Source organism: Streptococcus sp. FDAARGOS_192 (assembly GCF_002073815.2).
Lineage (GTDB): Bacteria > Bacillota > Bacilli > Lactobacillales > Streptococcaceae > Streptococcus > Streptococcus salivarius_H.
Map to the genome: position 1 here is coordinate 920,575 of NZ_CP020431.2, position 57,671 is coordinate 978,245.

Annotated in this window: 53 protein-coding genes, 1 pseudogene and 1 riboswitch (1 of these 55 running past the window's edge); of the genes and pseudogenes, 12 read left to right on the forward strand and 42 right to left on the reverse strand. The window is 39.4% G+C overall.

The features are described from left to right. From A6J31_RS05415 to A6J31_RS05455, 9 genes are all read right to left on the reverse strand, one after another. A protein-coding gene (locus A6J31_RS05415) for an ABC transporter permease (RefSeq protein ID WP_080610623.1) crosses the window boundary here: on the reverse strand, window positions 1-111 show its start. Its footprint begins 627 nt before the window's first position; the window shows 111 of its 738 coding nt (coding positions 1-111); it begins with the start codon at window positions 109-111; its stop codon lies beyond the left edge, outside the window. Beyond that, window positions 108-989: an ABC transporter ATP-binding protein gene (locus A6J31_RS05420; protein WP_080610624.1), complete on the reverse strand. Its 882-nt coding sequence runs from the start codon at window positions 987-989 to the stop codon at window positions 108-110. Before A6J31_RS05420 ends, A6J31_RS05415 begins: the two co-directional genes overlap by 4 nt. Next, window positions 982-1,161, reverse strand: coding sequence for a hypothetical protein (locus A6J31_RS05425; protein ID WP_004182318.1), 180 nt, complete (start codon window positions 1,159-1,161; stop codon window positions 982-984). The genes A6J31_RS05420 and A6J31_RS05425 overlap by 8 nt, the downstream gene beginning before the upstream one ends. A gap of 10 nt (window positions 1,162-1,171) precedes the next feature. Next, entirely contained in the window at window positions 1,172-1,381 is a 210-nt protein-coding gene (locus tag A6J31_RS05430; protein ID WP_061652336.1) for a hypothetical protein, read from the reverse strand. A 220-nt stretch (window positions 1,382-1,601) separates the two neighbouring features. After that, complete coding sequence (locus tag A6J31_RS05435; RefSeq protein ID WP_008534924.1) at window positions 1,602-2,546, reverse strand: 3-oxoacyl-[acyl-carrier-protein] synthase III C-terminal domain-containing protein; 945 nt, start codon at window positions 2,544-2,546, stop codon at window positions 1,602-1,604. Window positions 2,547-2,560: 14 nt separating this feature from the next. Further along, complete coding sequence (locus tag A6J31_RS05440) at window positions 2,561-3,823, reverse strand: F390 synthetase-related protein (protein ID WP_080610625.1); 1,263 nt, start codon at window positions 3,821-3,823, stop codon at window positions 2,561-2,563. Further along, on the reverse strand, window positions 3,801-4,616 hold the full coding sequence (locus A6J31_RS05445; protein ID WP_080610626.1) for an MBL fold metallo-hydrolase: 816 nt from the start codon (window positions 4,614-4,616) through the stop codon (window positions 3,801-3,803). The genes A6J31_RS05440 and A6J31_RS05445 overlap by 23 nt, the downstream gene beginning before the upstream one ends. Next, on the reverse strand, window positions 4,591-5,571 hold the full coding sequence (locus tag A6J31_RS05450) for an NAD-dependent epimerase/dehydratase family protein (protein ID WP_070575201.1): 981 nt from the start codon (window positions 5,569-5,571) through the stop codon (window positions 4,591-4,593). The genes A6J31_RS05445 and A6J31_RS05450 overlap by 26 nt, the downstream gene beginning before the upstream one ends. Further along, window positions 5,568-6,842 carry a glycosyltransferase gene (locus tag A6J31_RS05455; protein ID WP_080610627.1) on the reverse strand — a complete coding sequence of 425 codons (1,275 nt, stop codon included), beginning with the start codon at window positions 6,840-6,842 and terminating at the stop codon, window positions 5,568-5,570. The genes A6J31_RS05450 and A6J31_RS05455 overlap by 4 nt, the downstream gene beginning before the upstream one ends. A gap of 259 nt (window positions 6,843-7,101) precedes the next feature. Here A6J31_RS05455 and A6J31_RS05460 point away from each other — a divergent pair, with 259 nt between their 5' ends. From A6J31_RS05460 to A6J31_RS05475, 4 genes are read left to right on the forward strand one after another with little or no spacing between them, the layout of a single operon-like run. Beyond that, window positions 7,102-7,878 (forward strand): SDR family NAD(P)-dependent oxidoreductase, encoded by a 777-nt coding sequence (locus A6J31_RS05460; protein WP_080610628.1) that lies wholly within the window; start codon window positions 7,102-7,104, stop codon window positions 7,876-7,878. Beyond that, complete coding sequence (locus tag A6J31_RS05465) at window positions 7,875-9,017, forward strand: glycosyltransferase (RefSeq protein ID WP_080610629.1); 1,143 nt, start codon at window positions 7,875-7,877, stop codon at window positions 9,015-9,017. The genes A6J31_RS05460 and A6J31_RS05465 overlap by 4 nt, the downstream gene beginning before the upstream one ends. Beyond that, window positions 9,010-9,678: a hypothetical protein gene (locus A6J31_RS05470; RefSeq protein WP_080610630.1), complete on the forward strand. Its 669-nt coding sequence runs from the start codon at window positions 9,010-9,012 to the stop codon at window positions 9,676-9,678. Before A6J31_RS05465 ends, A6J31_RS05470 begins: the two co-directional genes overlap by 8 nt. After that, window positions 9,626-10,909 (forward strand): glycosyltransferase, encoded by a 1,284-nt coding sequence (locus tag A6J31_RS05475; RefSeq protein ID WP_080610631.1) that lies wholly within the window; start codon window positions 9,626-9,628, stop codon window positions 10,907-10,909. The genes A6J31_RS05470 and A6J31_RS05475 overlap by 53 nt, the downstream gene beginning before the upstream one ends. An 89-nt stretch (window positions 10,910-10,998) precedes the next feature. On the opposite strand, the gene A6J31_RS05480 is transcribed toward A6J31_RS05475, so the two are convergent. The 14 genes from A6J31_RS05480 to A6J31_RS05545 all read right to left on the reverse strand — a co-directional run bounded on the left by A6J31_RS05480 (window position 10,999) and on the right by A6J31_RS05545 (window position 24,537). Further along, window positions 10,999-11,484, reverse strand: coding sequence for a hypothetical protein (locus A6J31_RS05480; RefSeq protein WP_080610632.1), 486 nt, complete (start codon window positions 11,482-11,484; stop codon window positions 10,999-11,001). Window positions 11,485-11,488: 4 nt separating this feature from the next. Further along, on the reverse strand, window positions 11,489-12,844 hold the full coding sequence (locus tag A6J31_RS05485; RefSeq protein WP_080610633.1) for a J domain-containing protein: 1,356 nt from the start codon (window positions 12,842-12,844) through the stop codon (window positions 11,489-11,491). 10 nt (window positions 12,845-12,854) lie between these two features. Beyond that, window positions 12,855-14,624: an Hsp70 family protein gene (locus A6J31_RS05490; protein ID WP_080610634.1), complete on the reverse strand. Its 1,770-nt coding sequence runs from the start codon at window positions 14,622-14,624 to the stop codon at window positions 12,855-12,857. Between the two features lie 350 nt (window positions 14,625-14,974). Further along, window positions 14,975-15,877, reverse strand: a complete 903-nt coding sequence (locus A6J31_RS05495) for a bile acid:sodium symporter family protein (RefSeq protein WP_413081391.1) — start codon at window positions 15,875-15,877, stop codon at window positions 14,975-14,977. Continuing rightward, the gene (locus A6J31_RS05500) at window positions 15,834-16,220 is read right to left on the reverse strand and encodes a cytidine deaminase family protein (protein WP_080610636.1); all 387 of its coding nucleotides are present in this window, start codon (window positions 16,218-16,220) and stop codon (window positions 15,834-15,836) included. The genes A6J31_RS05495 and A6J31_RS05500 overlap by 44 nt, the downstream gene beginning before the upstream one ends. 10 nt (window positions 16,221-16,230) lie before the next feature. Continuing rightward, window positions 16,231-16,968, reverse strand: coding sequence for an ABC transporter permease (locus A6J31_RS05505; protein WP_014634684.1), 738 nt, complete (start codon window positions 16,966-16,968; stop codon window positions 16,231-16,233). Next, window positions 16,965-17,846 carry an ABC transporter ATP-binding protein gene (locus A6J31_RS05510; protein WP_080610637.1) on the reverse strand — a complete coding sequence of 294 codons (882 nt, stop codon included), beginning with the start codon at window positions 17,844-17,846 and terminating at the stop codon, window positions 16,965-16,967. Before A6J31_RS05510 ends, A6J31_RS05505 begins: the two co-directional genes overlap by 4 nt. Before the next feature lie 70 nt (window positions 17,847-17,916). Beyond that, the gene (locus A6J31_RS05515) at window positions 17,917-18,594 is read right to left on the reverse strand and encodes a hypothetical protein (RefSeq protein WP_080610638.1); all 678 of its coding nucleotides are present in this window, start codon (window positions 18,592-18,594) and stop codon (window positions 17,917-17,919) included. Between the two features lie 136 nt (window positions 18,595-18,730). Continuing rightward, window positions 18,731-19,396 carry a hypothetical protein gene (locus A6J31_RS05520; RefSeq protein ID WP_080610639.1) on the reverse strand — a complete coding sequence of 222 codons (666 nt, stop codon included), beginning with the start codon at window positions 19,394-19,396 and terminating at the stop codon, window positions 18,731-18,733. Window positions 19,397-19,408: 12 nt separating this feature from the next. Then, entirely contained in the window at window positions 19,409-19,903 is a 495-nt protein-coding gene (locus A6J31_RS05525; RefSeq protein WP_004182309.1) for a YkgJ family cysteine cluster protein, read from the reverse strand. 84 nt (window positions 19,904-19,987) lie between these two features. After that, window positions 19,988-21,988, reverse strand: coding sequence for an ABC transporter permease (locus A6J31_RS05530; RefSeq protein ID WP_080610640.1), 2,001 nt, complete (start codon window positions 21,986-21,988; stop codon window positions 19,988-19,990). Between the two features lies 1 nt (window position 21,989). Then, window positions 21,990-22,748, reverse strand: coding sequence for an ABC transporter ATP-binding protein (locus A6J31_RS05535; RefSeq protein WP_080610641.1), 759 nt, complete (start codon window positions 22,746-22,748; stop codon window positions 21,990-21,992). Window positions 22,749-22,892: 144 nt separating this feature from the next. Beyond that, entirely contained in the window at window positions 22,893-23,867 is a 975-nt protein-coding gene (locus tag A6J31_RS05540) for a sensor histidine kinase (protein WP_080610642.1), read from the reverse strand. Continuing rightward, window positions 23,857-24,537, reverse strand: a complete 681-nt coding sequence (locus A6J31_RS05545) for a response regulator transcription factor (RefSeq protein ID WP_060934029.1) — start codon at window positions 24,535-24,537, stop codon at window positions 23,857-23,859. The genes A6J31_RS05540 and A6J31_RS05545 overlap by 11 nt, the downstream gene beginning before the upstream one ends. 205 nt (window positions 24,538-24,742) lie before the next feature. Continuing rightward, a riboswitch (purine riboswitch) is annotated at window positions 24,743-24,838 on the forward strand. Window positions 24,839-24,985: 147 nt separating this feature from the next. On the opposite strand from A6J31_RS05545, the gene A6J31_RS05550 reads away from it, so the two are divergent. The 3 genes from A6J31_RS05550 to A6J31_RS05560 all read left to right on the forward strand — a co-directional run bounded on the left by A6J31_RS05550 (window position 24,986) and on the right by A6J31_RS05560 (window position 28,312). Next, window positions 24,986-25,567 carry a xanthine phosphoribosyltransferase gene (locus A6J31_RS05550; protein WP_004182304.1) on the forward strand — a complete coding sequence of 194 codons (582 nt, stop codon included), beginning with the start codon at window positions 24,986-24,988 and terminating at the stop codon, window positions 25,565-25,567. Next, the gene (locus tag A6J31_RS05555) at window positions 25,567-26,835 is read left to right on the forward strand and encodes a nucleobase:cation symporter-2 family protein (protein ID WP_014632968.1); all 1,269 of its coding nucleotides are present in this window, start codon (window positions 25,567-25,569) and stop codon (window positions 26,833-26,835) included. The genes A6J31_RS05550 and A6J31_RS05555 overlap by 1 nt, the downstream gene beginning before the upstream one ends. A 127-nt stretch (window positions 26,836-26,962) precedes the next feature. Next, a complete protein-coding gene (locus tag A6J31_RS05560; RefSeq protein ID WP_080610643.1) occupies window positions 26,963-28,312 on the forward strand; it encodes an MATE family efflux transporter in 1,350 nt (449 codons plus the stop codon). Between the two features lie 881 nt (window positions 28,313-29,193). Here the strand turns inward: A6J31_RS05560 and msrB are convergent. The 7 genes from msrB to manA all read right to left on the reverse strand — a co-directional run bounded on the left by msrB (window position 29,194) and on the right by manA (window position 39,828). Beyond that, on the reverse strand, window positions 29,194-30,144 hold the full coding sequence (gene msrB / locus A6J31_RS05570) for a peptide-methionine (R)-S-oxide reductase MsrB (protein WP_037610472.1): 951 nt from the start codon (window positions 30,142-30,144) through the stop codon (window positions 29,194-29,196). A gap of 161 nt (window positions 30,145-30,305) precedes the next feature. After that, on the reverse strand, window positions 30,306-30,683 hold the full coding sequence (locus tag A6J31_RS05575) for a hypothetical protein (protein ID WP_049528082.1): 378 nt from the start codon (window positions 30,681-30,683) through the stop codon (window positions 30,306-30,308). Then, window positions 30,680-31,273 carry an HNH endonuclease gene (locus tag A6J31_RS05580; protein ID WP_080610645.1) on the reverse strand — a complete coding sequence of 198 codons (594 nt, stop codon included), beginning with the start codon at window positions 31,271-31,273 and terminating at the stop codon, window positions 30,680-30,682. The genes A6J31_RS05575 and A6J31_RS05580 overlap by 4 nt, the downstream gene beginning before the upstream one ends. Beyond that, window positions 31,273-34,692, reverse strand: a complete 3,420-nt coding sequence (locus A6J31_RS05585) for an ATP-binding protein (protein WP_080610646.1) — start codon at window positions 34,690-34,692, stop codon at window positions 31,273-31,275. The genes A6J31_RS05580 and A6J31_RS05585 overlap by 1 nt, the downstream gene beginning before the upstream one ends. A gap of 19 nt (window positions 34,693-34,711) precedes the next feature. Continuing rightward, window positions 34,712-37,186, reverse strand: coding sequence for a dynamin family protein (locus A6J31_RS05590; protein ID WP_070849449.1), 2,475 nt, complete (start codon window positions 37,184-37,186; stop codon window positions 34,712-34,714). A gap of 159 nt (window positions 37,187-37,345) precedes the next feature. Continuing rightward, complete coding sequence (brnQ, locus tag A6J31_RS05595; protein ID WP_080610647.1) at window positions 37,346-38,674, reverse strand: branched-chain amino acid transport system II carrier protein; 1,329 nt, start codon at window positions 38,672-38,674, stop codon at window positions 37,346-37,348. A 212-nt stretch (window positions 38,675-38,886) separates the two neighbouring features. Continuing rightward, the gene (gene manA / locus A6J31_RS05600; RefSeq protein WP_002891250.1) at window positions 38,887-39,828 is read right to left on the reverse strand and encodes a mannose-6-phosphate isomerase, class I; all 942 of its coding nucleotides are present in this window, start codon (window positions 39,826-39,828) and stop codon (window positions 38,887-38,889) included. A 371-nt stretch (window positions 39,829-40,199) separates the two neighbouring features. Between manA and A6J31_RS05605 the strand changes: the two genes are divergently transcribed. The 3 genes from A6J31_RS05605 to A6J31_RS05615 all read left to right on the forward strand — a co-directional run bounded on the left by A6J31_RS05605 (window position 40,200) and on the right by A6J31_RS05615 (window position 41,542). Further along, complete coding sequence (locus A6J31_RS05605; RefSeq protein WP_002885310.1) at window positions 40,200-40,652, forward strand: DUF3290 family protein; 453 nt, start codon at window positions 40,200-40,202, stop codon at window positions 40,650-40,652. Then, window positions 40,649-41,281 (forward strand): DUF421 domain-containing protein, encoded by a 633-nt coding sequence (locus tag A6J31_RS05610; protein WP_021143946.1) that lies wholly within the window; start codon window positions 40,649-40,651, stop codon window positions 41,279-41,281. Before A6J31_RS05605 ends, A6J31_RS05610 begins: the two co-directional genes overlap by 4 nt. Before the next feature lie 66 nt (window positions 41,282-41,347). Next, window positions 41,348-41,542: a CsbD family protein gene (locus A6J31_RS05615; RefSeq protein WP_002891254.1), complete on the forward strand. Its 195-nt coding sequence runs from the start codon at window positions 41,348-41,350 to the stop codon at window positions 41,540-41,542. A gap of 71 nt (window positions 41,543-41,613) precedes the next feature. On the opposite strand, the gene A6J31_RS05620 is transcribed toward A6J31_RS05615, so the two are convergent. The 3 genes and pseudogenes from A6J31_RS05620 to A6J31_RS05630 form a co-directional block, all read right to left on the reverse strand. Beyond that, window positions 41,614-44,205 (reverse strand): carbohydrate-binding domain-containing protein, encoded by a 2,592-nt coding sequence (locus A6J31_RS05620; RefSeq protein WP_080610648.1) that lies wholly within the window; start codon window positions 44,203-44,205, stop codon window positions 41,614-41,616. 119 nt (window positions 44,206-44,324) lie between these two features. Continuing rightward, window positions 44,325-44,417, reverse strand: a pseudogene (locus tag A6J31_RS11850) (RNA-binding protein); the annotation flags it as partial. A gap of 97 nt (window positions 44,418-44,514) precedes the next feature. Further along, window positions 44,515-45,900: an amino acid permease gene (locus A6J31_RS05630; protein WP_080610649.1), complete on the reverse strand. Its 1,386-nt coding sequence runs from the start codon at window positions 45,898-45,900 to the stop codon at window positions 44,515-44,517. A gap of 326 nt (window positions 45,901-46,226) precedes the next feature. On the opposite strand from A6J31_RS05630, the gene A6J31_RS05635 reads away from it, so the two are divergent. Continuing rightward, entirely contained in the window at window positions 46,227-49,376 is a 3,150-nt protein-coding gene (locus A6J31_RS05635) for a KxYKxGKxW signal peptide domain-containing protein (protein WP_080610650.1), read from the forward strand. A gap of 163 nt (window positions 49,377-49,539) precedes the next feature. On the opposite strand, the gene A6J31_RS05640 is transcribed toward A6J31_RS05635, so the two are convergent. The 5 genes from A6J31_RS05640 to A6J31_RS05660 form a co-directional block, all read right to left on the reverse strand. Beyond that, window positions 49,540-50,304: an amino acid ABC transporter ATP-binding protein gene (locus A6J31_RS05640; protein ID WP_021143941.1), complete on the reverse strand. Its 765-nt coding sequence runs from the start codon at window positions 50,302-50,304 to the stop codon at window positions 49,540-49,542. Between the two features lie 11 nt (window positions 50,305-50,315). Beyond that, complete coding sequence (locus tag A6J31_RS05645; protein ID WP_004182287.1) at window positions 50,316-51,002, reverse strand: amino acid ABC transporter permease; 687 nt, start codon at window positions 51,000-51,002, stop codon at window positions 50,316-50,318. Between the two features lie 3 nt (window positions 51,003-51,005). Next, complete coding sequence (locus tag A6J31_RS05650) at window positions 51,006-51,698, reverse strand: amino acid ABC transporter permease (protein ID WP_080610651.1); 693 nt, start codon at window positions 51,696-51,698, stop codon at window positions 51,006-51,008. Between the two features lie 67 nt (window positions 51,699-51,765). Next, complete coding sequence (locus tag A6J31_RS05655; RefSeq protein WP_073688569.1) at window positions 51,766-52,632, reverse strand: transporter substrate-binding domain-containing protein; 867 nt, start codon at window positions 52,630-52,632, stop codon at window positions 51,766-51,768. 18 nt (window positions 52,633-52,650) lie between these two features. Then, entirely contained in the window at window positions 52,651-53,649 is a 999-nt protein-coding gene (locus A6J31_RS05660; RefSeq protein ID WP_021143939.1) for a uroporphyrinogen decarboxylase family protein, read from the reverse strand. A gap of 381 nt (window positions 53,650-54,030) precedes the next feature. Here A6J31_RS05660 and A6J31_RS05665 point away from each other — a divergent pair, with 381 nt between their 5' ends. Beyond that, entirely contained in the window at window positions 54,031-54,513 is a 483-nt protein-coding gene (locus A6J31_RS05665; RefSeq protein ID WP_021143938.1) for a glutathione peroxidase, read from the forward strand. Window positions 54,514-54,620: 107 nt separating this feature from the next. Here A6J31_RS05665 and A6J31_RS05670 read toward each other — a convergent pair whose 3' ends face one another. From A6J31_RS05670 to A6J31_RS05685, 4 genes are all read right to left on the reverse strand, one after another. Beyond that, window positions 54,621-54,881 (reverse strand): SemiSWEET family transporter, encoded by a 261-nt coding sequence (locus A6J31_RS05670; RefSeq protein WP_002885327.1) that lies wholly within the window; start codon window positions 54,879-54,881, stop codon window positions 54,621-54,623. Window positions 54,882-55,176: 295 nt separating this feature from the next. Next, window positions 55,177-56,322: an FtsX-like permease family protein gene (locus tag A6J31_RS05675; protein WP_080610652.1), complete on the reverse strand. Its 1,146-nt coding sequence runs from the start codon at window positions 56,320-56,322 to the stop codon at window positions 55,177-55,179. A 3-nt stretch (window positions 56,323-56,325) separates the two neighbouring features. Next, entirely contained in the window at window positions 56,326-57,006 is a 681-nt protein-coding gene (locus A6J31_RS05680) for an ABC transporter ATP-binding protein (RefSeq protein WP_080610653.1), read from the reverse strand. After that, window positions 57,003-57,578, reverse strand: coding sequence for a TetR/AcrR family transcriptional regulator (locus A6J31_RS05685; RefSeq protein ID WP_070578783.1), 576 nt, complete (start codon window positions 57,576-57,578; stop codon window positions 57,003-57,005). Before A6J31_RS05685 ends, A6J31_RS05680 begins: the two co-directional genes overlap by 4 nt. Window positions 57,579-57,671: the final 93 nt, after the last annotated feature.

The following is a 57,671-nucleotide window of genomic DNA, read 5'->3' on the forward strand; positions in this document are numbered from 1 at the left end:
TTCCATACCTGAATACAAGAGGAAGAATCCGACGGGCATTCCGATGGACATGATGAAGACTGGCCAACTGCGCCATGTTTTTATCCATTCGATTTTAAGTAGTGCTTTCATGCCTTGTCCTCCCTTGTGCTATCAAATAGGCTATCTAAAAGTGTCTTGTTTTGAATTTCAATGTCAGAAATGCGACAGCCTTGAGCTTGTAAACTACTCCAAATACTTTCAATATCTTTAGTCATAAAGGTGACAACATCACGTTTTTCAGTCACATCATAAATGGCTGCCAGTTTGTCAAGACTTGGTGCAAAGCGACTCGGTAAGGTGACTTGTTTTTCCTTTTCCTCGCTACGCATAGCATGTGGCGTAGTATCCCTGATGAGTTTTCCCTGATGAAGAACCAAAATGCGGTCAGCTGTGTGTTCCACTTCTTCGATATAGTGGGACGAATAAAGAATAGTCACACCTGACTTTTTCAGATCATTGATGATTTCCCAAAAGCGTTGGCGTGTCGTAGTGTCCATCCCTGCTGTCGGTTCATCTAAAAAGAGAATGTCAGGCTTGCCAATAAGACAGAGGACAAAGGCAAGAAGACGTTTTTGTCCCCCTGAGAGTTTGTCTGCGAACTGCTGATACTGGTCGTCTTTGAATTGTAAGAGTGCTTGAATTTCTTCTTTAGATAAGCCATTTTCAGAAATATCTTGGAAAAATGTAATCAATTCCATGACTTTTAATTGAGAGGGAATGGTATTTTCTTGGAGAAGGACCGCAATCTGATCTTGTGCTTTCCCCTTTTTACCCTTGATAAGGACTTGACCGCTACTGGCTTTCTTGTCACCAAGAATACAGGACATTAAGGTCGTTTTACCAGCACCATTGGGCCCGATTAAGGCAAGACAGTCGCCTTGTCCCACCTCAAAGCTAATATTGTCTAAAATTGTTTTTCCTTTGATTTTTTTGACAAGATTTGTGACTTGAAGGATTGCTTCACTCATGTGTGTGATTTCCTTTCTTTTGATAGAAGGCTAAAAAAACATAACAAGCTGCAACAGACACACCCATGACACTGTAGAGAATATCACTACTGCCATGAAGTAGGACATAGGCAAAGAGGATGGTCCAAATTACCGCTAGGAGCATGATGCTTAGTATTTTCAATAATTTCATACTGGGCCTCCTAGTTTTTCAATTCATTAATGACAAGATTGATAAAACTTTTAGCCATAGTGATGAGAATGTAGGCTGAGATAGACAAGCCAATAATCATGCCCAAATTTGAGAAGATAGCTTCAAAGTTTCCTTTTTCAAAGATGTCAGTAAACATGCTAAGTCCAGCAAAGACAGTTCCGATAACAGCGTAGATAAGGTAAGATGTTTTGATTTTCATGAGATGACCTCTTTCGTTTTTTATTATTTCTAAGTTATGACTAAAGTATATCTTTTTGGTCATTCTCTTTTTAGCACCAGATGTCATGACATGACATGACATTTGTCATGTGACGTAAAGGCAAGAAAAAAGAGCTGACCTTTCAGTCAACTCTAACTTAAGTTATAAGCAAAAGGAGGTTCTTCCGTCATTTTGACACTATCCGTTTCTAGCCTTGAAATTATAATTTCAAGGCCAGCATGTTAACTGTCATACCTGCTGCTGTTCCCAAAAGGTAGACGACATCTCCTTCTTTAACTAATCCATGATCTAATGAATAAGCCAAACCGAATGGAACAGATACAGAAACCATATTTCCGTAGTCAGTAACTATATTAAGGTATTGGTCTTCGGCAATACCCAATTTATCCATAACCAAAGATAAGGCACGGCTAGCTTGATGGGGAATGATGTAGTCCACATCGGCGAGAGCTAAGTGAGTTTTCTCTTGGAATTCTTGGAACATATCAGGAAGCTTATGTGCTGATAAGAGGAGAATCTTCTTGCCCTTCATATCAAACATAAAGTCCGTTTTTGTCTTTTCTGAATATTTTTTAGGATGGTAAGAAGTCAAACCTCCACGGATTTCAGTATCATGGGCACCTTCTGACCAGGTATGTTGAAGACTTGCAATAACCCCTTTGTCTTGAGAACTTGCTTGGAAGATAAAGGCTGCTGCTCCGTCACTAAAGAGTTCAAAACTTTCTTTTTGTTTCGGATTAAGCCCCAAACTTCCAACTTCACTGGATACAATCAAGACACGATGGTATTCACCAGCTTCAATCAAGTAGGACATTGTTGATAAAGCTGAGATAAAACTTGTACAAGTCGTATTGATATCCATGGCTGGGATGGCAAGTCCTTTTGCCACGCGCTCATGAATCAAGGCTGCTGTACAAGGAATAGGCTGCACACCAACTGCACTGGCTGAGACAAGACAATCTATGTCTTCAATTTTCAAATTGGCATTTTCAAGAGCTCGTTGGATAGCCACTTCAGCCAAATCTAACTGTGTTTCTTCATCTTCTACAACACGATAACGTGTTTGGTTTTTGAATTGTACGGTTTGTTTTGGAAGACAAACGCCATAACCTGCGATTTCAACATGTCTTTTTACTTCTGTCATTGTCATTCATCCTTTCATAAACGCTGAATACGTTTGAGTTTTCGACTGGTATCCCAATGATAATCGGAAAAATGGATTTCCGGAACCTTAAACTGTTTTTGCTGCGCCAAGAGTTGAAACTGAGCTGTGATTGCTGCTTCTACTTGCTCGTCTCGTTGGCTGAGACAGACTTCAACAATCTTCTCTGAATGTTGCTTGACTTGATAGTCTCCAACATTTTCCACAAAGAGAATACAACGCCTGATAAAATCAGGATAGATTGTCACCTGTCCTCCATCCTGACCTTCAAAGTAGAAGATGTCATCAGAGCGACCTTCGACCTTGTCAATCCTTGTATAATGAGAACCACATGAACAAGGTTCAGGATTCTCAACCAAGATATCATTAAGTTTGTAGCGGTAAACAGGTTGACTGCTTCGCTTGAAATCCGTTATTACTGGATAAAATCGACGCTCATCCAGATACTCTTTCTCTACAAAAATGATATCCTCATTGAGGTGAAGATGTCCTGCAGAACAAGTGCAGGCTAGAAAACCTTCCGTCGCTTGATAAACCTGGTCAATAATGGGGAGCTTAAAAGCGCTCGAAATGCGAATTCTATCACTATCCTCTAAAATTTCTGCTACAGAGACAATTTTTTGCGGTGAGATAGACAAGTCTCCTGCCTTAAGACGCTTGCTCAACTCTATTAACATGGAAGCTGGTGCCACAACAATCGTCGGTTGATAATGATTAAGACGTTCAATATGTTCATCTGTATTTTTGAAAATATCGAAGTATTCTAATCGTATCAATGCTGTATTGATAGTCTGGTAGAGTTCATTATCTGCTCTCAGGAAAAAGGCAATTCGGTGGCCAAAAAGATGACCCTTGGGCAACATCTTAGCTAAAATAGCTGCCGCCCACATGCTTCGCTCTTTCTCAGTCGTGATGAAGAGGCCACGATGTCCCGATGTTCCTGAAGATAAACCAACAGCTACTTCACCTTTAAGTTCGGTGAAGTCACGAGTCTTTTCACTCTCAATAGCTAAGACTAAAGCCTCATCACGATCGATGCCTTGAGTGTTTAACTCATTAAAATGCGCCATCATAAAGGTCTTATCCATATGGTCAAAGTCAGTAGGGACACCATTTTTGAAATAAGGAGACTCTCGCTTTAGAAAATCCATATAGTTAGATAATTGCTTTTTCTGATAAGCTTCTAGGTCTGCTCTCGTTTTGAAGTTGTGAAGCCATCTGGTTTGGATAAAGGTTTTAAGAAAGGTTATTTTTTTCATACAAGATACGCTCTATCCTTTCTACAGGGTCATGGCTAACTAGTACTTCCGTCCCATCTTTTAGGATGTCCTCTAGTAACTCAGTTCCCTTAATATAATCCGACATATTATCCTGAACCAAGGACGGAATGAGGTGCATTTGTTTCGTATAAGGTAGCAAATCGACACCCCAGCACAAGTCCGCTGCGATAAAAAGATTATAATCTGGAATATAGAGACAAGCCTGACCCTTGGCATGGCCATCAACAGAGGCTACCAAGATACTTCCATCTCCAAATAAATCATAGGTCGGACGATAGGGAAAAGTTGAGTTTTGTTGATTAGCCTTGATTACTGTTACCTGTTTCTCAAAAGAGGCTGGTAAAAATTCCTTAAAAATCAAATCCTTCAACTTAGGCTTCTGATAAACCTCATAAACCTCCTGAGTCAGAAGGAAGCTCGCATTAGGAAAGAAGCCAGCTCCTCCCAAATGATCAGGATGCAGATGGGAAAGCATAACATAGGTAATGTCCTCAGGTCTAATCCCCCTCGCCTTCAACAAGCTTGAAATCTGATCCTTTTCTGTCATCTGCACCGGCGTTCCCAAACGATACAAGCCATAGCGAAGCTTGGTCTTAATATCGTAGTGATAACCTGTATCATAAAGCAGATAGCCTTTATCTCTGTGTTTGATTAGAAAGACACCGGCTGGAAAGGTCATTTTTTTATTCTTAACTTTCTTGAACAAAAGACCAGTATAGCTTGTACAATATCCCGCAGGAAAATAATCAATGCTTTCGATAATCTTGGACATATTGTTCAATCCCTTCTGAAATCGTTATTTTAGGCCGATAGCCCAAGTCACGCTCCGCCTTGCTAATATCCAAAGTCTGACTATAGCGTAGCAAATAATAGGTATAGCGTGTTAGGGCTGGCTCTCCTTTGAGCTTTAGATTCTTATAAATAAACTCCAAACTACTTGAAATAGCAGACACAAGTGGAGCTGGGATTTTGCGATAACGGATGGGATAGCCCAAACCTCTCAAGGTTTCCTCAATCAAGTCTCTAAATACTCTGGGTTCTCCATTGGTAATATTATAAACTTCTCCAGCTGCTTGAGGAGTTTCCAAAGCCAGACGAATAGCCAAAGCAACATTTTCCACACAGGTCATATCCATCAGTTGACGACCATCACCAATCAAAGGAATACCGATCTTCTGGCTAAGATTAAGAACACGTGGCAAAATGCTGGTGTCTCCAATCCCAAAAAGTCCACGAGGTCGCAATATAACACTAGACACATCAGGATAATCTTTAAATAGTTTTTCTGATGCCAATTTACTTCGAATGTAATTGTTAAGCCTATTTTCCTGAGGGGCATCGCTTTCTTTGATACCAAGCTGGTCTCTAGGCGCTGCATAAATACTTGGAGACGACACATATACTAAGCGCTTGATATTAGCCTCACGACAAGCCTCAAGGACATATTTAGTTCCTAAGACATTCGTTTGGTAAAAATCTTCCCAAGGACCCCAGACAGTTGACAAAGCACCGGCATGAATGACCATATCCATTTCCTGACAAGCTTTGGTCAAATCCTCTTGGTTTGTCAAATTTCCTTGAACAAAGGTCACAGAGGCATTTACCAGAGATTGGCCAATTGTATGATTACGACCGAAAGCTCGGACTTGATAACCGTGATCAACCAATTCTTCCACGACATATTTGCCTAAGAAACCTGTAGCCCCCGTTACTAAAACTTTCTTCATCGTTTTTTCTCCTTGTCTGCCAGTAGGCGAGCAATTTCACCCTCCACTACTTCTGTAGGATGATATGACTTGGCAGCATGACTTAAAGCCTTTAGCTCTGACCAATCTTTCTTAGCCAACAACGCCTCAAAAGCTTTCCCAATTGCCTTATCATCCTCTCTTTTAACAGTCAAAGCTACACCTGCCTCAAGTCCACGAATAGCATAGTCATACTGGTCATAATCGTGTGGCAGTATTAGGGCTGGCTTGTTATTTATAATACATTGGAAAAAAATACCTGAACCACCATGGTGAATAACATAATCCATCTGGGGAATGTATTCATTGTAGGGAAGATAAGAAACCACTGAAACATTATCCATTAATTTTTGGCATTGGAATTCTTGTCCACCAAGACCTAAAGTTACAAAAAACTGACACTCAGGATGAGACTTAGCTAACAGCTTCGTTTGGTATATCAAATTATTCTTTGCCCAGTCCAATTGGGTACCACAAGTCACAAAGACAATTTTACGATTTGCAAAAGGCGACAAATCAAGAGGATAATCCTCACATCGCTCAACTGAACCTCCAGTTGGACCCACCCAGAGATAATGTTCTGGGAATCCTTTTTTGATTTCCAATTCTTTCATACCTATTCCTAAAATAGAATACGGTGAATAGATGCTCTCTTGTCCATTTTGGTCGTACATCTTAAAACCATAGCGTTTTAATCGATTTCGTAATAAAAAAGCGGCGGAGTACTTCAAAAAACGTGTCATTTTTCTGCCTAGCCATTGTTGAATCAATTGATTGCGATTCTTCGGACTTCCCATTCCTCCGAAGAAACAAGGAGGACCATCCGTCGTTTCAATAGCAAATTGTGTAGCCATTGTCGTTATCCACGGAATCCCCATTTGCTCTGCAACAAGTCCACCCGACAAGCTGACATAATCGGCAATAACTAAATCAGGTCGGTTTACTTCCCATTCCGCTAGTAATTGATCGGAAACAAGATTAATAATATCAAGACCAGCTGATAGCTGACGATAAGCAGAAAAAAGGCCCAATTGCTCCTTATTATTAGCCACCCTTTCAAAGTCCATTTCATGACCTTCAAGAATAGTAACAACCTTAAAGCCTGCTGCCTCAGCTACTGCACGTTTCTGTTGTCCTGTGAATAAACGAATATCATAGCGAGGATTTTTTAATAAAGGCATTAGCAGATTCATGGTTGGATAAAGGTGCCCACTTAATGGGACGATAACCACATCAATTTTTAGTTTTCCCATAACACTAGCATAGCAAATTTTTTTTGAAAGAACTACTCAAAATCAAATACTACCTAAAATCATTTTCTCTGAATAGATACACTTTTTAAGTAAGATTTTTTATCCATTAATCAATCAAAGCTTGCCACAAATACTTTATCACAAAACTTTTCAATATTCTTTTTAGAATCTCCTAACTCACTTCCATCATAACAAATGTTCTTTACATAGGAATTGAGAAGTAGTTTTCTGTCTCAGTAAAATCTGATAAACTAGAGTTATGCAAACAACAGACTCATATAGCAAGGCAATTATTTTAGGAGCTACAGGAGGAATTGGACGTCACCTAGCGACTGAACTGGCAAAACATCTTGATTTTCTGGTTCTAGTTGGCCAAAATCCAGACAAATTATCCCAACTGCAAAAAGAATTAGCTGGAAGCAAGGCTCAACTTTCAATCAAGGTTTTAAATCTGTGTGATAAGGAAGCACTGGAGAATTTTGGAAAGGTATTAGATGCAGACCTTCTGGTCAATTGTGCAGGACTAGCTACTTTCTCCATAGGGAGTGATTTAGCCACAGAAAAGGAACAAGAGCTCTGGCAGGTGAACTACCATGCTCCAGTCCAGCTAATGAAATTGCTAGTGCAGAAAAATCGGAAAATCCGGCTAGTCCAACTTTCTTCACTGGCAGCTCTTTTTCCCCATCCCTATTTAGCGGCATATAGTGCCAGTAAGGCTGCTCTGCAAACTTACGTTCTAGCCCTCCATGAGGAGCTAATAAATGCAGATTCTCAGGTCCGAATTTCGCTTTACCTTCTTGGACCAGTCCAAACCCCCATTTTCTCTCAAAAACTCGTTGATGCTCTAGGAGGTAGTCGTTTTCAGATGAAGCCTGATAGAGTAGCACGTCAGTTGTATCGATTATTTGAACAGGGGACTCCCTATGCTGTTGTTGGTCTTCGCTATCGATTGTTGATTTATCTAGGAAAGCTACTCCCTCAAAAATGGATTATACATTTCATTTCTAGATATTTACGAAAGGGACTTAACATATGAAACTAATTTTTATAATTATAGCAGTCGCCTATCTCCTTCTCTTCCTCGTTCGATGGCTACTGTCACTAATCTATTACAAAAAAGGCAAATCTGATGTTACTGACTTCCCAGAAAATCTATTTACAGTGGTCCAACCAATTCTCTCCGGTGACCCTCGCTTGGAGAGTGATTTACGAGCCAATCTGCAGCAAACAAAAACAGTAGAATTTTACTGGTTAATTGACCAGTCTGACACAGAAGCTCAGCGTGTAGCAAACAAAATTTGCCAAGATGAGTTATTTTCTCAGCGTATACGAATCTTTCTTATTGAAGATGTCCCTCAGGGGATTAATCCAAAGAGTTATAAGATTGAGCAAGTTGTAGAGGATCTGACCCGACCTTACCTCATTGTTTTGGACGATGATAGTGTAATTGATTTTTCTAAAATGGGGGAACTGACTGCCTATCTGGGTCAAGAAGTCATTTTGACTGGGATACCCTATAACCAAGAGAGAAGCAATTTCTGGTCCAAGCTGGTAGCAGCATTCGTCAATGGCAATTCCTTAATCACCTATTTCACAATGGCACAAGTTGAAGCCAATCACTCTATCAATGGAATGTTTTATATCCTACCAGTAAATCTTGTAAAAGACCAAGATCTCTTTACAGCTATCAAAGATTATCTTTGTGATGATTTGGCAGTGGCTGATTTTCTAAGTAGTAAAGGGGTATCCATTGTTCAAACGCGAGTTACCTGTAATGTCCGTACGACCATCAAGAGTGCCACGCAGTATTTGCTCCAGATGAAGCGTTGGCTTCTCTTTAGTTCCATCTATTTAAAAAAACACCTGGACTTCAAGGTCTTTACCCTCATTGGCTTAACAAGTTTTCTGCCTCTTCCAATCATACTTTTGACTCTTTTTTTAGGTTGGCCTTATCTACTTGTAGCTCTGGTTCTACTACTGATTAAGGCAATCTGGATGCTCCTTTATAGACAAAGCATACTAATGAATCAACTACACTTGGACGAAGTCCTATACGAAGTACTTAATGATTTCTTGCTTCCATGGTTATTTCTTTATGTCCTATTGACTCCTCCTGTGATAAACTGGCGGGGTCGAAAGATACGTGTGACGGATGGGAAGATTCGTTATGAGTAAGATAAAGTCGTATCTAGATCGTTTGTCTGATTTATCTCTTGATCAGACATTGTTGACATCTGATTGCTTAGTCCTCTTTCTTAGTGGGAGCAGTGATTACACTTGTGCTGGACTGACAGCTGTGCAACTTGACCTCCTCCATGCTATTTGTCCATCTGATTATTCAGTAGTAGCCAGTAATTTTCCTTTCAATCAAAGATTTGATCATATGAAGTCTCCTCAAGTATCACTTTTATCGGCTTCTTTATCAAACATTGTCTACTACTGGCATACAGTTTTGAACCCTTGTTTTCAAAAACTTTTACAACTACACATGTCTCCCTTGTTAGAAACTAAGGAAGTGATTGTTGTCTGTAAGAGTTCAGGGGTCAATATGCTTACCCAATGGTTGAATCATTTGGATAACGAGATATCCCTTCCAAGATTTCGCATAATTGCACTTGGACCTGTCTCCCAAAAACTCTTAGACAACAAAAAGCTAGAGGTATTGGTGATTAAAGGAAAAAAAGATCCATATTCTCAATTCTTGGATTCCCACCAAGCGGATATCCTAGTGGATACGGATCATTATAGCTATGAATATAAAGAAGATGTGAAAGGAATCATCTATGACTGGATTAGACAAAGTGATAAAAATCGATGTGATAAGCGTTCCATTTAGTGGTCATTTATTTCCGACCTTGACACTGGTGAAACCCTTGTTAGAAGACCCTCGTTTTCAAATTCGTGTCATTACAGGTTATCAAAAGAAGAAATTAGTTGAAAAAATTGGCTTTGACTGTGTTGCCTTATTTCCAGATCGTCCGACAGTGATGGAAGATATCGCCAATACCTCAAAGCAAGCAAAACCACATATTATGTACCAACAATTAATCGCAAATAGCAAACTAATTCCAGAAGTTATAGACGAAATCAAGCGAATTTGGGAGTCCGATGGAAAACCAGATTTGATTATTGCAGATTTCATTGCAGCTCCTGCTGGTATTTTAGCAGACCGTTTGGGAATTCCCTGGATTACGACCCTCCCAAGTCCAGTAGCTATTGAGAGTCGCACAACTACTCCTGCTTATTTAGGAGGTTGGAAACCCCATCAGGGAATCCTCTACAAATGTAGAGATGCACTGGGTAGACAGATTATTCGCATGGCAAAAAGAATTGGCTTTGCACTTGTTAAAAGAAATCTTAAAAATTTACAAGATTTCAAACTTTATAGAGAGGATGGTACAGAAACCATCTATTCTCCTTATTCAATTCTGGCTCTGGGAATAAAAGAGTTGGAGTTTAGAGATGATTTTCCATCCCATCTTAAGTGGATTGGTTATCGCTGCCTTTCTTTTGACAAACTACCCAAGGAACAAGAACAGTATTTCACGACCTCTCAAAAACGTGTGTTAGTGACTTGTGGTACCCATTTAAAATGGGAAAAAGAAAGAATGGTGAAATTGGCCAAAATACTAAGTCAAGAATATCCTGACTATCATTTTTATGTCACACTAGGTAACCCAAGTGGTTTGCAAAATCCGCCACATCATCTAAATAACAATCTTTTACTTTTTGATTATCTGCCCTACACAGACATTCTAGATAAAATGGACTTTGCGATACATCACGCTGGTTCAGGTATTCTAATGGGATGTATCGAACAAGGTATTCCTAGCCTTATTCTTCCTCAAGATTTTGATCAGTTTGATAACGCCTTACGAGCTGAGTTAGCCCAGGTAGGACTTGTCTCTCGAAAAAAAACAGAGTCTGAAGTCTTAGATTTATTCCAAGCATTAATTTCTCAAAAAGATTGGTCTAAATTACATTCTCTAACTCAGATAAGCAAAGCCTATCAACCTACAGAAATACTTTATCAAGAGATTGAAAGACTCTTAAACATAGATAAATAATCTTATTAACAAAACTTAGGTCCTCTCCTAAGTTTTTTTGTAACTTTTAGTCATTATAAAAAGCCGACCAAAGGTCAGCTTTCTATAGTCTAATATCTCTCAGCAAGTTCGTAATAAGTGCGAACGACACGTCCTTTATAATGCACTCTGACTTTCCGTAGCCAAAGGCTATCACCTTTTTCAAGGGTATAGAAGTCATCTCGACTAACGAAGAAGTTACGTTTTGCCTCACCAACTTTAACGACTAGGAAATGATTGGTACTCGTTCTTAGTGCCTTAGCAATTCTCTTTCCAATGATGACACCTACAACCTTAGACCAGTCTTCGCTATAATAGCCCATCTTGGTTAAAATAAAGAGAAGAAATTTATCCGTTAGTATCCAAACACCAGCAGAAAGAGCAAGTACGAAAAAGATAAATACTCCTGTCACCAAGCCCAGATTACCACTCTCACGGCCACTGTCAAACCAGAGATGCAAACCTTTCTCATTTCCAAAATACAGCAGGGCTAGAAAAATACCTGTAAGGAGGAGAGAGAAGACTCTTTCAATATTTCTCAAAATAAAATCTTTCATGTCTCTACTCCTTTTCTACCGTAGTGTAGCTACCATTTTCACTTTTGATAGCAATATCTGATGACATGGCAACTGATAAAGTAATTGGACCACGAACTTGGCCATCAGTATCTCTGAGTTCCCAATTGCTACCGTCGTTACTTGTGGCTAACCCCTTGTCTACTTGACCATTTTCATAAACTGGCAGGACATAGACCTCTGTCACCCCCGGTAGTTCTTGATGCTGTCCTGTCGAGCTGTCCTCAATCACAAAGGTTGAACTAGCTTGGTCATAGACCACTTTCTTTGTATCAGAAATAGGCTTATCTGATTTTTTAGCCAAATCAGATATGGCTGAAGCTGCCTTATCTACCGTTCCCTGTGAGACCAGTTCATTTCCTGTAAGGCCCGAAATAACTTGAATCTTCTTAGGCTGTGACTGGACCATTGCTCGTGTGAAAAATCCATTGGCGAGGAATAAAATACCACATACCATTACTAGAAAGGATAAGACAATCACCCCTCCACCTGTCCGTGTGGGCTCTGTCACTTCTGTCATTGGACGAAGAGGAGGTCCTTGCCAAGCGGTCTTTTTGTGTCTCATATCCAAGAGGTCACAAAGGTAGGCTTCCAATAATGCGAAGTTATATTCCTTGGCTAGACTTTCAATTCCTTCCAAGGTCTCATAACTTAGGCCACCTCTTTCAAGTATGGTGCCAATAGTCTTGGTGAAGCGGTAAGAAAAATCCTGATCCTCCAACCAGCCCAAAGCAGCACACTCACTCATATAATCTTTGAGTTTAGAAATAGTCAGAGTATTATATAGGAAATATAGTTCAACAGTCTGAAGAAAACTATCCTGCTTTTCGATAGATAAATCTTCTCTTAAGACAGAATCATTGAGATTACTTTGATGAGGCTCACTGTGATTGAACGTTTCATAAATATCTGATAAGGCTAACTCATCCAGTTGCTCCTGTTCTTCTTCAGCATCCACCTGCTGAACCTCATATTCAGTCACTTGCTCATCGTCGACTTTTCCAGTCGCATAATCCGTAAGCTCAAGTTCATCAAAACTTTCTTGCCCTTGACCAGACTTGCTACTATCTGCAGCTTGTTTAAAGGAAGCTTCTAGCTGAGAGGCAGACACCATCCCAACCACACTGCCATCGGCCTGTTTGTATCCTATGACGGCACTATTCTCCTCATTTCCAGAATGCGATTTTTGCCAGGCAAGGGCCTCTTGATAAGCCTTTTGCAGGCGTTGGAAATTTTCAGGATCATCCTCAGGGTGATAGACCTTACTCTGTTTGGCATAGGCTCTCTTGATATCCTTAAGATTATTGGTTGGTTGAATGCCCAAAATCGACCAAAAATTCATGCGTCACCTCCTATCTCCAGAAATTAGGGTCATCAGACCTATCAAAGGGCTCACCATTCTCCTCATGGTCGTCTTTTTCTTGACGGAAAATATCCAAATCATCTAGTGACATGATATTTTCAATGCTATCAAGATAAGCTTGGTAGCGTTTCACGATTTCTTTTCGCTTCTTAATATTGTTAATAGCCAACTGATAGCCTTTTTCAAAATCTTCCATCTGCCACAAAAAATGTAGTTGCATCTTATAAGGCATCTCCATGACTAAACGATAGGCACGCTCAGACTGCGTTTTAAAGTCGGCCTCAAAGGACAATTGATCAGAGACAAGTTTAATATTCTCAAGGTGCTCACTCTTGTCGACCTCTTCGATTTTACTTTGACTACCGATACGATACGTTTTAGTCTCGCCTGTTGACCCCAGTTTAACCTCTATATAGAGCATGGAATTAATATCGTAAGTAAAGGTGGTCTCAAAAAACTCTGTCTTAGTCGCAGTCCCAGGAACATCGATAATAAACTCATCCAAAAAAAGATTTGCCTCAGGATCAAGCGATTCTCCCTGATAAATCATAAAGCGACATTGTTTCTGTCCCCGACTGGCATAATAATATTTGCTGGCTGAGGTCGGTAGGACAGACAACTTATTAATAACCTTTGAAAAGATATTTTTATCAAAGTCAGAGTCATAGGCACTGATTCCCAATGAGAAAGGACAAATATCAGTAATCACCAAATCTTTGACCTTTTCCTGACGCTCTTTGACAGCTAAATAAGTCCCCAAACCACGCGCAACCAACTCATCCATATCCTTCAAACGCTTAATAGGAAGATTGAGAAGATTCGTGATATAGGATTGAACCAAAGGCATCATGCTAGACCCACCGACCAAGATAAAGGCATCTAGCTCATGAGCCCTGTAGCCGCTATCACTCACCGCTCTACCAATGACTTTCTTAACACGATCAAGAACAGGTTGAATAATGGACTTAAGCTCAGCTTGAGTATATTGTTTCATGTAATATTGGTCATCGTAAGTTAAGGAGACTGCAGCCAATTTTTCCTTTTGTAGCTTGAGCTTGCAACGTTCTGAAGACAAGAGGAGACTAGACTTTTGCTTGGTGTCTAACTTCTCCAAATCAATCCCTTGAGACTGACAAAAATCTTCAGCGATAGCCTTATCAAAGTCGCTACCACCCAAGAAATTATCACCTGCAATGGAAACGATTGAAATCACATTATCAAAACAATCAACCACAGAAACATCAAGCGTTCCTCCTCCAAAGTCGAAGACGATGAAAGACTCGTCCTTGCCAATCTTGTGACAAGAAATGGCTGCCGCAGAAGGCTCGTTAATCAATCGTTCCACTTTAATACCCAATCGTTGTCCGATAGCCTTGGTCGCTGAACGTTGTTTCTCGTTAAAATAAGCCGGCACACTAATGAGCACCTCATCTACTTTTTCACCTAAGTAACTCTCCGCATCAGCTACTAATTGTTTAACCACCAAAGTTGACAAATCAGTTGCCGAGAAAGCTTCTCTATCAAGGTAAAAGATTTCATTGGTTCCCATTGAACGCTTAAAGAGTTGAGCCGTATTTTCAGGATCAGTCACTAAGCGTTCCTTCGCAATTTTTCCAACCGTCAAGACATCGTCAGACACATGGACCACGCTAGGCGTCAAATATTCGCCAAAACCATTTGGAATCAGCTCAACCTCACCTTCACGATAGGTAACCGCTAGACTATTAGTCGTCCCCAAATCAATACCAATTGTTGCCATAACATTCTCCTAAACTGCTTTTGTCCTTCCATTATAACATAGTCAAAAATGTCCTTTTCAAGAAGTAAGTAAACTATTTCAAATGTGCCATGAACTAAGAAAGTAAGCAAAGAATGACAGATGATTCTCTTTGAGAACGAAGTGAGTATAACTGAGACTTTTCACTGTGATAAAAACCCCTGAAGAACTTAAACTTCAGGGGTTCGGAAGTTTCGAGACCTTAGACTCGAAACTTAGGCATGGAACTTCTTTGAAGTTCGCTGACGTCCGTCATCACCTAAGGAAAGTCTCGAAAAAGATTCTTTATTAAAAAATAAAAGCCGACCCAAGGTCAGCTTTTCATTATATTATTAATTATTTTTTGAATGGTTCTTCCACCATGATGAGAGGATGGAACCTGAGATATTGTGCCAAATACTAAAGATAGTCGATGGAATCGCAGCTTGTGGTACGAAATATTTCATGGCAAGGGTTGCTCCAAGACTTGAGTCTTGCATCCCCACTTCGAAGATAATGGCTTTTTGTTGTGGTTCTTCCAAACCAAGGATTTTTGAAAATCCAAAACCAAGGGCATAACCACAAAGGTTATGGAGCATAACGACTGGAATGACAAGGGCTGTCGCTGCTGTGAAAATATTGGCATGGTTGGCAGAAACAACTGCTCCAACGATCAAGAGGATGGCAGCTTGAGAAATCAAAGGCATGATTTTGATGATGGCATCAATTTTCTTACCAAAGATTGAGTGAACAAGCACACCCAAAATGATAGGAACAACCACGATACGCAAGGTACTAAGGAAGAGGCTTTGAGCAGGGACGCTCACGTACTGACCAGCCAAGAATGACAAGAGAGTTGGAATCATGAGTGGTGCCAAGAGAGTTGAGAGGGTTTCAATAGAGACATCCAAGGCAACATCCCCACCTGAAAGGAAGGCCATGACACTAGATGAAGTCCCACTTGGACAAGACCCAACAAGGATAACCCCTGCTGCTGTCGCACCTTTCAAATGGAAAATCATACAAAGCAACCAAGCCAAACCAGGCATGATGACATAGTGGGCAACAGTCCCAAGAACAACTGGAATTGGACGCTTAGCAATACGTTTAAAATCTTCAGTGGTCAAAGTAAGCCCCATGCCAAAGAGAATCAAACCAAGTAGATAAGCCGTATTGGGAATAACCCAACTACTAGTTGTAGGAAGGGCATAGTTAAAGGCCGCCCAAAGTAATGGTTTGACGTGTGTCGTAGTCAACCATAAACTCCAAGTTACGATTGTCAGGATGGAGTTCCATTAGAAATTCTCGACAAGCTCCACAAGGCATGCCAGACGGTCCTCCATGAGGTGGTTTGTCACGAAAAGCGATAATACGCTTGACCTTAGTCTGACCAGTTTCTTGATACATATTGAAAAGGGCAGTCCTTTCGGCACATAGATGGAAAACACCACACGTCCCTTCCATACAAAAGCCTGTGAAAATTTGCCCATCTTCAGCCTCAACAGCAGCCACAACGTGCCTAGCATAGACAAAGTCTGAGACTTCCTGTGGCTGATACAAAGCTTTTGACTTTTCAAACATCTTCTGCCAAATATCCATTATTTCTCCCTTAACCTCGATCACTTTCTCTATGAGACTTGATAAAGAGTGCAAGCACTATTGATACTGCCGTATAAGCCAAAATAAACAAAAGTGATTTCCATGAAAATTTCCCATTGATAGCAAAATTAACGACCAATTCATTGACATGATAGACAGGTGTCCACTCAGAGATACTCTGAACCCACTTAGGGAACATGGAAATAGGAACCCATGAACCACTCACTATAGGCAAGACAAGGTAAATAATATTAGCTACAAGAGACATGATTTGTTGAGATTTAATCTGAGCGATAAGTAAACCAAAAGCTAGAAAGAGGAGACCGGACAAGAGTAAAAGAGCACCTGATCCTAGCCATCTAAAGAATGGCATCTCTACATCTCGGAAAAAGGCACCTACACAAAAGGTCACAATGATAGCAACCATAAAGTTTAGAAGCACACGAAAAATTTTAGAAAGATAATAAGCTGCGATACTAACCTTTGAGTGCTCGATATAGGTCAACCAGTGTTCAATTCGATCCTCTTGTAACATATAGGGAAAGGTGAACAAACCAAAACTAGACATAGAAAAGCCAGTCATGGTTAACATATAAGATAGCAAAAACTCTTTTTGGGCTTCTGGAGTAGGCGCTGAGAAAATACTTGAAAAAAGGAGGAAAAATCCGACGGGTATCCCGATTCCCATGATAAAGACTGGCCAGCTTCGCCACGTTTTTATCCATTCAATTTTTAGTAATGCTTTCATGCCTTGTCCTCCCTTGTTGAATCAAATAGGCTATCCAAGAGTGTTTTATTTTGAATTTCAATATCAGAAATTCTACAACCCGAATTTTCAAGACTTTGCCATACCTTTTCGATATCTTTGGTCATGAAGCTAATGACATCTCTCTTCTCAGTAATCTCATAGATGTCCGGCAGTCCGTGAACAATGCTAACAAAGCTACTTGGCAGAGTGACCTGCTTCTCTTTCTCTTCGTGTCGCATAGCGTATGGCGTGGTATCTCTGATAAGTTTCCCTTGATGGAGGACTAAGATACGGTCAGCTGTATGCTCCACTTCTTCGATATAGTGAGAGGAATAGAGGATAGTTGTCCCAGCTTTTTTCAAGTCATTGACAATCTCCCAGAAACGCTGACGAGTCGAGGTATCCATACCCGCTGTCGGTTCGTCCAAAAAGAGGATTTTAGGTTTATCAATCAAACAAAGGACAAAAGCCAGAAGACGTCTTTGCCCACCTGAGAGTTTGTCCGCAAACTGCTGGTACTGGTCTTCCTTAAATTGCAGGAGTTCCTGAACCTCTTGATTGGTCAAGGGATTATCAGAAATAGATTGGAAGAAGGCAATCAGCTCTTCCACTTTCAAACTATTTGGAATGGTATTTTCCTGAAGGAGAACCGCAATTTTATTTTTGGCCTTACCTGCCTTACCATCAATGAGGACCTGACCACTGCTGGGCTTTTTATCTCCAAGAATACAAGACATCAAGACAGTCTTACCCGCCCCATTAGGTCCAATCAAGGCGACACAATCTCCCTGATTTATCTCAAAACTAATATCCTCTAAAATGGTCTTTCCCTTGATGCGTTTTCCAAGGGATGTGACTTGAATAACCGTTTCACTCATACCTGTGATTTCCTTTCTTTTGTATAGGAACCATGCTAATTGACAATAGAGCTGATATCATTGGACTCCCTTAATACTCCACTTCCAACTCCGTACAGAAGAGACTTCCGCTCAGATGAAGCCTTGTTTCAACTTGCTCTAAATCAGATTCAAAACGATCCACCTTTACAGATGATAGGGGATGTGAGATTCCAGTGGTGTCCATGACACAAGCATGAGGAAGTCGAATATGAACTTCACCAAACTTAGCATCAAGATGAACTGCTACCTGACTTGATGCAAAGCTGGCTTGACTCAAATCCAGCCACAGCTCACCGAAAGCCATATTCATATCAACCGTTTCGACTTCTTGAGAATAGATGCGATACCTATCCTCAGCCATATATGTCTTAACAGAAATATGTGGTCCTTCTTGGTCGTTCTTATTGACCTTATAGTCTTTAGTGAGACCCTTCTTTTGACTACGGCCATAGAGCAACTCTAAAGCCAAACCAATGAGAAAGATACCGCTAAAGAGATTCCACTGTGCAAAATCGAGGTTTAACAAGTCATGAACATAGGGCGATAAGAAGGCCAAACCAAGAAAAATGAGGAGAGGTCGCTTATTCAAGATACCAAAACTAAAGAAGGCCGCGAAGAAAACCAGATTATAATTAACCATAATCCAAAAATCTGGAATAAAGGCACTAGCGATAAAACAAGCTGCTAGTAAAAGCAACAAGAAGGTTCGAAGATTAAACCGTTTCATAAGGAGACTCCTTTCTAAAAAATGATTGCAATTTTCCAATTATTTTCACTATCAGTATAGCACTATTTGTAAGCGTATTCAATAATATATAAGAAGGAATTGCAAGAAAAAAAGAGCTTTCGCTCTTTCATCATTTTCAATGTTTGACAGTTACTTGTCCAAAGGATACTGATCCTGTTAGAGCTACTGTAGTACTTGACAACTCTCGTTCTCCTAGACTATCATAGCTTTTCACTCCTGCTAGACTTGTATGAAGCCCGTGTGTATCCACTTGCCAATCCTTAGGCACTCGAATAATAACCTGAGAAAAATTGGCCTGAACCACAATCTGAGGTCGGTCCGTCATAAACTGAGCCTGACGCAAATCTAAAGTCAAACGTCCAAAATCGGCATTGGCATAGACAGTTTCGAGATTTTGAGAAGTCACCACCTGAACAGACTCTGAAAATAAGGTCTTAGCAAAAATCTCTCGCTCATGTTCTTTAGACACCTTGTAAGAGAAGTTCTTCTTATAACTTGGCTTGCTCAAACGGTCCACCGCAATTCCCAAGATAAGAATCCCTACAAAGAGGGTCCATTCCGAATAGTCCAATCTAAAGAGGTCATGGATATAGGTCGACAGAAAAGCTATCCCCAAGAAAAAGAGAAATTTCCCCTTAGATTGCCAGCTCAAAAGCACAAAAAGCAAGGCCAAAATCAACTTATAATTAAAGGCCAAATACAAATCTGGAATAAAGGCTGTCGCGATAAAATAGGCAGCAATGATAAGTAGGGTGATAACACCTGCATTAAAGCGTCTCATAACAGTTCCTTTCTAAATCCTATCCTTGAGTTTTTCCACAAAAAGGTAGGCTGCTGGACAGAAAAGCGTATTTTTAATAGTCAGATGATTGATCTGATAGATTTTCTTACGGTCTGTGTGAGGAAAGGCTGCACAGGCCTTGGGGCGGACATCATAGATGTCACAGAGATTATCAGGCCCCAAAAATGGACAAGGCATGGACTTGAAGACCTTATCGCCATCCTCATCTACTTGCAAGTACATCTCCTCGAAAGCAGGTAACTTCATGCGAAAATGCTTGGCAATACGAGTAATGTCCTGCTCTGTGAAGTCTGGGCCTAGTGTCTTACAACAATTGGCACACTGGACACAATCAATCTCCTGAAAGACTTCATTGTGTACCTGCTGAACAATCTTATCTAAATTTTTAGGGGCTTTCTTCTTGAGTTGTGCTAGAAATTTACGGTGCTCCCCCTGCTTTTGACGTGCCAATTCCTCATAACGTTTGACATCAATAGTCTGTGACATGTGTTTTCTCCGATGATTTATAATTCTGTCATCTATTATAGCATAAAAAAATAGAGCCTAGTTTGAAGCTAGACTCTAGGTCAGTTACATTGATACGATTCTACGATAGGAACGTGAAGTAAGGGCAAAAACCAAGACATAGGCTAGGAAGAATACCCCACAAACAATGATTGTGACCACTAACATAAGACTTGGGTTGAAAACCCCAATAATACGCACAATCAAACTGAGCATATGATAGGCAAAGGCCAAATGAATAAAGGCAAAAATCAAAGGGAGGAAAAAGACGGTAAGTACTTGCTTACGAATGGTTTGCTTGACTTGAAGGTCGTCCAACCCAATCTTTTGAAGAATAACAAAACGCTCACGATCCTCATAACCTTCAGAAATCTGTTTATAGTAAATCACAAGAACTGTGCCAAGCATGAAGATGATGGATAAAAAGATACCAATAAATAAGGTTCCACCAACAAAGCCATTTAGCATCCCTTCTGTATCATATTGGCTATTAGCAGTGAGGTAAGACTGAGAGACACCAGTAGTTTGTCCAGCTAACTGTTGTGTTTCTTTATCTGTCATTTGGTCTAGCAAATCTGAATTTTTCTTGGCATCATGTGTAGGGGCCTTGACGTTAACACCAATATAGGTAGCTTGAGTGGTTGCTGTTCCTTTGATACTTTCTTTAAAAACATCCATATCAGGAACGACAAGGTAGTTATAATCAGAAACTATGATTGTAAAGATATTGGGTACTTTTCCCTTAATAAAGTCATTAAGGTCATCCTGAATCTGGTAGTTTTGACCATTGAAAGACAAATTCTTTTGACCTTTCAACGTTTTACTTTTACTGTACAAGCCAACTTGGTTTGAAGCCAAATTTAGGTCTTTACCTGTCAATTGTTTATAAGTAGCTTGTGAGAAGACAAGAAAAATTGATTTTGGCAGAACTTTTCTTTCATTCTCAGGAAAGATGGTTAGCTTATTTTTTTCTTGTTCTTTGATACCAAAGTAGAGGTAAGTTACTTCTGCTTTTTCATTTACCTGATTTCCCGACTGTGCTAAGAAATCATCCATAATCTTCTGTGTGCTTGTTAAATCTACATTCGACCCTGTAACTGAGTAATCATGTGGAGCAACACTCGCTAGATAGTCTTTTTTACCAGCATAGATACTTGCAGCACCTACAAGCGTCACCAAAACCATGCTAGAGAGGATAGCAATAGTCGCCAGACCAACTGCATTTTTTTTCATCCGAAAGACAAGGTTGGAAATGGAAATCATATTATTAGGCTTGTAATAGTAGTTTTTCTTCTTTTTCAAGAGTTGCAGAACGACTGTTGTCCCGGCATTAAAGAGAAGATAAGTTCCTAGAATAACTAGTAAAACAGCCAAGAAAAAACTCATAATAGCCATTACTGGATCCTTAACAGAGAGAGCAAGGTAGTAACCATACCCCATAGCCCCGAGTCCCAAAAAGGTCTGAATAACTAGGAAACGTCCCTTTTTTTCACCCTTAAGGCCATCTTTGGTTAATTGTAAAGGATTAAGTCGTAGCAATCGGAAACCATTTACCAAAATCAACAAACTAAAAATACAAATAAAGATGACAAGAACAATAGGAATTGTCACTACTTGAAAGGTCGAAACTAAACCAGTACTTTCACCGATAAGCCTTTGAAGAAAAGCATAAATGAGTTTATCGAATAGTGCCCCCACACCAATACCTAGAAGCAGAGTCACAAAACCCAGAATCACTGTTTCTTTTAGAATCATACTAAAGAGGTGACGCTTCTCTAAGCCTAGTACACTATAGAGACCAAGCTCCTTTGAACGATTTTTCATAACAAAGCTGTTGGCATAGAGAACAATAATCCCAGAAGAGAGGGCGACAATTCCAAGTCCCATACCCAAAACCGCCTTGATAGAATCTGCCCCAGTTAAGTTATCCAGATGTGGATTAAGCGTTAAAGATGTAAAAATATAGGTAATGGCAATAGCCAGAATAGTTGCTAAAGCATATGGATAATAAAGCTTACGATTTTTTATGAGATTGGACAAAGCCAGTCTATTGGTCAGAAGAAACATATTAGTTCACCTCACTTGCCATTACTGTAAGTGTATCGGAAATTTCTTGGAACATTTGATGTTCAGACTTATCACCTTTGAAGATTTGATTATAAAGAATACCATCCTTGATAAACAAAACACGCTGTGCACGACTGGCGGCCGCTGTCGAGTGAGTTACCATAAGAATGGTCTGACCACTGGCATTGATCGCATCAAAGACATCCAAGAGAGCTGCTGAAGATTTGGAATCCAGAGCACCTGTTGGCTCGTCTGCTAAGAGGATTTCTGGTTGAGTAATGATTGCACGCGCAACCGCAACCCTTTGCTTTTGTCCACCTGAAATTTCATAAGGGTACTTCTCTAGCAAGGGATGAATTCCCAATTGACGACTTATAGCTTCTACTTGTGTCAGCATTTGATTAAGTGGACGTCGAGAAAGGACCAAAGGTAGCAAGATATTATCTTTAACAGATAGGGTATCCAAAAGGTTGAAATCTTGGAAAACAAACCCTAATTTTTCACGACGAAAACTGGAAGCATCCTTATTTTTAATGGTTGCTGTGTCCGTACCATTAAGATAGACACGCCCTGCTGTTGGTTTATCAAGCATGGCAAGGATGTTGAGCAGGGTTGATTTTCCTGAGCCAGACTCACCCATGATTGCAACATAGTCACCTTTATCAACCGTAAAATGGATATCTTTAAGGGCTTCAACCTGATTTCCTTTGAAACGTGTTTTATAGATTTTTTTAACATGTTGAACATCTAGTAATGTCATAATAAGCTCCTTTATTTAATAGATTTGGAAGAGATTTTAGGAACCTCTTACTTAACTTCTGATACCATTTTATAGAAAAAGCAAGGTCTCAACCATAACCCTTGCTTTCATTTGTGGTCATATTTCTTACACTTTTGTAAGTTATTAATCAATAGCCAACTTCTGCTTTTGAAAATGAATGGAGACTGTGGTTCCTTGACCTACTTGGGAGCTAATACTAATATCATGTCCGAGCTGATCAGCAATTTTCTTAGAAAGATAGAGACCTAACCCAGAGGATTGCTGAGTCAGTCGGCCATTGTAACCTGAAAAGCCACGCTCAAAAACCCGTAGAATATCACTATTTTTAATACCAATCCCAGAATCTTTAAGATGCAGCCCGTTATCTTTGAAGTAAATGTCAATACCACCACTTTTTGTGTACTTCAAACTATTTGACAAGACCTGCTCTATGATAACCAAGAGCCATTTTTCATCTGAAACGACCTTAACATCTAAGTCATGTAGATTAATAGTCAATCCTTTTTGAATAAAGAAAAGACTATGTTTTCTAACAACTTCTTTAACCAAGGGTTCTAATGTAACCTGCCTCAACTGCAAATCATCATGAAAATTCTCTAAACGCAAATACTGCAAGACCAAATTGGTATAAGAATCAATCTTGAATACCTCTTGCTCCAAGAGAGCCCTCGTTTTACTATCCGTAACATCCTGAAGCAATAATTGACTAGCTGCTATTGGCGTCTTGATTTGGTGCACCCAAAGGGTATAGTAGTCCATCAAATCTGTATAGCGCTTGCGCTCCTCCTCAGTCTGAGACATCTGGCTCTCCCTAGCACTTTCCAAAGCTTGGGCCAGGTAAAATTCTAAAGGACTTGATGGTGTGATTTCCTCATAGAGAAAGGCTAAGTTATAAGAGTGATAGGAGCGAACCAAGTCCCAAATAACCATGATGATAGTCACAAAGGTCATTATGGTCAAGGCGTAATAAAGAATATCTGCCACCTCTTCAAATAAAAAAGCAAACAAGACCAATATGATTCCATTAAAGGCGAACAAAAGATAGAAAATCAGACGAGACCTAATATGGTATTTGATAAATTGACACTTACCCATCATGACGCAACCCGTAGCCAACACCTTTCTTGGTTTCAATAAAATCCTTCAAACCCACTGCCTCTAACTTCTTACGTAAACGAGCTACATTAACTGACAGGGTATTGTCATCAATAAAGAAGTCACTATTCCAAAGCTCCTTCATCAGGTCTTCCCGACTAACGATATCACCAGCATGGTCGAAGAGAACTTGTAAAATCTGAAACTCGTTCTTTGTCAAAGAAACGACCTCTCCCTGATAAACTAAATCCATGGCCTTAAGGTTCAGAATCACACCCATATATTCCAAGAGACTCTGATCCTTACCAAACTCATAAGAACGACGCAAAAGACCTTGAATTTTTGCTAGGAGGACATTTTGGTCAAAAGGTTTAGTCACAAAGTCGTCCCCACCCATATTGATTGCCATAACAATATCCATGGCCTGATCTCTAGAAGATAAAAACATAATAGGCACCTTGGAGACCTTACGAATTTCCTGACACCAATGATAACCATTAAATAGAGGTAAACCAATGTCCATAAGAACCAAGTGGGGCTCTACTTTTACAAAAATAGATAATACTTCCATGAAATCTTCAACAAGAACAACTTCGTAACCCCACTGTTCTAGCATTTTTTTGACTTGTTGACGGATAACCTCATCGTCCTCAACTAATAAAATCTTATGCATAACTCTACCTCTTTCATTTCCCACTATTATAACAGAAATGCTTTAAGAAACGACCATTCTCAGCAAATCTTACAATAATGTTAGATTGAATTTTCCAACTTTTAAAATAGTGCGTTTTCATAGGAAAAATCCTTTGAGTCTTCAAAGAAAATATAGTATTATAATAGAGTTGATGTTGGTTTATCATCAACCAACGACAGCTTCATCGAATAATGAGAACATTACTTATTTATGTCACGAATTGGCGTGACGTTTCTACAAGGTGCCGTAACACCTAACAATGAGTAAGTCATAAAGTCATAATAAGATTTTACCGTCTTTTTATGATTTTAAAGGCTTGCTTTGCAAGCCTTTTTCTGTTATTCGATGGTTTTGATCTTTGTCAGAGTCTTAATAGAATCTGGGAGAATCAAAATACACTTTAGTTATATTTTTTATAGGAGGTAATATGAAATTACTGGAAGACCGCATTCTCAAAGATGGGAATGTCCTTGGGGAGAACATCCTCAAAGTTGACTCTTTCCTCACTCACCAAGTGGACTTTGACCTCATGCGTGAGATTGGAAAGGTCTTTGCTGAAAAGTTCAAGGATGCAGGCATCACCAAGGTGGTGACTATCGAGGCATCTGGTATTGCTCCAGCCCTCTATGCTGCTGAGGCCTTGGATGTCCCTATGATTTTTGCGAAGAAGGCTAAAAATATCACCATGAATGAAGGGATCCTCACCGCTGAGGTTTACTCCTTCACTAAGCAGGTGACTAGTACTGTCTCTATCGCAAGCAAGTTCCTCACTCCTGAAGATAAGGTCCTCATCGTTGATGACTTCCTAGCTAACGGCCAAGCTGCCAAAGGCTTGATTCAAATCATCGAAGAAGCTGGTGCACACGTCGAAGCGGTTGGTATCGTTATTGAGAAATCTTTCCAAGATGGTCGTGCCCTCCTGGAAGAAGCTGGCTATCCAGTCGTTTCACTTGCTCGTTTGGATCGTTTTGAAAATGGTCAGGTCGTATTTAAGGAGGCAGACATCTAATGCAAAATAAAGAGAAACACTCGCAGGCAGCGGTCCTAGGACTGCAACACCTACTTGCCATGTACTCGGGATCAATCCTGGTGCCAATCATGATTGCTGGAGCCTTGGGGTATTCAGCTCATGAATTAACCTACTTGATTTCAACCGACATTTTCATGTGTGGTGTAGCAACCTTCCTCCAACTTCAACTTAATAAATACTTCGGTATCGGTCTTCCAGTTGTTCTTGGGGTTGCCTTCCAGTCAGTGGCACCACTCATTATGATTGGTGAGAAACACGGTAGCGGTGCTATGTTTGGTGCCCTTATCGTTTCAGGGATTTATGTTATCCTCGTTTCTGGCGTCTTTTCAAAAGTGGCCAATCTCTTCCCTTCTATCGTTACAGGATCAGTCATCACGACTATTGGTTTGACCCTCATCCCTGTCGCTATCGGAAATATGGGGAACAATGTTGACAAACCAACTGGTCAAAGCCTCTTCCTTGCTGCTATTACTGTTCTTATCATCCTTGTAGTTAATATTTTCACTAAAGGATTTATCAAATCCATCTCAATCTTGATTGGGTTGATTGTCGGTACTGCTATCGCAGCAAGCATGGGCTTGGTTGACTTCTCACCAGTAGCTGCGGCACCTATTGTTCACGTGCCAACGCCATTCTACTTCGGGGTACCTAAGTTTGAGTTGTCATCAATCATTATGATGTGTATTATCGCTACTGTGTCTATGGTTGAATCAACTGGGGTTTACTTGGCCCTCTCTGATATTACCAAAGAACCACTCGATAGCACTCGCCTTCGTAACGGTTACCGCGCTGAAGGTTTGGCTGTTCTCCTTGGTGGACTCTTCAACACCTTCCCATACACTGGTTTTTCACAAAACGTTGGTCTTGTGAAATTGTCAGGTATCAAGACTCGCTTGCCAATCTACTATGCAGCTGGTTTCCTTGTTCTTCTTGGACTCCTTCCTAAGTTTGGTGCCTTGGCTCAAATCATCCCAAGCCCAGTCCTTGGTGGTGCTATGCTTGTCATGTTCGGTTTTGTTTCTATCCAAGGAATGCAAATCCTGGCACGTGTTGATTTCGCCAATAACGAACACAACTTCTTGATTGCTGCGGTATCAATCGCTGCAGGGGTTGGTCTTAACGGCAGCAACCTCTTCAACAGCCTACCAAATGCTTTCCAAATGTTCTTCTCAAACGGTATCGTCGTTGCAAGCTTGCTTGCCATCGTCCTCAATGCCATTTTGAACCATAACAAAAAAGAAAAATAACACAAGAACACCTGAGTCACTTGACTTAGGTGTTTTGTCATGCAATAAAACAGATTGAATCCAAGTCATATCTATAGTACAATGAAAATATAAATGTTTGAAAAATTAATTTAGAAAGGAAAACAGAATGCACGAAACACATTCTCTCCGTGAGCGATTCCTTGTTTTCTTCAAGATTTTTGTGCCCATACTGATTTATCAATTTGCCAACTTCTCGGCAGCCTTTGTGGACACTACCATGACTGGTCAATACGATACCCTACACTTGGCGGGTGTGGCCATGGCAACGAGTTTATGGAGTCCTTTTTTCACCTTTTTAACAGGTATCGTCTCTGCCTTGGTTCCTATTATCGGACACCATCTAGGGGCAGGTCGCAAGGACCGAGTGGCACCTGATTTCTATCAATTTCTTTATATGGCCTTGGGACTATCACTTATCCTCTTTGCCCTCGTTTTTCTGGGGGCACCCTTGGTTTTGAACCATCTAGGTCTGGAGCCTTTGGTCAGAAAAGTCGCCCTTGGTTATTTACGCTTTTTGAGTCTTGGTATCATTCCCCTCCTACTCTTTAGCGTAGTTCGCTCCTTCCTTGATGCGCTTGGCCTCACGCGCCTTTCCATGTACCTCATGCTTCTGCTCCTACCTCTCAATGGTTTCTTCAATTTCCTCCTCATCTATGGCATTGCTGGTTTACCAGAGTTAGGGGGAGCTGGAGCTGGGCTTGGAACTTCATTGGCTTACTGGGCCCTTCTCCTTATTTCCATCTCGGTTATCAGAAAGCATAAAAAGGTTAAACCCTACCACATTGAAAAGATTCAACCCCTTGATAAAGTAGCTCTGCTTGACGCCCTTAAACTAGGTCTCCCTATTGGTGGAACGGTCTTTGCGGAAGTCGCCATCTTCTCAGGTGTTGGTCTGGTTATGTCTAAGTATCCGTCACTAGTGATTGCTAGTCACCAAGCGGCCATGAATTTCTCAAATCTCATGTATGCCTTTCCTCTCAGCATTTCCAGTGCCATGGCTATCATTATTTCCTACGAATTTGGGGCTAGACGCATGGATGCCGTCAAGAGCTACAGCAAGCTGGGACGGTTGACAGCCCTAGGATTTTCTATCTTTACCTTGATTTTCCTCTACTTCTTGCGTTATGATTTGGCTGAACTTTATGGGCATGAGCCTGACTTTTTGAAAATGACGGCCATTTTCATGACCTATAGCCTCTTCTTCCAAGTGGCAGATGTCTTTGCGGCTCCGCTTCAAGGAATCCTGCGTGGCTATAAAGATACCAAGGTACCTTTTTATCTCGGTGTCCTAACCTACTGGGGCATCACCCTTCCAGTTGGCTTCCTGCTTGAAAAAGTCACTGGACTTGGTCCCTATAGTTACTGGATTGGCCTGATTGCCAGTCTTATCGTCAGTGGTCTCTGTTACCAATGGCGCTTAAATAGAATCGTCAAACGATACGAATCACAACAGTAACACACCTGAAGCAGTCTTTTCCAACTGCTTTTTCTATGTCCAAATCTCGATAATACAGAAAAAAAACTCCTGCATATTGAAAACAGATAAACTGTTACCAATACACAGAAAGCTTCTTTTGATGAGTGATTAATTAAATTCAGATTTTCCTGACCTATTACCAAACTGGATTCATTAATGAAAACATAGATGTCTAATATTGAAAAAAGTATCACAGAGACCAGCTGGATCAACTAGGGCACCATAAATCATGACTAAACCACATAGAGCTAGGAAATGATAAAGATAAACTACTTTCTCCCCTGTTTTAGGAAGTAAAAGAAAAGACCAGAACCACAAGACACAAATGGCTATTAATATGATTAGTTTATTCATCCATTCCATAATAATCTCCTTCAAAAAGGTTTAGCACAATAAAATAGTCCTTAGGACTATCTGAATGTTATCACAAAATCTAACAAGCGCTGTCATTACTTCTTAAGGAAATATCTTAGTATTCTCTTGCTAGTCTTGTTTTGGTAAGTTAAGACATATAAAATCATATTGGGAGGTTGGGAAGACTCATTATTACACAAAGTACAATAATGTTTACAGACGCCAAAACCAGCAAAAGCCAAGGAGAAGGACACATTTACACTTGTCAGATTTCTCACTATTATAGTGTACTATTTTTTTATTTGAAACATAAAACAATTTTGCCCAAATTGTTAAAAAATGTAATGAAAGGTCACTTTTTTATCCTGAATGGTTAGGTTACATATCATGTTAGGTTTAAAAGGCTTTCATCTTATTTACATCTTCTTCTGTCATGAAAAAAGAGGTTAGAACCAAGGGGAACCAACCTCTTTTTAGTAAATAATTCATTCCTTCAGAATACCTAATCAGTCCACCTGATCAAGCAAGTAAGCATAGCCTTCTTTTGCCATGTCAGCTTTAGGAACAAATCGCGTTGCTACACCATTGATACAGTAGCGTAAACCACCTCTATCTCTTGGCCCATCTGGGAAGACATGACCTAGATGGGAGTTGCCCACACGACTACGGACTTCGATGCGGTCCATATTGTGCGAATGGTCTTCCTTGTAGTTGGCTACCTCTGGACTAATGGGTCTAGAGAAACTTGGCCAGCCACAGGCTGAATCAAACTTATCCTTGGACGAAAAGAGTGGCTCACCAGTCGCCACATCAACATAAATCCCAGGCTCAAACTGATTCCAAAGCGGACTCGTAAAGGCCCGTTCCGTTCCATTCTCCTGAGTCACAGCGTAGGCTTCTGGACTCAAACTTTCCTTAAGCTCCTCTCGATTCGGCTTGTGATAAGCACTAGCATCAATAACAGGACTAGCTGCCTGATTGACATTGATATGACAGTAGCCATTAGGGTTTTTCTTGAGATAATCTTGATGATAATCCTCAGCAGGAATAAAGTGATGTAGGGGCAACAATTCAACCGCCAAAGGCTGACCGTATTGCTCAGTCATTTCTTGGAAAACTTGCTCGATAGTCGATAAATCATTTGCATCCGTGTAGTAAACACCCGTACGGTACTGGCTACCCACATCATTGCCCTGTTTGTTTTTACTCAGAGGATTGATGATACGGAAGAAATGTAGCAGAATCTCACGCAAGGACACCTTGCTAGCATCATAGGTCACCTGAACCGTTTCAGCGTGACCCGTCTGACCGATAAGCTCATAGCGAGTCGTCTCACTACGGCCATTGGCATAACCCGAAACCGCATCAAGCACACCAGGCACGCGAGAAAAATACTCCTCAACACCCCAGAAACAGCCACCAGCAAGATAAATCATATGATTATTTAGATTTGACATTTTTAACACTCCCTTCAATAGATACTCTCATCTCCACGCCTTAAGTGTAACGCTTTTGAGAAGATTTCGCACTTATGATGACTTGAGGGAGAAAAAATCCCATCACATTGTGATAGGATTAGTATTTAAATAAAGAATTTAAAAATTTCAACTTGATCAATCTACAAATAAACAGATTGACTGGTAATCAATACCTTAGGTAACAACTGGACAACAATTCCTTCATCAGGATTTTCAGAATCATCAAATAGGAATGCTAGTTCTCCAGTTCTCTCGATGTACAATTCACTTAAACTAAATCTCTGTTTACTTTCAATACCAAATTCAGCTATCAACAGGGCTTGAAGCTTTTCTAACTGTTTATCTTTTTCCTCTAAAAACTGAGAATATACCGACTCTTGCTGTTCTGTAATACCATCATTTTCATAATACGCAGAAAAATCAACTGGCACAATTTGAGACTGTGAGAACAAATTTACTTCAAGCTTGGTGTAATACCCAAAATCAAATTCTAATTCACCAAATTTTGACTCTATCATGATTCATTACCTTTCTTCTCAATTAATTCTTTACATTTAGCGATTCCACCTTTATGTGGAATTGCACCGTGGGCATCTATAGGTACCAGATCTAAGGTTTTCATGTCACTTCTTTCATGATAGGTAAGCTTATGCTCTTTTCTATAGGCTTTTGCCTCTTCGGGACTGACTCCCATTTTGATAGCTAATTGTAAATCACCTTGTTTAAAATTTTTATTCCTTTGTTCTGAAAAGTTTTTTATTTTAAAGCTTTCTTTAGCTATAGGTGTAAAATCTGGTTCAAAATTTTTAAAGGTAATTCCATCAATACCATATGGTTGAAATATTTCCTTAATCGTTTTCTGTTCTGGATTAGTTTGTGTATTCTGCGGGACATAGCTTGGATCAGGAATCCATTTCGAATTTCCAGGCTCACCAGTCCAGTTACCATTTGTGCTAGGAATAAATTGCTTTTCAAAATTATTGTCATTTATTTTAAATAGTGATTTTGTAAAATTTTTAATGTCTTGTCCAGACAATTTATCCTTTGGGAGAATACTTTTAAAATTATCGGCAGTATTTTTTACAGCTTCAAGATTTTTTCCTTCCATTAGTATACGCCCCCTTCTTTTGTTTGAACTTCTACAAAACGTTTAAATAGATTTTCGTAAGAGGAATCTCGAAACTGATGTTCTTCAATTACCAATGCCAAGATGATATTAATCGTTTCTTTAGGGTAAGATTCGATAGGTAGTTGGAAGTTATGTACTACAGTGTCAACCCAGTCATGAATATCGTCCTCATCCTTTGATTTCTCGATTGCCCTATTGGCATCTAGCAATTCATACACAAGTTCTCTCAAACTCTTCAAATTAACGTCCCCGCTAGAATCATTGACTTCCATAAGAAGCCTTTTAATCTTTGAGCTGATATTTGAATTTAATATCAATTCACTTACACTAGAATAATCTACATGCTTACCTTTGGTCATCCAATTTGTTATAAGATAATCTAAAATAACCGATTTGACATTGTTGGCTTTGAAACTTTTAGACGTAACACTTTCTACGAATGTATTCTGAAATGTATTAGAATCATGCTCAACTTTTTCAACCTTACATAAAACTGGTTGAATCCATTCATTTTGATAGACTGCTGCAACGCCCTTTGGTAATTTGGCGAGTTCTATGATTTGGTCATCGTTTAGATTAGCTGACTTACCGACTAATTCACGATCTGAAAAATCAGGTAATCGCATGATAATCTTAGTATTAGTATTTCGGATAACTGACAAATCCATTAAACCTGGTGCTTGATCAGCAATAATAAATCCTTCCCCATAGGTGCGCATTTCAGCAATGGCATTTGCCAACATCTCCACACTCTTACCTAGGAGATTAGCTGATTCAGACATTTGTTCTGTTGATGTGCGTTTTAAGAGATTATGCGCTTCTTCAAGCACCGTGATGTGTTTTAATTCTGCATTCATATCCCCATTAGTCATGCGATACTCTTGCAATTTCAATACCAAAATACCCATTAGCAATGATTTAGTCTCAGTGGAACCAACTCTACTGAGATCAACAATGACATTCGTATCAAATAGATGTTCATTTGTGAGTTCATCATTTGAAAAGATAAGTCCATTAATACCGTTTGTCAGAGATTCTATTCGAGTTAGTAAGGCTCCTTTATAAGCACCTTTATTCTCATCATCATATTCACTGGAATCAATAATCGTCTTAATATTATCTGCTATATCATTGAAATTTGGATAAAGTCTACCATAAGGGTTGCTTGATTCAAGAAGATCCCATCCACAATCTTGAAAAGATTGTTCTACAGCTTTTTTTAAAACAGCTGGCATAGCCGCATACATCGGCCAACATACATTGAAAATTTCAACTAGTCTATCTAGATGCTCTAAAATATGAATTTCTTTAGGGAAACTAAACGGATTCAACCTCAGCAATGGTGTTAACTGAGGATTCGTTCCATAAACTGAAACATCGTCGTGATTACCAAAGACATGCTTATATTCTCCTTTTGCAGGTTCAACAACTAGGAATTTCAAGCCATTCTTTCTGCCTTCATTAAGGAGTTGATAAATCGTATTACTTTTACCAGATCCCGTACTACCTGTCACAAAAACATGAGAGGCTAAAGAGTTTTGGTTCAGATTTACTGGTACATCTTCCTTATGATACATATGGAAAATATCACCTAAATGAAGCATCTTATCAGTAACATCTTCTTCATCAAATTTAGCAATATTTCGGCCGAATTCTGCACACTCTAATATCGGTAGTCCAGGAATAGATTTTCTTGGGAAGTTCAATGAAAAGGCTAATTCTTGACCAGTAAGAGGTACTGTTGATGTCACGATAGATGGGTAGACACTAAAGGTTGGATCAGCTAATAGCAAATTAGGGTTCAATCCAAATAAAGGGTGACGTAATTCTCTTAGGTATGCTACAATCTCCTCTGCGTCACCACTGCTCTCACCTAAATCCCCTCTCCATAAATTAACCGAAGACTGACTCATAAAGGACTCTTCTCCTTGGGTCAAAGCTAAGTAAGTGTGAGCAACATTATTCGCAATATTTTGATCCTCACTGAGTACATAGGCAGCGAACTCCCACATGCCCATAGCCGTTCCTTTTTCAAAACGTTTCATCTGTTCTTCAAGGACCTTAAGGGCGTGAGAAATATTATGATTGGTAAAGGACTGAGTGATTCCCTCATTCTTACCGACTGTCGCAGTCACATTTGAGGCACGCGCAAAATTAGCACCGATATTAGAACCTAAGTTAACACCACTTGAAGAGCCCAAGGTTTGTCCAACCGTTTGTGATAGGGCACGACTAGCAGTTTTAGCAAGGGCACGGCTAACAGTTTTTGCAGTCGATTGACCAACAGAATCTGCAGTACTTGTTCCATGATTTTTAGAGTAATGGTAATCAACAGTTGCTTCCACTCCAAATGGCGTCCTCCCTTCAAGACTGCCACCACTAGTATGTGATGATCCTTTATTTGTACCATCTGTATGGGAAGTATTGGTACCATCAGTCTGACCAGACGAATCCGTTTGAGATTGACCACTAGTTTGGGTATCCCCAGCAGATTGGTTAACTGATTGATTCTTACCATGTTGGATACCAGCACTGGCTCCAACATTGACTCCAAAAGTAGCCATGGAAGTCGTTGCATCTGAAGCTGTGAAAGTATAGTTGGTTTGCCATTTTTCATAAGGCGCTAAGGCTGAAAATAGCTCAGATAAACGTAACTTTCTGTTCTCTATATCTTGAATAGGACTTGCTAAAAGGATTAAGGTATAGTTTTCGGATGGTTGTGACGGAATGACGCCATCAATCAATTTTTCGATGGTTTGACTGATAAATTTTTCAGATTTGGCAGTTGGTAAATTAGACACCGTTGCCACTGAATAAGGCTTAGAGTTTGCTAGACAAGGAATCCTACCGATTCCCTTTTCATTCTGGACTGTAGATCCAGGAAAGTTACCTTTAATGGCTTCTAACAATCTCTTACGATAATTTTCGACATTGACATTATCAGAATCATTCTTGGTATTTACTACAGCCAGATAAACTTCTGTATTGGTTTCAGTTCGATTGAAGACGAGAGCAATATTACAGTCCTCGTTAGAAAGTACTTCATAAACATTAACCAGTTTTTCTAAACTATTTTCTTTTTTGTCAATGACCCATTTTGTGATATTGAAATACCTGATATTATATGATTCCTGAAAGTCTGTACCAAATTCTACCTTATTTTCTATAGGAACATAAAGTTCTTTTATTTGTTCCAAATACGAATTGAAAATTTCTACTCCACATGAAGCTAATAAACGATTCGTTAACTCCTCATCGCTAATATTAGGTTGATCAGCCAGATACTTTTCTCTTTGCTCCTCAACTTGTTTGAGTTGCTCAGGGCTCAAAGCTGAAAGTTTCGCAACCTTGTCTGCAGCCTTAGCTCCTGCCTTATTAATAATATTTTTTATTCCCATACGATTCACCTACAAAAAGCTATTTCCAAGTAATCATTTGTTTAATCTGGTTAGTATAATTTTCAATTTGTTGCTGCTGCTCCTCTAAGCTTGCAACTTCATTTCTTGTTCTCTGAATTTTCGTATTCAAAGCACTTAATTCTGGACTAAATTCAATTATATTTTGAACAATTATACTTGTAAGATTTACTAGCCAAATTTTAAAAGCTTTCTCGTGTTCCGAACAAATACTTCCTGCAAATTCTGTCATCTTTGATTTAAATAAATCATTATAGGTCTTCTTAAGGCCAGATGCGTTAACTTTACTTGATTTCAAAGTAAAGTCTCCCAATCTAAATACATAACTAAGTTCTTCTTTACTAAACTTTTCAAGATTTAATTGAGTAAAATCTATCTCTTCATAAGATAAAATCAATTGAGAAAGCTTTTGACGTTTTTCTGGTTCAAGTCCCAAATCACCTGAAATAATACGCTCAAAATGAGATTTTATCTCAGAAGCATGATTAGACCAAAAACTGCTAGAAATACGTTCAAAGTCTATCCTTGAAAAATAAAGTTCTTCTACAAATTTATTTCTAAAATAGTCAACTGTTTGTGCAGAAGCTAGATTCTCTAAATTGATTTTCTTTGTCTTGTTCTCACGTGTAACACCGAAATAGTTACTAACCTCGTTACTGATATTTCCTATTTTTAGATTACTAATATCTATTTGTTGATGCTCAGTTAAATTTAAAGTTGGATTTAATGAGAGTATCTCAGTCTGTATGTCATTGAAACGGTTTAGAACATCATCTTTATTAATTTGTTTCATGAGATCTTCTTGGAAAATCTTCATTTCTTTTGGATACTGAATCAAAAGATCATTTCCCATTGACAACGAAGTGGATTTCAAACTTTCAACAATGACGAGTTTTTGGTCATCAAGATTAGCCTCCAATTCAGCCTCTCTGCTATGTAAATCTGCATTTTTCTCAGTAATTACAGCATTAGTTTTTAACAAAAGTTTATCTAATAAAGCTTTTGCCTGCTGGCACTTATTATAGTGTGAATAGCGGTCAACAAAAGTTTTTATGGTATCTTCAATAGTCAACAAACCACTGTTTGCATAGATGAGGTCTGAGCTTTTTTCAGCAGTTTCTCGAACTGTACTAGACATTTGTCTTGGAAGGATATCGAACTCATACAATTTCTTATAGTATTTCGTTTCAGGATTTGAATATTTTTCTCTATAAGTATCAAATTGCTCAGAGTAAAATTCACCCTCAAGATGACCTTTTAATTTCGCTCCAAGTCCTAAAATTGAAGACACGTAATAAATGCCTTGGGCATATAATTTACTTGGAATGGCTTGTTTCATGATTCTATCTCTAAAAGAATCACTTTTAAGATTAGTCGAGCTTAGATCCGCTGCCTCGGCCTTATTAACCACAATCATGGTGAACCGTTCATCTAAGCCTTCTACTGAAATAAGCTTTTCTTTTAATTTACTGTTATCTGTGCTATCCAAGGAACTACTGTCAGTTACAAAAACTGGTAATCCATTTGACATACCAGCCATGGCATTAGCTAGGACTTCTGAATGCTGACTATTGGTTGATGAATTAGAACCCGGGGTGTCGAATATTGTAATTTTTGAACCTACATCTCCTAAAATACCTTTCGAAAATGGGACAAGTACTTCGATTAAATCTCCAACACCTTGGTCAGCAGAATCATTGATAACTTCTAATACTGCATGTAGCTTTGAAATGATTGAATCAAAAGAAGTATTCAAGATACCATCGACTTTCTTACCAAATGAATCAGTGACATTCAATCCATCATAAAATACTTGATTATCATGGAAAGTGAGAACGACTCTTTCATCTTTATATACAAAAGAGATTTTGGCACGATCTTCATAAGAACTAGCCGTAACTTTATAGATTTTAGCGGTCACAGGAGTCTCAGCGCTTGGGAGTAATTCCTGCCCAATCAAGGCATTGATAAAAGTTGACTTCCCTGCACTATAGGTTCCTAATACACAGATAGGAACTGTATCTCCGGAGGCATCCGAAAAGCGTTTTAACTGTGTTTCAATCTCCTTGTTGCTCTCCCCAATATTCTTTATAATCAGTGGCTCAAGATTTTTAAAAATACGATTAATTTCTGGCAGAACATCGCGTGCGTTCTCTAAATAGCTTGTAGATGATGATAAAATAATATTTGAAAAGCGCTCATCTTTTAATGCTTCTTCTAACTGTTGCTTTTCATCATTTGGCCCCTCAAAAATTAATTCAAGTTTTTCATCTGGAACAGAATACTCATTTTCAATTTCTTTTAAAATATCATATACCTTAAAAGGAAAAAAGCCACGTTGAAAAACGGCTGAAACCAACTTACTATTTGAGTTATTTTCACTATTTATTGTTATCCAACTTTCACTAGATAAGTCGTAGCGACAAAAAGTTACTGTCTTCTCGTAAGGATTACTTACAACTTTAATTTTATTCATAATTACTCCGATTATTTAATAATACAAGTGTATTATATCACAGCAAACGGTTTTCTGTATGCGCTTTCTATAAAATCTAACTATTTTTATTTATCTAATGTTTAACTCATTTTTCACCCCACACAAAAAATCCCATCACATTGTGATAGGATTTTATTTTTATTCCATTTCAAAGCTTTCGCTCTTAATCTTATCTGGTAAGATGAGAGACAAGAGGATGCACAAGATGGCTGGTATCAACCATGGTAAGGAAGCTCCTGACAATGGTAGGAAGTTAATGAGGGCATTCAGTCCTGCAAGCTTGAACTGGCTGCCAAGCACGCTAAGCAAGGCAATCAGCGTTACTACCGCAACTGTAACCTGCATACCAGGTTTAGACAAGGCCACGAACTTGTTGGCAATCACAATCATGACAATCGTAATCGTGATTGGGTAGAGAATCAAAAGCACTGGCACTGAGAAAGCAATGATATTGTTAAGTCCCAAGTTGGCAATCGCAAACCCAATCAAGGTAAAGAGAATGGCGTAAGCCTTGTAGGATACTTTCGGAAATGCCTTGTGGAAGAATTCTCCAGTCGCAACGATAAGTCCTGCGGTTGTTGTGAAACAAGTCACTGTCACCATGATAGCTAGGAAAATCTGAGCAGCTGGTCCAAAGATAGCTTGTGTGGCTTGTGACAAGACGCTAGCACCAATATTGGCATCTTTTGGTAATCCTGCCACTTGGAGTGGGAAATGATTTCCCAAGAAAGCTAATCCCAAATACAAAGCACCAAAGAGAAGCGTCACTACAAAACCAACAACCCAAATAGTAGAAATATACTCTTTTTTAGACTTAAAGCCTAATTGATTGAGGGTGACTACTGCCACTACACTAAAGGCCACAGAAGCCAAGGCATCCAAGGTGTTATAGCCTTCCAAGAATCCCTTACCAAAAGCAGAAGCCTGATAGGCCTGACTAGCTACCTGAGGACTGTGACCACCGTATTTAAGTGCTCCTGCCACAATAACCATAACAATCATAATAGCAAAGACAGGTGTTAAGATACGTCCAATACTATCTAGAATTTTAGATGGGTTCATGGCAATCCAAAGTGCTAAAGCAAAGTAGATTACGGTAAAGACAAAGAGCCAAAGGCTGGTATGTCCACTGCCAATCAAAGGCGAGAAGCCAATCGAAAAGGCTGCTGCTGCCGTTCTAGGAATGGCAAAGAAAGGACCAATAGACAGATAAAGGACTGCCAAATAGACTAGGGCAAACTTAGGCGAGATTTTTTGTGAAATCTCATGAATGTACCCCTTAGGATTTAGGGTCCCAATCACCAGCGTTAGGATGGCAATACCAATACCTGATAGGACAAACCCTGCAATCGCAGGCCAAAAATGACCTCCAGATTCAAAGCCTAGCTGAGGCGGAAAGGTCAGATTTCCGGCTCCAAAGAACATACCAAACAACAATAAAGCTGTAAGGCCTCCTTTTTTTAACATAAGTTTCTCCGATCTAAGACAAACAAGATATCATCTCAAAAAAGATAACTTGTTTATTACTATTTTAGTCAACTTACTTAGTATGACATGATTAGTTTGGAACTTCAAGCTATTCAGACTTATTAGGAAAGGTTTTTAAAATTGCAAATTTTCTGTATCCTTGTACGAAAAAACTAGACAAGATTCTCATCTCGTCTAGTTTGATATTTTGATTATGGGTGACTGACAATCAATTCAAGCTCTCCCTTAATTTGCCATGTTTCAACATCGCTAGGAAGAATAAAGTGGCTGCCTTTTGCAATTTGGTATTCTTGATCATCGACTAAGAGGCTTCCTTGACCGTCAAGTACACTAAACAAACTGTAATCAGCAGTCTTTTCAAAATCAGCCTTACCTGAGATTTCCCATTTGTAAACAGCGAAGAAATCACTTGCTACTAAGAGCGTTGACTTGAGATCATCTACTTTTGTTGTGACTGGTCGACTGTTGGCTGGCTCACCGATATTAAGGACATCGATAGATTTTTCAAGATGGAGTTCACGCAGGTTACCTTGATCATCTTTACGGTCAAAATCATAAACACGGTAAGTCGTATCACTAGATTGTTGCGTTTCAAGAACCATGATACCTGCACCAATAGCATGCATGGTACCACTTGGAACATAGAAGAAATCTCCTGCTTTAACTGGAACCTTAGTCAAAAGATTTTCCCAATCCTTACTTTCAATTTGCTGACGCAGTTCTTCTTTTGATTTGGCATTGTGGCCATAAATAATTTCAGCGCCTGGCTCAGCAGCAATGATATACCAACACTCTGTTTTACCAAGTTCACCTTCATGTTCAAGTCCATAAGCATCATCTGGATGGACCTGCACACTAAGCCAATCATTAGCATCCAAAATCTTAGTCAAAAGTGGGAAAACAGGTTCTTGACGATTGCCAAACAACTCACGGTGCTCTGCATAAAGAACATCTAAAGTTTGACCGGCATAACGACCATTCTTAATAGTAGAAACACCATTTGGGTGAGCAGAAATAGCCCAGTACTCTCCGACATGGTCGCTTGGAATGTCGTAGCCAAAGACATCACGCAAATGCGTACCACCCCAGATTTTTTCTTGCATAACAGATTGTAAAAATAATGGTTCAGACATAATTACTCCTTTTTCTAGGAACGAGAGGCCTTAACATTTTTTGGAATTCAAGAAAAGGTGTTGACTCTCTTAGAGATTAACAGTGAAGTCTTACATAAAATAACCAATCTCTTTAAGTTACCAGACTTCTGATTCTCGAAAAATTTAGGCAAGTTCTGATTGTTGATTACCTCAATTATAAGCATAATTTGTGAAAATATCAACAGAGTCCTTAAAGAAATCATAAGATTTTGGCTTAATGGCTGCAAGTCATTTCAATAGCAAATTTCCTTTAAGAATCCTACTCATTCCTTCATTTTTCGGATAGATTGATTGAATTTAAAGACTTTTTAACCTATAATGTTATTGATATTATGAAAGGAAATCTCTCAATGAAATTCTATTCCTATGACTATGTGCTAAGTCAGATTAGCCAACAAAACTGGGTTATGGTTGCCATTACTGCAGGACTTATTTTAGTGACCGGTGTATTTGCTTTTAAAGCCTTCAAAGAACGCCATGATACTAAGTTTCGTGAACTCTCTATTATTTCTATTTTAACCTTAGTTGCCGTGGTTCTAATTGCTATCAGTAATTTCCAAAGCAATCAATCTAACAACGACCAATTTAGAGCATCTCTTCACTTTATCGAGGTTGTGTCTAAAAATCTTGACGTTGATAAGAGCAAGGTTTATGTCAATACTTCTACTACTACAGATGGCGCTATCCTCAAAGTTGGAAACAAGTACTATCGTGCCATCTCAGGTTCAGAACCTGACAGCTACTTGCTAGAACAAATAAAACTTTACAAGTCTGATGTTGAACTCGTGGAGGTTAAAAAATGACATCTTTTTATCTTACTGTTGCAATTAAACTAGCTTTGGGGCTTATTTCACTCGTCTTTGTTATCAATTTAACAGGTAAAGGAAACCTAGCACCTAGCTCAGCTACTGACCAAGTACAGAACTTTGTTCTTGGTGCAATCCTCGGTGGTACAATTTATAGTAGTACCGTTTCAATCCTCCAATATATCGTGATTTTGATTATTTGGACGATTTTGATTTTACTTCTTAAATGGCTCATCACCAATATTCACTTTATCAAACATTTGATTGACGGTAAACCAACCGTCATCATCAAACAGGGTCAACTAGATCCTGAAGCTTGTCGCTCTATAGGACTTTCAGCTTCTGATGTCGCTTTAAAATTACGTTCTCAAGGAATTTTTCAACTCAAAGAGGTTAAACGTGCAGTTATTGAACAGAACGGCCAATTGATTGTGGTTCGTGCGGGTGATGAAAATCCGAAATACCCAATCGTTACTGATGGGGTCATTCAAACAGAAATTCTTGATACTATTGGTAAAACGGAGGATTGGTTAAATGAAGAGCTTCAAAAAATGGGATATGAAAACGTTTCGGATATCTTTATTGCTGAGTACGATAAAGGAAACATTAATGTCGTTACTTATTAAACAAACCACTTGCATTACCGTTTAATATTGTCTATAATGGTATCATCATAAAAAGGAGGTTCTACTATGGGAATCGAAGATAAATTAAATCAAGCTAAAGGCGCTCTTAAAGAGGGTGCAGGTAAACTGACTGGCGACAAAAAGACTGAAATCGAAGGTGCGGTTGAAAAAGTTGTAGCAAAAGCAAAAGACGGTCTCGAAGATGTTAAAGAAGGCATTGAAGGTGCTGTTGAAGGCCTTAAAAATAACTTTAAAAAATAAGACAAAAAAGAAGTTTTCAAGCCATTTGGCAAGAGAACTTCTTTTTTTATTTGTTTTCTAAACTAAAATTACTAACGAGAATGCTTGCTTCCTTTAAGTGCAAATGATGCTGTCATAAGTACAGCCCCTAATGCACCTAATCCCAAGCTACTCACATCACCAGTATCTGGTAACGTTGATTGGTTTGCTTGGCTACTTTGTGAACTTTTAGCAGACTGATTAGCCTTAGAGCTTGTATGTTGTTTCTGGGCAAAATTAGTTTGTACAACTGAGCTAACATTTTCCTTTTGACTCAAGCTTGACTGACCTTTTGATGCTTCAGAAGTTTGATTTTGAGTAGGAATCTTATTCAACTTCTCAGCAGTCTCTTGATTTTGTTGTTGGGTGCTACTTGTCTTATCTGTCCTTGCCTGTGCGGGCTGTACTTCTGCTGACTGATTTGCAACTGCTACTTCAGACATCAATGATGTTACTTCAGGGTCTGAAGCATTAGTCCTTGATGAGCCTTGAGCTGATGGGCTTGTGCTACTTGCTGTCGTAGAAGTTGTGCTACTCACATTTGGAGACGTTGAGTTACTTGTTTGACTTGCAAAGTTTGGTGGAGTTGGACGTCCTGTATTAGACGTCTGACTTGTTGAACTTGTAGTACTTGTGCTAGACGTATTCTCAGAACTTATTGAACCAGATTGGCCCCATGGTGTGTTAATGCTACCAGTATTAGTTGAGCTTCCGCCATAGCTAGTCGGTCCCCCATAGCCTCCGAAATTATCAGACATTGAGGTATTGTCAAAGCTTCCACCTGGGAAGCCACCCATTCCACCTGCACCAGGACCGTTGTTTGTGCCTTCTTCAGTAGCTGTTGCAGTGGCACTTGAACCACTTGAGGTCGTGATGGTATAGGTTTCACCCGAAGTTAGACTCTCGGTACTAAAGACTACATTTCCAAATGAAGACGTCGCTGTCGTTGTGGCAACAACATTTCCAGAGCTATCAGTGACTGTGATGGTGTCCCCTGCACTACCTGAAATGTTGGCCATGATATAAGATTGGCTCGAACCCGTTGTAAAGGCCTGAGCCATTCCTTGGTTACCAATAGCCCATACAGTACCACCCGAGATAATACCTGTCCCATCATAGTCGATAGCGGCATTATCTGCACTTGTCTGAGCGACATAGAGAGAACCACTTTTAACTGTCACATTCCCGTTACTGTCAATACCATCACCGTCTGCTAGGATTGTAACCGTTGCACCGTCAATATTGATGGCAACTTCATTTTCCAAATCAGAAGTCGAGTTGGTTAGGCTTGAAGTGTCTGCACTGTCCTTGGTCGTCCACTCAGTGGCGTTAATACCGTCATCTCCAGCAGTGATGTCAACAGTTCCACCTGTCAAGTTAATATAACGTCCTTCAAGGCCTTCGTCACCTGCCACGACCGTTACTTTAGAATTGCCTTCAATGGTCAATTCATCCGTAACCGTGATACCTTTATCAGTCGCATTAATCGTTACCGTTGAGTCGGTAATTGTCAAGTCACCACTATTCACATCTGTTTCGTCTTCGACTTGAATACCATCATCAGTTGCCGTGATGTTGACTGTGGCATTTTTAATGGTTACAGCTGTCGTTGCATTGATGCCATCCTTGGCCTCAGAAGTCAAATCAAGCGTTACAGAGTCAACCGTTACACTGTCAGCCTTAATGGCGTGCTTTTCAGTACTTGAAAGGGTCAAGCTACTTCCAGTACCGCTGGTGATGGTCAAAGCTCCCGCTGCTTCGATGGCATTGGCAGAGGTTGAAGAAATGGAACTGTCTGAAAGGACATTCACTGTCAATTCTGCTGAGGAACTAGAAGTGATTGAGGAATCTGTTAAGGTCACTCCATCCAAGTAGATTGTAACTGGATCCGTCACACTACCAGCCACAATAATAGTGTAACTTGAGCCATTACCTGTTAGAGTATATGAACCTGATTGATTAATGGTAACGGTAGTGCCGTCAACTGTTACTGTGCTACTATCACTTGTTACCACAGTTGTCCCATTAAAGGTAATCGTGGTCGTTGTGCTTTCTGAATCATCACTGCTAGACTCAGTTGTTGTTGTCTCAGATGTAGTATCTGAAGCATTGTTGGTTAAAACTGAAGCTGTCTCTGAAGCAGTCGCTTCAGTGGAGCTTGTGCTTGTATGAGTGCTACTGTTTTCATCTGTAGTAGTTGTAGCCGTTTCTGAAGTTTCATTAGTTGTTGTTGCAGCAGTTTCAGAAGAACTTGCTTCTGAAGTTGAGGATGTGCTTGACTGATTAGATATTTCACTACTTGACGATGTATCTGTTGTGTCGGATGTTGAACTTGTTGCTGACGAAGCCGTGTCGGATGTCGTAGTTGTAGTACTTGTATCAGTGTCTGTACTTGTCTCACTAGTATTTGACGAATCTTCTGTCTGAACACTTTCTTCAATCAAGTCGGCAGTGGTTTCACCCGTCGTAACCGTTGAGAGTGTTGACTCGGTATTAGTCTCATCGGCTGAAGCCTTATTTTCGTTTAAGATGACCGAGCCACCAAAAATTAAGCTCGCTACTAGGACTGAACCTGCTGTTTTCCATTTTGATGATTTTTTAATGGCGTAACGTTCTTGTGTTTGTTTCGTATCTTTGTATGTCATATCTTAGACCTCTTTCTTACTTTTGAGATGCCTCTATTAAACACGAGCAACCTAAGACAAGACTTAAAGAAAGGTTAATCTTTCCTTAAAGTAAAAAGTCCCCAAGATATTGGGAACTTTCAATCTATAGGATAAACTACTCTAAATTCTTCCAACACAACTAGACTGTCCTGACTAAAATGTAATCCAACCTCTTCCAACCATTTGCTAAAGAGATCCTCATGAAGCTCTCGCCAATAGGTTAACCTACGGTCTCCTTCACTTTCATTATACCAAAAACGCTAGGCCGTCTGACCTAACGTTTTCATCTTAATACTTCGAATGTTTGTAACCGTAAAAGGCATAGATAGCTGACCCAATTAGCACTGCCAAACCAAAAGCTAACCATGTCTGCCAACTGTACTGACTCATAAAGGAGAGGCAGACGATAATTGAAATAATGGGCAAGACAGGAACAAATGGAACCTTAAACTCTTCCTTCTGTGGCAAGCCCTTGTCCTTACGAAGAATAATGAGAGCAATAGCCAAGAGGACCAAGTAAGCCAAGGTCGCAATGTTAACCAAGGATGCCATATTGGCCAAAGAGAAGATACCTGCTGAGATAGCTGACAAAGCACCTGTCAAAAGTGTCGCATGATGTGGAACCTTATTAGTCTCTGAAACCTTTTGTAAGGTTTGAGGAAGGAAACCATCACGCGCCAGGCTATAAACCATACGACTAAGGGCATAGGCCATTGAGATACATACCGTAATCAAGGTCATAATAGCAACCACAGAGACATAGTTGGCCGCCCAAGAAATACCGATATAGCGAAGGGCATAAGCCACAGCATCATCAACATTCAACTTGGTATAGTGAACAACTCCTGTCAAGACCAGCGAAACCACGGCATAAAGTGAAGCCACGATAATCAAGGCAAGAACGATACCTCGAGGAACGTTCTTTTGCGGCTCTTTAATCTCGTCTACTGTCATAGAGATAGACTCGAAACCAAGGAAACCAAAGAACATGAGGGAAGCACCCGCCATAATTCCTGTCTTTCCTCCATAAATTTGCCCAAAGCCAAATGGTGCAAAATCTGCCCAGTTGCTAGGATTCAAATGGAAGAGACCCACTAAGATAAAGACTGCTAAGGCTGAAAACTTGAGCACTACCAAAAGTGAGTTCAAACGTAAAGCCTGTTTAGAATTCATGAGAAGAAGAGCCGTCACCAGGACCAAGACCAAGACTGGCAAGAGGTCAATGTAAGTGCCTTGACTGGGATTGAAAGGTCCACTGATGGCTTGAGGCAACTTAAGACCAAAGCTAGCCAGTAGCCCCTTGAGGTAGGCACCCCAACCAGAGGCCACACTGGATACAGCATTCATAAAGACAATCATGGTCAACCAGCCACCCATCCAGGCAGGATACTCCCCCCAGACAGCATAGAGGTAACCATAGACACCACCGGCTGATGGGTAACGTGAGGCAAACTCAGCAAAGAAAATCGCTGACATCCCAACACACACGGCTGAAATCAAGACCGAAATAATCAGGGCAGGACCAGCCAGAGTCGATGCCGCGGTACCAGTAATCGTAAAGATTCCTGTACCAACCATAGCACCGATTCCCAGCAGGACCACATCCCTAAGGGTCAGATGTCGTTTCATCTCAGTCTGAGCGAGACCGACATCCTTTTTACGAAAAATACTCATTTTTATACTCCATTTTTTGCGAAATACCGAACTATTATACCATATTTCTTGGTCTAAATGGGCCTTTTTCTGTATTTTTATACTTTTATTGGTGAATGCTATGCCAAAAATGGGGACTCCTAATGCTTACTTTTTAATTTTCCATACATCTCGATTAAAAGGAGCTTGCTAAAGTGGTCATTTATCATTCTTTTTTCTTTCTCAAATCCTTACCTAGAAAGAATTTTCAATTTTTAGAAAAAAACATGAAAATCTTATGAATGCGTTTGATTCTTCTAATGAAAGATGTTAGAATGGGGTCATTAAAAAGGAAAAGGGGAACTTTTATGGAAAATAAAGTTCATTTTAAACTTCATAAAGTGAAAAAACAATGGGTTACCATTGCCGTGTCTGGTTTGGCACTTGGTGCCTCATTGATTGGAGTTAGTGTCTCTGCCGACGAACAAGCTGCAAATCAAGTTACCTCAGCTAGCACACCTGAAAGTGTCAGCCAGGATCCTGATCTTGTCGTCACAGAAACAACTGTAGCTACGACAAAAGCTGATCAAGTCGCAACCAATAAGGCAACTGATACAACTGCTACTGTTACAACTGATAAGCAGCCAGTCCTTAAAGAAGACCAAGCAAGTAGCACTTACAATTTGTCTAGTGGCGAAACGAGAACTGCTGCTTCAACTTCAGAAACAGCTAACACAGCTACTGAAGTAAACAGTCAAGCACCAGAATCTGTTGAAACTACTGTCGTTTCTGGCGGTCAATTCAAGAGCGATGCTGAGGGCAACTGGTACTACCTTAAAGACGGCAAAAATCTGACAGGTGCCCAAAACGTTGACCATTTCGACCTTTATTTCCACGAGGATGGCAAGCAAGCCAAGGGTGAGATTATCACTGAAAATGGACAATCTTTCTACTATGATAAAGCCAATGGACGTAAGGTAACCAATACCTCTATCAACATCGATGGTCAAGCCTACAATGCTGATGCCCAAGGTCGTTTGACAGCAGTTCTACCTGAAACGAACAAACGCAACCAGTTTATTGAAGACAACAACCACAACTGGTATTACCTCGGCAAAGATGGGAAACCCGTCACTGGTGCTCAGAATATCGATGGCTTTAACCTCTACTTCCACGAAGATGGTCGACAAGCTAAAAACGAAATCGTCACTATTAATGGTGATAGCTACTATTTCGATAAAGACAATGGACGTCGCGTAACAGGTCTACAAGCTCTTAACAACGTCAACCATAAATACTTTGGCTTTTACTACTTCGACAAAGATGGCAAGATGGTCAAAGATGACTTCATCACTGAAAATGGAAATCTTTACTACTTTGATGCTACTGGTAATCAACCTAATTTTGTCTTTGTTTCGGATAATGCTGGAAACTGGTATTACATCAATGACTTCAAGGCAACTAAAGGCTTCTCAGCCCCATTTGGTTTCCAAACCGAATTTCTAGACCGTAGCCAAGCTCACTACAAGACAAGTGTTCAAAACCTGAACGGACAACAGTATTACTTTGACCCTAAGACTGGTATTATGGTAACCAACCGTTATGTTTCTGACGATAAAGGGAATTGGTATTACTTTGGTAAAGATGGTAAAGCGCTTCATGGCTTTCAAACAGTAGACGGTAGCCTTCACTACTTCAATGACAATGGTCAACAAGTCAAAGGGGACTTCCTTTACTACGGTAACGATATCTACTATTTCGATAAAGATAATGGAAATCCAGTAACTAACCAATTTATCAATAAAGACAACTCTTGGTACTACTTCGGATCTGATGGTAAAGCCGTGTCTGGTTTCCAAACCATTAACGGTCAGAACCTTTATTTCCACGAATATGGTGTCCAAGCCAAGGGACAACTGGTTACCATTGACGGCAAAACCTACTACTTCGATCCAAATACAGGTGACAAGTGGGTTAATCGCTCACTTACCTTAAACGGTACGGTCTATAATTTTGACAATAATGGGGTGGCGACGACTAAAGCTGACCAAACCACAAATCGAAACCAATTTGTTCAAGGTAGCGATCAAGAATGGTATTACTATGATGCTAATGGTAAAAAGGTCACTGGTTTCCAAACTATTAACAAGGACCTCTACTACTTTAACGATAAGGGCCAACAAGTCCGAGGTGCTTTCTTTACCCTAGGTGATAACCAGTATTTCGCTAACAGCGAAACTGGTGCTGTTCTACGTAATGCCTTCTACCATGATAAATCTACTGGGCGTTACGGTGACTTCTCTGAAAACATCTACTACGCTGGCAATGATGGTGCCTTCAAGACAGGCTGGTTTGAAGTTGATGGCAACCGTTATTATGGTAGCGACTATTCTGATGACGACACACCTAAAGGAAACCTCTACACAGGAGTTATCAACTCTCAACTCTTTAGCCCAGATGGAAAACTCTTGACAAACGGTCTCTATCCTGAGTTCAAGCGTACTGGTGAGAATTCGTATGAACTTGAAGGTGTCTATGTTACAGATGCCGACGGTAATATCAAAGAAGGTCCTTATCAATATGATGGTAAGATTCTTGGATCTAAATATAGTAACGTCCGCCAATCACAATGGTCAACTTTTGACGAATGGGATATTCTTAATGGACACCTCTACCATTTCGACTCAACACCTATGACCTTCACAGCACCAAATGGCCAAAAAGTGACCACAAACGTTGCCATTGCAACAACTAACAAGGCCCTTACTTATCGTGGCGTAACCTTTAATTTTGATGCCAAGGGTATTGATGCGGCAAAAGAAAAAGCCATCCACTTTGACCAATTGCAGACGGATCGTAGCGGTACAAGTTATCTCTATGAAAATGGTCAAAAAGTCACTGGCTTGAAGACATTTGATGGCGTCACTTACTATTTCTATGAAGATGGCCGTCAAGCCAAAGGCACAGAGGTCACAATCAATGGTAAGACTTACCAATTTGACCAATTGACTGGTATCATGACACGTAATGCCTTTTCAAAATCATACAACTACGAAGGTTCTCCACGCTTCCCATACTACCCAACACGCTACTATGGCAACGACGGAGCTGCTCTTACCGGTTGGCAAACCATCGACGGCAAGAACTACTACTTCCGAGCTAGCGGAAACCTTGAAACAGGACGTTTTGTCATCGGAGACAGAGCCTATAATGCTGATGACAATGGTGTAGTCGCTGACCGCAAGGGTGAACCAGCTTATCGCAATCGCATTGTCTACGATAAGGGCGATAACTACTATTACAATGACAAAGGTGAGAAAGTGACCGGCTTCCAAGAAGTTGATGGTAAGGTCCTCTACTTCGACGCTGAAGGCAAACAAGTCCTAGGACGCTTTGTCACAGTCGATAACTACACCTACTATTTGGACCCTAAAACAGGTGAAAAATACTCTAACCGCTCTGTCCTCATCGACGGTAAACTCTATACCTTCGACAAAGACGGACATGTGGTGAAGTAAGATTAGATGAAACCGAGACGAAAGTCTTGGTTTTTTTGTGGGAGTTAAGGACTATATAAACTAACATTACATATAGGAAACATAAAATAGGCTGAGAAATAACCTCAGCCTATTTTATTTATACAAGAATTATATACTCTAATTACAACTTATTAATGATGGATCAAATCATATATTCCAAATCATAACTAGCATCAGAAAGAATACGTGCCAAAAATTGTTGGGTACGTTTTTCTTTTGGTCTGTAAAAAATGTCTTTTGGACTCCCCTCTTCGATGACATGACCACCATCCATGAAAACGACATGATTAGCTACATCTCGTGCAAACCCCATCTCATGAGTCACAACTACCATTGTTGTTCCTTCATGAGCAAGTTGTTTCATGACATCCAGAACATCCCCAACTAGTTCTGGATCAAGGGCCGATGTTGGTTCATCTAACAAGATAACTTCTGGTTTTACTGCTATTGCTCTAGCTAAACCAATACGTTGTTGTTGTCCTCCTGAAAGTTGTGATGGGTAGTAATCTTTAAAATCCAGAAGACCAACTTTTTTAAGTGCTTCTTCAGCAATCTCTTGCGCTTCACTTTTGGGAACTTTCCTAGCAATCACTAAACCTTCCAAGATATTCTCAATGGCAGTCTTGTTTGCAAATAAATTGTAATGTTGAAATACAAAAGCTGTTTTCTTTCGGATATCTAAAATATCTTTCTTTGATAACTTATCCAAAGAGTAGTCCTTACCTGAAATTGTTAATTGACCTCCATCAGCTTTCTCCAAATGATTAAGGCAACGTAAGAAAGTTGTTTTTCCTGAACCTGATGGTCCCAAGATGACAACCACATCTCCCTGTTTCACTTGTAGATTGACATCAACAAGAACCTGACGATCTCCAAATGTTTTTGATATATGTTTAGCTTCTAGCATAGTGACTCCCTCTATGTAAATTGCAATTTTCTTTCTCCAAAGTTAAAGAGAACTTGAATGATACCACAAATGATTAAATATAAAATGAAGATGACAAAATAAGATTCAAAATATTGATATCCATATGCTGCTTCGACTCGTGCAATTGCGGTAATATCTTTTATCGTCATAACAAAGACAAGTGACGTTCCTTTTACAATATTGATAACTAAGTTACACAAATTTGGAAGAGCGGCCTTAAGTGCCTGTGGAAAAACGATTCTCAGATAGGCTTGTCTTGTTGTTAAACCTATGGCTTGTGCAGCTTCTAGTTGACCTTTATCAACAGTTAGTAATGCTGATCGAATGATTTCTGATAAGCTTCCTGTTGTCATCAAGCTATAGATAATAAAGGCATAGTAAAGCGGATTAACTTTGAAGACATCTATGTGACTCCCAATACCTTTAAAAAACTGATTTAACAAACTAGGGAACAAACTATAAAAGAATAAAATTAAAAGAATTGGAGGTGTTGCACGAATAAACGCAAGATAAACAATTGAAAAAGTCTTAACACCTCGTACCTTATAAATTTGACCCAAAGCGAGAAATAAAGCAGGTAGAAAACTCAATAGAATAGCCACAACCATGATTCCCAGTGTTACCGGAACACCATATAAAGCCTTGATAAAGGTATCTATAATAAAAGTAATATTCATTTTTTACCTCTCTTTTACACTCAATTGTTGCTCTGCTATCCTAGAAATCAACGATAGAATTAATGCTATTCCCCAATAAACAAAGGCAACAGCTGTATAAGTCTCCAAAGAATAATTTCCTAAATGGCGACTAATCAAAAGGTTCCCTTTGCCCATAACATCAATAAAACCAATCGTATAAGCCAAAGCTGCATCGCGCATAAGGTTAAGTATAGCTGTTGTAATATTTGGTAAAGCAACCTTAAATGCTTGAGGGGCGATAATTCTTACAAAGGTTTGTTCAGAAGTAAGCCCAATACTAAGCCCAGCTTCTAATTGTCCTTTAGGGATTGCTTGATAAGCTGCTTTAAATACTTCTGATATCATTGCTGAGAATAGGAGAACCATAGTCACAAGAACAAATATCAATTTGGACCAATCATTAATATCTAATCCTAACCACCAATTAAGAAATTCTGGAACTCCGTAAAATACTAAAAATAGCAACACAATCGGTGGGGTACAGCGTAAGATAAAAACATATCCCTTAGCCAAATTCTCTAAAGCTTTATCCTTAGAAAGGTTTGCCCAAGCAACTAATCCTCCTAATAACGACCCAAGTAAAGTCGTTAATAAGATAACCAATAATGTCATCGGTAAGCCCTTTATGATTTCAGGTAATGCTCCAAAAACTTTTGAAATGTCATAATTGACCATAATTTCTCCTAACTAAACTCACTTCAGAAGCTTATCAAAACATCCTACTTTACGACGTTACAATTACTTATTTGTCTACGTATGAGAAGACATCCTCACCAAAGTATTTTTTAGATAACTTTTCAAGTGTACCGTCTTCTTTTAGTTCCTTAATTGCCTTAGTATATTCTTTTGAAAACTCTTCATTCTTACTATTACGATGCAAGAGTGGATAGGTTGGAATTCCTTTATAAGGGAACCAAGTCAATTTATCTGCATATTGATGATACGCTCCATCTTTATCAGTTACAGCCTTTTCAAAAGATAATTTAATATCAAAGTAAGCATCATAACGATTTTCCAGAACCCAAGCATAGGCATCTGAAACTTGGAAAGATTCCGCAGATGTCAACTCGATTGGTTGATCTTTATGTTCATCGTTGTAGTCTTTAATAACATTCCACTGAGCATTTTGTGGTGAGATTGGCACCAATCGACCATTTTGTTTTGCAAAGTCAGAGATATTTTTATATTTATCTTTATCATCCTTACGAATGGTAAATCCAATAATACTTGCTCCAATTGGATCTTTAGGAATAATAAATTTTTTAGCACGTTCATCTGTATACCACGCGCCCTTAGTACCAATGTCATATTTACCTGACTCTAAACCAATCAAAAGGTCATCATCACTTGTTCCAGTATATTCAAATTTGTACTGTGGAAGCTTTTTATCAATTTCCTTTAATACAGCTACCTCATAGCCATCAGAATTACCATCCTTATCAACAAAATCATAAGGAACATAGTTTTGAGTATGGGCAACTTTTAATGTTGTTACCTTTCCAGAGTCTGATTTTGCTTTTTTATCTCCTGTTAAGCTACGTCCAATAACTGTAGCCCCAATAAGTGCTACAACAACTGCTCCACCAATAATCCATGTCTTTTTACTCATATTAATCTCTCCTTTTTCTTACAAAATTGCTGCTTCACGTACCCATTCAATACGCTCATGGTTAATATCACTTGGAATCGTGCAATCAGCACCAATGATTAACCCATGAGTTCCAGTATCAGCAATAATCTCCCTAACCTTTTCTTGAATAGCTTTTTTAGTTCCAGTATATAGAAGACCATCTTTTCCATTTTCAAACCCACCAAGAACTGTACGACCTCCAAAAATGTTACGGCCTTTTGCCAAACTAATTCCCTCAGGACCAACCGCCCAATTAACTACCTGAGCAGGATAATCTTTAAAGAGTTCGATGTTATTGCGGGCCCCTTCGTAGCCACAAATATGTAGGATATTGTGACCCTTGGCCTCATTGGCTGCATCTAAAACCTTTAATTCACTTGGAGCAATGATTTCCTTATAAATCTCAGCGCTAACACGATTATCTTGAATACTTTGAACACTTAGGTAAATACCATCAGCACCAGCTTCTTTAATCACTCTCTGACTAAGACTTGCAATGTCTTCTCCAATAACATCTAAAACATGCTTTAAAGCTTCACGGTTCTCCTCAATGTAATCTGCGATAGTATCATCTCCACCTGAAACCTTTCCAACTAACCATTTAAAATAAGTAACCGGAGCGAAGATATTGTAAATTGCAACAATATCTTCAGGAAAATCAGCAATCAAACTTTTTACAAGTTCAACTTGAGCAGAAATCCAAGGATGATTTGCACCTAAAGGTTCAATTGTTTGCAAATCACTGATTGACTTAAAGTCTTTAAAAGCAGGCTGTGGGTATGCAAAGAAACCATCACTCATCAATTTAACAAAATCGGGTTTGACTTCTTCAATAAATTTTTTATGACCAGCTTTATTCTTATCAATAATTTCTGGATTTTCAAAACCATGTAACCACTCGTCTTCAGTAGTAAAATGATGCCAAAATCCCACCGGGACACGATCAACACTTTCTCCACGAAATGCTTTCAAAACTAACTCTCTTTTTTCTGACATAAGAATCTCCTTTTCTCTTATCCTAATATCAACAGCTAATGAACATACCTAAAATACTTTTAACTCCTATTATCACTAGCTGCTTCAAAACTGAATGACATTATCTTATCAGAGATTATCACATCCGAAAAATAAAGAAATTTTATCCTGGGTTATAAATTTAATTTATGAGTGTAACATTCAAATCCCGTTTAAACCTTGTGTTATATACTCTAGAGCAATATATCTCCATTTAGTATCATCACAATTAGTAATAAGTAAACCTAAATCAAAGATAAAGAATTACTATCACCAACTTAATTTAGTCTCTATTCTTCCCGAATAACCCTTCTCTGACTAACTTTGCTATAATAGTCTCAAATAAACCAAAGGAGATTTCCTATGACAACCTTATACGATTTTACAGTTTCAGATCAAGCTGACCAGCCCGTATCCCTAAATGATTATAAGGGCAAGGTCGTCTTAATCGTCAATACAGCAACAGGTTGTGGTTTAACGCCACAGTATCAAGGTTTGCAGGAACTTTATGACAAATACAAAGACCAGGGTTTCGAGATTCTTGATTTTCCTTGTAATCAATTTATGGGGCAGGCACCTGGTAGTGCTGAAGAAATCAATACCTTCTGCACCCTCAATTACCATACAACCTTCCCTCGGTTTGCCAAAATCAAGGTCAATGGTAAGGAAGCAGAACCACTTTTTGATTGGCTAAAACAAGAAAAATCTGGACCTCTTGGGGCTAGAATTGAATGGAACTTTGCTAAATTTTTGATTAACCGTGAAGGTCAAGTCGTCGAACGTTTTTCTTCCAAAACTGATCCACTAAAAATGGAAGATGATATCAAGGCTCTTCTTAGTAACTAAAAATAAAAAACGAGAGTGAAACTAAAACGACAATCTTTGACTGTCGCTAGTTCTGCTCTCGTTTTCTGCGTTAAGAAAAATAGTATAGAAAGAAATTTCGCTTTATTTTAGAACAAAGCTGTCAATGCTGTAATTAAACCAAAGATAATACCTGGTGCATTGGCCGCAGCAAGGGGAAGGTCACGTTCTTTTTTAAAGAGACCATAGTAAACCCAAAGGCTACAGTTGACTGCAGCTACCAATGGTTGGATAAAGTTTCCTTTATGACCAGACAAATTGTCCATGATTTGTGGTACGTATGATACATACATCATAACTGACATGAAGGTTGCCACCCAACCAAGGGTTTTCATTTGTTTATCTGACATTCGAGACTCCTCTTTCATAAAATTCTTTTTGCCTTGTACATCTAGAAATATTTCAAGACATGTTTTAAAGCACTAAAATTAAAACAGTGTCTATCATACGCTTTAACAATAGAGAATGCAAGAATTTCGGGACAATGTTAAGAAGATGTAAACTATCACAAGATTGTGATAGTGCATTTAGTCTCTTATGTAGCGTTTTCATAGTAGAAAAAGACCTCTTAAAGAGGTCTAAAGTCAATCAATCTACTATTTTTTCTCATCAAAAAGCACTGATATTAAGGATTACTGTCATAAATCATTCAGCTAAGAGTACTTCTTTAATGGTTTGCTTTTGGAGTTTTCTGTTGGATAGATAAAAGAGGCTTTCGTAAACCACAGCAAAGCCAAGCAAGGTCCAGAAGCAAACATTCCAATCAAAGTTATGCTCAATCTTTTCAGGAACTGTATCTTTGATTACACCAATCAAGATTTCCATGATGCCATATTGATAAACCGTCCCAAGAACAAATCCTAAATAGGCCCAAAAACGATAGGGGGCGAGAATATGATCTTGGCATTCACGATTTGTGTAGCCAAAAGCCTTCACCAAGGCTAAGGTTTCGCGACTTTCTGAGACGACAATCCCCAATGACAAAAAGAGAATCGAGAAAGAAAGAATTAAGCCAATCATAATCATCATGGTTTGGATGATGTCATCTGTGTAATCTCTTAAGCCAAAGGACAATTGAACCATGGCTGCAAAACACATGGAGCCAAAGACAACAAAAAACAAGATAGATTTCCTCCCCCAAATCAGTGACGAAGACAACTCTTTTAAGAAGGATTTGTCTTTCTTGGAAGCCCTCTTTTTCCTTTTGACCTTGATCGGACTTGGGGACTTTTTCAATAATCGAAGAGCCGGCGTTTGTAGTTGTCTTCTAGCATAGCCAATCGCGAGAAGCATAAAGAAGGTCGTTGGTAGGATTACCAAAGCAAGCAAGAGCTGCCAGTGAAAATGAATGGTGATTTCTGGCAGAATCCCCTTTTCATTGCGGAAGTCATAAAAATGTCCCATCATGAGAAATGAAGCAAAATAGCCAAGAAGTGCTCCAGCTCCAAAACTGAGTCCAAAGGCCCAAAATCGTTTAGCCAACTGGCCATTGCTGTAGCCCAAAGCCTTTAAAATTCCTAATTGTTCCTTGTGGTCATCGACAAATTGTTTGATATAAAAACACATGAGAAGGACCGACGTCAAGGACAAGACGACTCCACTGACCATGGCCACCATCCAGGAAAGCGAAACCTGGGCATCATAGTAGGTCTGAATCATCGGATTGATTTTCGAAATCTCCAACTGCTCGATATCTAGGTAAAAATTCAAGAAGAGATTAGCCACAAAGACCGCACAGGCTCCAATGATACTGACGACAACTAATTTTCGAATATCTTTTACTGAAAACATGGCTTACCATCCAATCTCATAGGCAGTCTGAGGTTGATCATTGGTCACAACTTCGGTAATTTTGCCACTATTGACACGAATGATGGTTCTGGCCATATCCGCAATATTTTGGTTGTGCGTCACCATGATGAGGGTGAAGCCCAGCTTTTCCTTTAACTTCCAGATATAGTCCAGAATCTTGCGCCCTGTTTCTTCATCGAGAGCTCCCGTCGGCTCATCTAAGAAGAGAATCTCTGGCTTTTTGGCCAAGGCACGAGCAATGGAGACTCTCTGCTGTTCCCCACCAGACAATTCACTCGGATATTTGTCCAGCTTATCGCCAAGTCCCAAATCCTCGATGATCTGCAAAAAATCATTATTGTCTGCCAGGTCAGCTCCCATCTTTACATTTTGTCTGACCGTTAGATTCGGCAATAGATAATACTGCTGGAAAATAAAGGCAATCTTCTCACGTCTAAAGGCTGTCAATTGAGCATCCGTGAGTTGTGATAAATCTTGTCCTTGAATGAGGATATGCCCCTCGTCTACCTTTTCTAATCCTGACAGCACATTTAAGAGAGTTGATTTCCCAGATCCAGAAGGGCCTAGGATAACCACATCATCCTGGTCTTGAATCTGCAAATCAATCCCTTTTAAAACCTTGGTTTGGCCATAGCTTTTTTGAACATTTTCTAGTTGAATCATTTCTTTCCTACCATTTCTTTGATGAGAGATTGACAAACTTCTGTCAGTAATCCAATCACTTCTTCCATACTGAACTGATAAATACCAGAAGCAACCATAGAGGCCATCCCGTGTGAGTAGATAAATAGATGCTGGTACAGGCGACTAGCCTCCTCTAATGTCAACGGATAGTCTGCGACAATCGAATCCAGAACCAATTGGTAACTATGATCCTTCATGGGAAGAAATTCTTGAAAGCGACGAATCGGATCTTTGCTAGGATTTTGGAAAAGCAATTGAAAAAGTTGGGGCTCTTTTGAGGCGAAAAGGATATAAGCAACCCCGACAGACCGAAAAGGCTTCTCGTCTTCTAAAGCCTTGCGTATATACTGCACCACTACCATTTCCGCAGCAACAATAACTTCTGCTTGTAACTCAGACATATTAGCAAATTGCCCAAAAATGACTCTTGGTGTAGCTCCCAGTTTCTCAGCTAATGCCCTAGCCGTCAAACTAGCCATGCCCTCTTCTCTCACCAATTGTAAAGCCGTCCCAATCATAGTCTCTTTACTAAATTTAACCTTTGGTGGCATAAGATCCCTTTCTCGCAACAGTTGTTGCGCAACATATGTTGCATAAAGAATACCATAACAAAGAAAGAATTGTCAAGAAAAATCCGTAAAGCA

Excerpts from the sequence above, each read along its gene's own strand:
- A6J31_RS05420 (WP_080610624.1), bottom strand. The coding sequence starts at position 989 with ATGAGTGAAGCAATCCTTCAAGTCACAAATCTTGTCAAAAAAATCAAA.
- A6J31_RS05425 (WP_004182318.1), bottom strand. The coding sequence starts at position 1,161 with ATGAAATTATTGAAAATACTAAGCATCATGCTCCTAGCGGTAATTTGG.
- A6J31_RS05430 (WP_061652336.1), bottom strand. The coding sequence starts at position 1,381 with ATGAAAATCAAAACATCTTACCTTATCTACGCTGTTATCGGAACTGTC.
- A6J31_RS05435 (WP_008534924.1), bottom strand. The coding sequence starts at position 2,546 with ATGACAGAAGTAAAAAGACATGTTGAAATCGCAGGTTATGGCGTTTGT.
- A6J31_RS05440 (WP_080610625.1), bottom strand. The coding sequence starts at position 3,823 with ATGAAAAAAATAACCTTTCTTAAAACCTTTATCCAAACCAGATGGCTT.
- A6J31_RS05445 (WP_080610626.1), bottom strand. The coding sequence starts at position 4,616 with ATGTCCAAGATTATCGAAAGCATTGATTATTTTCCTGCGGGATATTGT.
- A6J31_RS05450 (WP_070575201.1), bottom strand. The coding sequence starts at position 5,571 with ATGAAGAAAGTTTTAGTAACGGGGGCTACAGGTTTCTTAGGCAAATAT.
- A6J31_RS05455 (WP_080610627.1), bottom strand. The coding sequence starts at position 6,842 with ATGGGAAAACTAAAAATTGATGTGGTTATCGTCCCATTAAGTGGGCAC.
- A6J31_RS05460 (WP_080610628.1), top strand. The coding sequence starts at position 7,102 with ATGCAAACAACAGACTCATATAGCAAGGCAATTATTTTAGGAGCTACA.
- A6J31_RS05465 (WP_080610629.1), top strand. The coding sequence starts at position 7,875 with ATGAAACTAATTTTTATAATTATAGCAGTCGCCTATCTCCTTCTCTTC.
- A6J31_RS05470 (WP_080610630.1), top strand. The coding sequence starts at position 9,010 with ATGAGTAAGATAAAGTCGTATCTAGATCGTTTGTCTGATTTATCTCTT.
- A6J31_RS05475 (WP_080610631.1), top strand. The coding sequence starts at position 9,626 with ATGACTGGATTAGACAAAGTGATAAAAATCGATGTGATAAGCGTTCCA.
- A6J31_RS05480 (WP_080610632.1), bottom strand. The coding sequence starts at position 11,484 with ATGAAAGATTTTATTTTGAGAAATATTGAAAGAGTCTTCTCTCTCCTC.
- A6J31_RS05485 (WP_080610633.1), bottom strand. The coding sequence starts at position 12,844 with ATGAATTTTTGGTCGATTTTGGGCATTCAACCAACCAATAATCTTAAG.
- A6J31_RS05490 (WP_080610634.1), bottom strand. The coding sequence starts at position 14,624 with ATGGCAACAATTGGTATTGATTTGGGGACGACTAATAGTCTAGCGGTT.
- A6J31_RS05500 (WP_080610636.1), bottom strand. The coding sequence starts at position 16,220 with ATGGATATTTGGCAGAAGATGTTTGAAAAGTCAAAAGCTTTGTATCAG.
- A6J31_RS05505 (WP_014634684.1), bottom strand. The coding sequence starts at position 16,968 with ATGAAAGCATTACTAAAAATTGAATGGATAAAAACGTGGCGAAGCTGG.
- A6J31_RS05510 (WP_080610637.1), bottom strand. The coding sequence starts at position 17,846 with ATGAGTGAAACGGTTATTCAAGTCACATCCCTTGGAAAACGCATCAAG.
- A6J31_RS05515 (WP_080610638.1), bottom strand. The coding sequence starts at position 18,594 with ATGAAACGGTTTAATCTTCGAACCTTCTTGTTGCTTTTACTAGCAGCT.
- A6J31_RS05520 (WP_080610639.1), bottom strand. The coding sequence starts at position 19,396 with ATGAGACGCTTTAATGCAGGTGTTATCACCCTACTTATCATTGCTGCC.
- A6J31_RS05525 (WP_004182309.1), bottom strand. The coding sequence starts at position 19,903 with ATGTCACAGACTATTGATGTCAAACGTTATGAGGAATTGGCACGTCAA.
- A6J31_RS05530 (WP_080610640.1), bottom strand. The coding sequence starts at position 21,988 with ATGTTTCTTCTGACCAATAGACTGGCTTTGTCCAATCTCATAAAAAAT.
- A6J31_RS05535 (WP_080610641.1), bottom strand. The coding sequence starts at position 22,748 with ATGACATTACTAGATGTTCAACATGTTAAAAAAATCTATAAAACACGT.
- A6J31_RS05540 (WP_080610642.1), bottom strand. The coding sequence starts at position 23,867 with ATGATGGGTAAGTGTCAATTTATCAAATACCATATTAGGTCTCGTCTG.
- A6J31_RS05545 (WP_060934029.1), bottom strand. The coding sequence starts at position 24,537 with ATGCATAAGATTTTATTAGTTGAGGACGATGAGGTTATCCGTCAACAA.
- A6J31_RS05550 (WP_004182304.1), top strand. The coding sequence starts at position 24,986 with ATGAAATTACTGGAAGACCGCATTCTCAAAGATGGGAATGTCCTTGGG.
- A6J31_RS05555 (WP_014632968.1), top strand. The coding sequence starts at position 25,567 with ATGCAAAATAAAGAGAAACACTCGCAGGCAGCGGTCCTAGGACTGCAA.
- A6J31_RS05560 (WP_080610643.1), top strand. The coding sequence starts at position 26,963 with ATGCACGAAACACATTCTCTCCGTGAGCGATTCCTTGTTTTCTTCAAG.
- msrB (WP_037610472.1), bottom strand. The coding sequence starts at position 30,144 with ATGTCAAATCTAAATAATCATATGATTTATCTTGCTGGTGGCTGTTTC.
- A6J31_RS05575 (WP_049528082.1), bottom strand. The coding sequence starts at position 30,683 with ATGATAGAGTCAAAATTTGGTGAATTAGAATTTGATTTTGGGTATTAC.
- A6J31_RS05580 (WP_080610645.1), bottom strand. The coding sequence starts at position 31,273 with ATGGAAGGAAAAAATCTTGAAGCTGTAAAAAATACTGCCGATAATTTT.
- A6J31_RS05585 (WP_080610646.1), bottom strand. The coding sequence starts at position 34,692 with ATGGGAATAAAAAATATTATTAATAAGGCAGGAGCTAAGGCTGCAGAC.
- A6J31_RS05590 (WP_070849449.1), bottom strand. The coding sequence starts at position 37,186 with ATGAATAAAATTAAAGTTGTAAGTAATCCTTACGAGAAGACAGTAACT.
- brnQ (WP_080610647.1), bottom strand. The coding sequence starts at position 38,674 with ATGTTAAAAAAAGGAGGCCTTACAGCTTTATTGTTGTTTGGTATGTTC.
- manA (WP_002891250.1), bottom strand. The coding sequence starts at position 39,828 with ATGTCTGAACCATTATTTTTACAATCTGTTATGCAAGAAAAAATCTGG.
- A6J31_RS05605 (WP_002885310.1), top strand. The coding sequence starts at position 40,200 with ATGAAATTCTATTCCTATGACTATGTGCTAAGTCAGATTAGCCAACAA.
- A6J31_RS05610 (WP_021143946.1), top strand. The coding sequence starts at position 40,649 with ATGACATCTTTTTATCTTACTGTTGCAATTAAACTAGCTTTGGGGCTT.
- A6J31_RS05615 (WP_002891254.1), top strand. The coding sequence starts at position 41,348 with ATGGGAATCGAAGATAAATTAAATCAAGCTAAAGGCGCTCTTAAAGAG.
- A6J31_RS05620 (WP_080610648.1), bottom strand. The coding sequence starts at position 44,205 with ATGACATACAAAGATACGAAACAAACACAAGAACGTTACGCCATTAAA.
- A6J31_RS05630 (WP_080610649.1), bottom strand. The coding sequence starts at position 45,900 with ATGAGTATTTTTCGTAAAAAGGATGTCGGTCTCGCTCAGACTGAGATG.
- A6J31_RS05635 (WP_080610650.1), top strand. The coding sequence starts at position 46,227 with ATGGAAAATAAAGTTCATTTTAAACTTCATAAAGTGAAAAAACAATGG.
- A6J31_RS05640 (WP_021143941.1), bottom strand. The coding sequence starts at position 50,304 with ATGCTAGAAGCTAAACATATATCAAAAACATTTGGAGATCGTCAGGTT.
- A6J31_RS05645 (WP_004182287.1), bottom strand. The coding sequence starts at position 51,002 with ATGAATATTACTTTTATTATAGATACCTTTATCAAGGCTTTATATGGT.
- A6J31_RS05650 (WP_080610651.1), bottom strand. The coding sequence starts at position 51,698 with ATGGTCAATTATGACATTTCAAAAGTTTTTGGAGCATTACCTGAAATC.
- A6J31_RS05655 (WP_073688569.1), bottom strand. The coding sequence starts at position 52,632 with ATGAGTAAAAAGACATGGATTATTGGTGGAGCAGTTGTTGTAGCACTT.
- A6J31_RS05660 (WP_021143939.1), bottom strand. The coding sequence starts at position 53,649 with ATGTCAGAAAAAAGAGAGTTAGTTTTGAAAGCATTTCGTGGAGAAAGT.
- A6J31_RS05665 (WP_021143938.1), top strand. The coding sequence starts at position 54,031 with ATGACAACCTTATACGATTTTACAGTTTCAGATCAAGCTGACCAGCCC.
- A6J31_RS05670 (WP_002885327.1), bottom strand. The coding sequence starts at position 54,881 with ATGTCAGATAAACAAATGAAAACCCTTGGTTGGGTGGCAACCTTCATG.
- A6J31_RS05675 (WP_080610652.1), bottom strand. The coding sequence starts at position 56,322 with ATGTTTTCAGTAAAAGATATTCGAAAATTAGTTGTCGTCAGTATCATT.
- A6J31_RS05680 (WP_080610653.1), bottom strand. The coding sequence starts at position 57,006 with ATGATTCAACTAGAAAATGTTCAAAAAAGCTATGGCCAAACCAAGGTT.
- A6J31_RS05685 (WP_070578783.1), bottom strand. The coding sequence starts at position 57,578 with ATGCCACCAAAGGTTAAATTTAGTAAAGAGACTATGATTGGGACGGCT.